General features: G+C 66.7%; 57 protein-coding genes and 1 pseudogene (2 of these 58 running past the window's edge). 13 read left to right on the top strand and 45 right to left on the bottom strand.

The window, feature by feature from the left end; all coding sequences use genetic code 11:
- The 9 genes from H7J73_RS22210 to rplS all read right to left on the bottom strand — a co-directional run.
- Positions 1-586, bottom strand: partial view of a siderophore-interacting protein gene (locus tag H7J73_RS22210; protein WP_264069834.1) — the 5' portion only. The gene continues 257 nt to the left of window position 1, outside the view; only the first 586 of its 843 coding nucleotides appear in the window; the start codon lies at positions 584-586; its stop codon lies off the left edge, out of view.
- A gap of 38 nt (positions 587-624) precedes the next feature.
- Entirely contained in the window at positions 625-1,758 is a 1,134-nt protein-coding gene (gene dprA / locus H7J73_RS22205) for a DNA-processing protein DprA (protein ID WP_264069833.1), read from the bottom strand.
- Positions 1,755-3,266 (bottom strand): YifB family Mg chelatase-like AAA ATPase, encoded by a 1,512-nt coding sequence (locus H7J73_RS22200; protein ID WP_264069832.1) that lies wholly within the window; start codon positions 3,264-3,266, stop codon positions 1,755-1,757. The genes dprA and H7J73_RS22200 overlap by 4 nt, the downstream gene beginning before the upstream one ends.
- Complete coding sequence (locus tag H7J73_RS22195) at positions 3,266-3,643, bottom strand: YraN family protein (RefSeq protein WP_264069831.1); 378 nt, start codon at positions 3,641-3,643, stop codon at positions 3,266-3,268. The genes H7J73_RS22200 and H7J73_RS22195 overlap by 1 nt, the downstream gene beginning before the upstream one ends.
- 195 nt (positions 3,644-3,838) lie before the next feature.
- On the bottom strand, positions 3,839-4,864 hold the full coding sequence (locus H7J73_RS22190) for an NADP-dependent oxidoreductase (RefSeq protein ID WP_264069830.1): 1,026 nt from the start codon (positions 4,862-4,864) through the stop codon (positions 3,839-3,841).
- Positions 4,865-4,904: 40 nt separating this feature from the next.
- Positions 4,905-5,210, bottom strand: coding sequence for a DUF2469 domain-containing protein (locus H7J73_RS22185; protein ID WP_003893809.1), 306 nt, complete (start codon positions 5,208-5,210; stop codon positions 4,905-4,907).
- A gap of 41 nt (positions 5,211-5,251) precedes the next feature.
- Positions 5,252-5,998 (bottom strand): ribonuclease HII, encoded by a 747-nt coding sequence (locus H7J73_RS22180; RefSeq protein WP_264069829.1) that lies wholly within the window; start codon positions 5,996-5,998, stop codon positions 5,252-5,254.
- Positions 5,999-6,871: a signal peptidase I gene (gene lepB, locus H7J73_RS22175; RefSeq protein ID WP_264069828.1), complete on the bottom strand. Its 873-nt coding sequence runs from the start codon at positions 6,869-6,871 to the stop codon at positions 5,999-6,001.
- Positions 6,872-6,928: 57 nt separating this feature from the next.
- Positions 6,929-7,270, bottom strand: a complete 342-nt coding sequence (gene rplS, locus H7J73_RS22170) for a 50S ribosomal protein L19 (protein WP_264069827.1) — start codon at positions 7,268-7,270, stop codon at positions 6,929-6,931.
- Positions 7,271-7,580: 310 nt separating this feature from the next.
- On the opposite strand from rplS, the gene H7J73_RS22165 reads away from it, so the two are divergent.
- Positions 7,581-8,534 (top strand): serine hydrolase, encoded by a 954-nt coding sequence (locus tag H7J73_RS22165; RefSeq protein WP_264069826.1) that lies wholly within the window; start codon positions 7,581-7,583, stop codon positions 8,532-8,534.
- Here H7J73_RS22165 and trmD read toward each other — a convergent pair.
- From trmD to H7J73_RS22140, 5 genes are all read right to left on the bottom strand, one after another.
- Positions 8,531-9,214 carry a tRNA (guanosine(37)-N1)-methyltransferase TrmD gene (trmD, locus tag H7J73_RS22160; RefSeq protein ID WP_264069825.1) on the bottom strand — a complete coding sequence of 228 codons (684 nt, stop codon included), beginning with the start codon at positions 9,212-9,214 and terminating at the stop codon, positions 8,531-8,533. The genes H7J73_RS22165 and trmD overlap by 4 nt on opposite strands.
- Before the next feature lie 2 nt (positions 9,215-9,216).
- Positions 9,217-9,747: a ribosome maturation factor RimM gene (gene rimM, locus H7J73_RS22155; protein WP_264069824.1), complete on the bottom strand. Its 531-nt coding sequence runs from the start codon at positions 9,745-9,747 to the stop codon at positions 9,217-9,219.
- Positions 9,748-9,773: 26 nt separating this feature from the next.
- Complete coding sequence (locus H7J73_RS22150; protein ID WP_067334285.1) at positions 9,774-10,016, bottom strand: RNA-binding protein; 243 nt, start codon at positions 10,014-10,016, stop codon at positions 9,774-9,776.
- Positions 10,013-10,465 (bottom strand): 30S ribosomal protein S16, encoded by a 453-nt coding sequence (gene rpsP, locus H7J73_RS22145; RefSeq protein WP_264069823.1) that lies wholly within the window; start codon positions 10,463-10,465, stop codon positions 10,013-10,015. The genes H7J73_RS22150 and rpsP overlap by 4 nt, the downstream gene beginning before the upstream one ends.
- 180 nt (positions 10,466-10,645) lie before the next feature.
- Positions 10,646-11,092: a nuclear transport factor 2 family protein gene (locus tag H7J73_RS22140; protein WP_264069822.1), complete on the bottom strand. Its 447-nt coding sequence runs from the start codon at positions 11,090-11,092 to the stop codon at positions 10,646-10,648.
- Between the two features lie 123 nt (positions 11,093-11,215).
- Between H7J73_RS22140 and H7J73_RS22135 the strand changes: the two genes are divergently transcribed.
- Positions 11,216-12,820: a diflavin oxidoreductase gene (locus H7J73_RS22135; RefSeq protein ID WP_264069821.1), complete on the top strand. Its 1,605-nt coding sequence runs from the start codon at positions 11,216-11,218 to the stop codon at positions 12,818-12,820.
- Between the two features lie 40 nt (positions 12,821-12,860).
- Positions 12,861-13,754 carry a D-alanyl-D-alanine carboxypeptidase family protein gene (locus H7J73_RS22130; protein WP_276031557.1) on the top strand — a complete coding sequence of 298 codons (894 nt, stop codon included), beginning with the start codon at positions 12,861-12,863 and terminating at the stop codon, positions 13,752-13,754.
- Here H7J73_RS22130 and H7J73_RS22125 read toward each other — a convergent pair.
- Entirely contained in the window at positions 13,751-14,368 is a 618-nt protein-coding gene (locus tag H7J73_RS22125) for a TetR/AcrR family transcriptional regulator C-terminal domain-containing protein (protein ID WP_264069820.1), read from the bottom strand. The two genes, H7J73_RS22130 and H7J73_RS22125, sit on opposite strands and share 4 nt — an antisense overlap.
- A gap of 151 nt (positions 14,369-14,519) precedes the next feature.
- On the opposite strand from H7J73_RS22125, the gene H7J73_RS22120 reads away from it, so the two are divergent.
- Positions 14,520-15,698, top strand: coding sequence for an FAD-dependent monooxygenase (locus H7J73_RS22120; RefSeq protein WP_264069924.1), 1,179 nt, complete (start codon positions 14,520-14,522; stop codon positions 15,696-15,698).
- Between the two features lie 143 nt (positions 15,699-15,841).
- On the opposite strand, the gene H7J73_RS22115 is transcribed toward H7J73_RS22120, so the two are convergent.
- From H7J73_RS22115 to ftsY, 7 genes are all read right to left on the bottom strand, one after another.
- Positions 15,842-16,498, bottom strand: a complete 657-nt coding sequence (locus H7J73_RS22115) for a cyclase family protein (RefSeq protein WP_264069819.1) — start codon at positions 16,496-16,498, stop codon at positions 15,842-15,844.
- The gene (locus H7J73_RS22110) at positions 16,498-17,580 is read right to left on the bottom strand and encodes an amidohydrolase family protein (RefSeq protein WP_264069818.1); all 1,083 of its coding nucleotides are present in this window, start codon (positions 17,578-17,580) and stop codon (positions 16,498-16,500) included. The genes H7J73_RS22115 and H7J73_RS22110 overlap by 1 nt, the downstream gene beginning before the upstream one ends.
- A gap of 4 nt (positions 17,581-17,584) precedes the next feature.
- Positions 17,585-19,141, bottom strand: a complete 1,557-nt coding sequence (gene ffh, locus H7J73_RS22105; RefSeq protein WP_264069817.1) for a signal recognition particle protein — start codon at positions 19,139-19,141, stop codon at positions 17,585-17,587.
- Positions 19,142-19,224: 83 nt separating this feature from the next.
- Positions 19,225-21,729, bottom strand: coding sequence for a [protein-PII] uridylyltransferase (locus H7J73_RS22100; RefSeq protein ID WP_264069815.1), 2,505 nt, complete (start codon positions 21,727-21,729; stop codon positions 19,225-19,227).
- 80 nt (positions 21,730-21,809) lie between these two features.
- Positions 21,810-22,148, bottom strand: a complete 339-nt coding sequence (locus H7J73_RS22095; RefSeq protein ID WP_005148837.1) for a P-II family nitrogen regulator — start codon at positions 22,146-22,148, stop codon at positions 21,810-21,812.
- 6 nt (positions 22,149-22,154) lie between these two features.
- Complete coding sequence (locus H7J73_RS22090; protein WP_308207438.1) at positions 22,155-23,540, bottom strand: ammonium transporter; 1,386 nt, start codon at positions 23,538-23,540, stop codon at positions 22,155-22,157.
- Between the two features lie 203 nt (positions 23,541-23,743).
- Positions 23,744-25,090, bottom strand: a complete 1,347-nt coding sequence (ftsY, locus tag H7J73_RS22085) for a signal recognition particle-docking protein FtsY (RefSeq protein WP_264069814.1) — start codon at positions 25,088-25,090, stop codon at positions 23,744-23,746.
- 28 nt (positions 25,091-25,118) lie between these two features.
- Here ftsY and fni point away from each other — a divergent pair, with 28 nt between their 5' ends.
- Positions 25,119-26,165, top strand: coding sequence for a type 2 isopentenyl-diphosphate Delta-isomerase (fni, locus tag H7J73_RS22080; RefSeq protein ID WP_264069813.1), 1,047 nt, complete (start codon positions 25,119-25,121; stop codon positions 26,163-26,165).
- Here fni and smc read toward each other — a convergent pair.
- From smc to H7J73_RS22015, 13 genes are all read right to left on the bottom strand, one after another.
- Complete coding sequence (gene smc, locus H7J73_RS22075) at positions 26,162-29,755, bottom strand: chromosome segregation protein SMC (protein ID WP_264069812.1); 3,594 nt, start codon at positions 29,753-29,755, stop codon at positions 26,162-26,164. The two genes, fni and smc, sit on opposite strands and share 4 nt — an antisense overlap.
- A 51-nt stretch (positions 29,756-29,806) precedes the next feature.
- On the bottom strand, positions 29,807-30,097 hold the full coding sequence (locus H7J73_RS22070; protein ID WP_264069811.1) for an acylphosphatase: 291 nt from the start codon (positions 30,095-30,097) through the stop codon (positions 29,807-29,809).
- Positions 30,094-30,507: an OsmC family protein gene (locus tag H7J73_RS22065; RefSeq protein WP_264069810.1), complete on the bottom strand. Its 414-nt coding sequence runs from the start codon at positions 30,505-30,507 to the stop codon at positions 30,094-30,096. Before H7J73_RS22065 ends, H7J73_RS22070 begins: the two co-directional genes overlap by 4 nt.
- A gap of 8 nt (positions 30,508-30,515) precedes the next feature.
- Positions 30,516-31,379, bottom strand: a complete 864-nt coding sequence (gene mutM, locus H7J73_RS22060; RefSeq protein ID WP_264069809.1) for a DNA-formamidopyrimidine glycosylase — start codon at positions 31,377-31,379, stop codon at positions 30,516-30,518.
- Between the two features lie 3 nt (positions 31,380-31,382).
- The gene (gene rnc, locus H7J73_RS22055) at positions 31,383-32,075 is read right to left on the bottom strand and encodes a ribonuclease III (RefSeq protein ID WP_264069808.1); all 693 of its coding nucleotides are present in this window, start codon (positions 32,073-32,075) and stop codon (positions 31,383-31,385) included.
- Entirely contained in the window at positions 32,072-32,653 is a 582-nt protein-coding gene (locus H7J73_RS22050) for a YceD family protein (protein ID WP_264069807.1), read from the bottom strand. The genes rnc and H7J73_RS22050 overlap by 4 nt, the downstream gene beginning before the upstream one ends.
- 67 nt (positions 32,654-32,720) lie before the next feature.
- Positions 32,721-33,458 carry a cell division protein SepIVA gene (sepIVA, locus tag H7J73_RS22045; RefSeq protein ID WP_264069806.1) on the bottom strand — a complete coding sequence of 246 codons (738 nt, stop codon included), beginning with the start codon at positions 33,456-33,458 and terminating at the stop codon, positions 32,721-32,723.
- A 193-nt stretch (positions 33,459-33,651) separates the two neighbouring features.
- The gene (coaD, locus tag H7J73_RS22040) at positions 33,652-34,134 is read right to left on the bottom strand and encodes a pantetheine-phosphate adenylyltransferase (RefSeq protein WP_264069805.1); all 483 of its coding nucleotides are present in this window, start codon (positions 34,132-34,134) and stop codon (positions 33,652-33,654) included.
- 48 nt (positions 34,135-34,182) lie between these two features.
- The gene (rsmD, locus tag H7J73_RS22035; RefSeq protein ID WP_264069804.1) at positions 34,183-34,740 is read right to left on the bottom strand and encodes a 16S rRNA (guanine(966)-N(2))-methyltransferase RsmD; all 558 of its coding nucleotides are present in this window, start codon (positions 34,738-34,740) and stop codon (positions 34,183-34,185) included.
- A gap of 12 nt (positions 34,741-34,752) precedes the next feature.
- Positions 34,753-38,220, bottom strand: a complete 3,468-nt coding sequence (locus H7J73_RS22030) for a pyruvate carboxylase (RefSeq protein ID WP_264069803.1) — start codon at positions 38,218-38,220, stop codon at positions 34,753-34,755.
- Positions 38,221-38,838, bottom strand: coding sequence for a vitamin K epoxide reductase family protein (locus H7J73_RS22025; protein WP_276031630.1), 618 nt, complete (start codon positions 38,836-38,838; stop codon positions 38,221-38,223). It abuts the gene before it with no gap.
- A gap of 20 nt (positions 38,839-38,858) precedes the next feature.
- A complete protein-coding gene (locus H7J73_RS22020; RefSeq protein WP_264069801.1) occupies positions 38,859-39,659 on the bottom strand; it encodes a DsbA family protein in 801 nt (266 codons plus the stop codon).
- 103 nt (positions 39,660-39,762) lie between these two features.
- Entirely contained in the window at positions 39,763-40,821 is a 1,059-nt protein-coding gene (locus tag H7J73_RS22015; RefSeq protein ID WP_276031556.1) for an alpha/beta hydrolase, read from the bottom strand.
- A gap of 172 nt (positions 40,822-40,993) precedes the next feature.
- Here H7J73_RS22015 and H7J73_RS22010 point away from each other — a divergent pair, with 172 nt between their 5' ends.
- On the top strand, positions 40,994-41,842 hold the full coding sequence (locus tag H7J73_RS22010; protein WP_264069800.1) for an aldo/keto reductase: 849 nt from the start codon (positions 40,994-40,996) through the stop codon (positions 41,840-41,842).
- Positions 41,843-42,100: 258 nt separating this feature from the next.
- Here H7J73_RS22010 and H7J73_RS22005 read toward each other — a convergent pair whose 3' ends face one another.
- Positions 42,101-42,457, bottom strand: coding sequence for a hypothetical protein (locus H7J73_RS22005; RefSeq protein ID WP_264069799.1), 357 nt, complete (start codon positions 42,455-42,457; stop codon positions 42,101-42,103).
- Between the two features lie 61 nt (positions 42,458-42,518).
- Here H7J73_RS22005 and H7J73_RS22000 point away from each other — a divergent pair, with 61 nt between their 5' ends.
- The 3 genes and pseudogenes from H7J73_RS22000 (at position 42,519) to H7J73_RS21990 (ending at position 44,592) form a co-directional block, all read left to right on the top strand.
- Positions 42,519-42,986 (top strand): ATP-binding protein, encoded by a 468-nt coding sequence (locus H7J73_RS22000; RefSeq protein WP_264069798.1) that lies wholly within the window; start codon positions 42,519-42,521, stop codon positions 42,984-42,986.
- Positions 42,987-43,048: 62 nt separating this feature from the next.
- Positions 43,049-43,288, top strand: a pseudogene (locus H7J73_RS21995) (prolyl aminopeptidase); the annotation flags it as partial.
- 167 nt (positions 43,289-43,455) lie between these two features.
- Entirely contained in the window at positions 43,456-44,592 is a 1,137-nt protein-coding gene (locus tag H7J73_RS21990; protein ID WP_264069796.1) for a GNAT family N-acetyltransferase, read from the top strand.
- A 9-nt stretch (positions 44,593-44,601) separates the two neighbouring features.
- Here H7J73_RS21990 and H7J73_RS21985 read toward each other — a convergent pair whose 3' ends face one another.
- From H7J73_RS21985 to H7J73_RS21975, 3 genes are read right to left on the bottom strand one after another with little or no spacing between them, the layout of a single operon-like run.
- Entirely contained in the window at positions 44,602-45,312 is a 711-nt protein-coding gene (locus tag H7J73_RS21985) for an HNH endonuclease family protein (RefSeq protein WP_264069794.1), read from the bottom strand.
- Entirely contained in the window at positions 45,309-47,546 is a 2,238-nt protein-coding gene (recG, locus tag H7J73_RS21980; RefSeq protein WP_264069793.1) for an ATP-dependent DNA helicase RecG, read from the bottom strand. Before recG ends, H7J73_RS21985 begins: the two co-directional genes overlap by 4 nt.
- 1 nt (position 47,547) lies before the next feature.
- A complete protein-coding gene (locus H7J73_RS21975) occupies positions 47,548-49,206 on the bottom strand; it encodes a fatty acid kinase ATP-binding subunit FakA (RefSeq protein ID WP_264069792.1) in 1,659 nt (552 codons plus the stop codon).
- A 195-nt stretch (positions 49,207-49,401) separates the two neighbouring features.
- Between H7J73_RS21975 and rpmB the strand changes: the two genes are divergently transcribed.
- On the top strand, positions 49,402-49,596 hold the full coding sequence (rpmB, locus tag H7J73_RS21970) for a 50S ribosomal protein L28 (protein WP_264069791.1): 195 nt from the start codon (positions 49,402-49,404) through the stop codon (positions 49,594-49,596).
- A gap of 243 nt (positions 49,597-49,839) precedes the next feature.
- Here the strand turns inward: rpmB and H7J73_RS21965 are convergent, their stop codons facing one another.
- Both H7J73_RS21965 and H7J73_RS21960 read right to left on the bottom strand, forming a co-directional pair.
- A complete protein-coding gene (locus tag H7J73_RS21965; protein ID WP_264069790.1) occupies positions 49,840-50,520 on the bottom strand; it encodes a uracil-DNA glycosylase in 681 nt (226 codons plus the stop codon).
- A 24-nt stretch (positions 50,521-50,544) separates the two neighbouring features.
- Entirely contained in the window at positions 50,545-51,495 is a 951-nt protein-coding gene (locus tag H7J73_RS21960) for a thiamine-phosphate kinase (protein WP_264069789.1), read from the bottom strand.
- A 164-nt stretch (positions 51,496-51,659) separates the two neighbouring features.
- Between H7J73_RS21960 and H7J73_RS21955 the strand changes: the two genes are divergently transcribed.
- Together H7J73_RS21955 and H7J73_RS21950 are read left to right on the top strand one after the other, a co-directional pair.
- Positions 51,660-51,914 (top strand): Lrp/AsnC ligand binding domain-containing protein, encoded by a 255-nt coding sequence (locus H7J73_RS21955; RefSeq protein ID WP_264069922.1) that lies wholly within the window; start codon positions 51,660-51,662, stop codon positions 51,912-51,914.
- Positions 51,911-52,465, top strand: a complete 555-nt coding sequence (locus tag H7J73_RS21950; RefSeq protein WP_264069788.1) for a DUF3515 domain-containing protein — start codon at positions 51,911-51,913, stop codon at positions 52,463-52,465. The genes H7J73_RS21955 and H7J73_RS21950 overlap by 4 nt, the downstream gene beginning before the upstream one ends.
- Positions 52,466-52,481: 16 nt before the next feature.
- On the opposite strand, the gene H7J73_RS21945 is transcribed toward H7J73_RS21950, so the two are convergent.
- The 3 genes from H7J73_RS21945 to H7J73_RS21935 are packed head-to-tail and all read right to left on the bottom strand — an operon-like array spanning position 52,482 to position 55,774.
- Complete coding sequence (locus tag H7J73_RS21945) at positions 52,482-53,597, bottom strand: D-alanine--D-alanine ligase family protein (protein WP_264069786.1); 1,116 nt, start codon at positions 53,595-53,597, stop codon at positions 52,482-52,484.
- A gap of 43 nt (positions 53,598-53,640) precedes the next feature.
- Entirely contained in the window at positions 53,641-54,756 is a 1,116-nt protein-coding gene (locus tag H7J73_RS21940; RefSeq protein ID WP_264069785.1) for a cystathionine gamma-lyase, read from the bottom strand.
- Positions 54,757-54,763: 7 nt separating this feature from the next.
- Positions 54,764-55,774 carry an NAD(P)H-dependent glycerol-3-phosphate dehydrogenase gene (locus tag H7J73_RS21935; RefSeq protein WP_264069784.1) on the bottom strand — a complete coding sequence of 337 codons (1,011 nt, stop codon included), beginning with the start codon at positions 55,772-55,774 and terminating at the stop codon, positions 54,764-54,766.
- Between the two features lie 116 nt (positions 55,775-55,890).
- On the opposite strand from H7J73_RS21935, the gene cofC reads away from it, so the two are divergent.
- Positions 55,891-56,577: a 2-phospho-L-lactate guanylyltransferase gene (cofC, locus tag H7J73_RS21930; protein ID WP_264069783.1), complete on the top strand. Its 687-nt coding sequence runs from the start codon at positions 55,891-55,893 to the stop codon at positions 56,575-56,577.
- Here cofC and H7J73_RS21925 read toward each other — a convergent pair whose 3' ends face one another.
- Positions 56,578-56,817, bottom strand: partial view of a TetR/AcrR family transcriptional regulator gene (locus tag H7J73_RS21925; protein ID WP_264069781.1) — the end only. It continues 369 nt past the right edge of the window; only the last 240 of its 609 coding nucleotides appear in the window; its start codon lies off the right edge, out of view — the gene reads right to left on this strand; its stop codon occupies positions 56,578-56,580. It abuts the gene before it with no gap.

Raw genomic sequence — 56,817 nt, 5'->3', positions numbered from 1 at the left:
CCAGATCCGCCCGGCCGCCGCGATAGACCCACTTCACGTCCACGCCGGGGGGCGCGGTGATCGAGACCTCGTCCTCCGGGCCGGCGACCTCGATAAAGACCTTCCCGACCGCGTCGTCAGGCAAGGCTTCCACTGCCACACTGATCGCGGGCAGCGCTGCTTCGTCGCCGGCCAGCAGATGCCAATCGGCGGCTGGGTCGGGCGCGTACGCCCCACTGGGGCCCATCAGATATGCCGGATCGCCGGGCTGCACGGACGCCGCCCACGGACCCGCCACACCATGCTCGCCGTGCACCACGAAATCGATCGCGATCTCCCGAGCTGCGGGGTCGGCCTTGCGGACGGTGTAGGTCCGCACCACCGGCTGCTGGGTCGGCTCGAGTCCGCCGAAACTGTCCAGCGTCAACGGCTGCGGCAGTGCCGCGACGTCGACGCCGTGCGGGATGATCGCAATCTTCACGTAGGAGTCGGTGAATTCGCTCGGGGTGAAGGTGTCGAAGCCGGTGCCACCGAAGACGACGCGAACCATATGCGGTGCGATCTGCTCGGTGCGCACAACCTCGAAGGTGTGTATCGGTCGGCCCATCCACCCGACTATACGAGCTCAGACGCCCCGGGCGGCCGCTACGTGACCTGCCTAACGATCCCCCAGCAACCGTCCTCACGGCGCACCAGCCCGGCGATTTCCAGCATCGCCAGCGGCGCGAGCACCTGCTCCGGTACCAAGCCGGACGCGATCGCGATCTGTTCCACGGTGCGCACCCCTCGCCCGGGTAACGCCTCGTAGACCAGGCTCTCGGCTTCGCCGAGTCCATCCAGCGGGGTCACCGGATGGGCCGGCCCGTCGGCCAACTCACCTGCTCTGCCCACGATCTCGACGATCTCCGCGGCCCGGGTCACCAATATCGCTTCCCCTCTGAGTAATTCGTGCGTTCCGGCCGAGGCTGCGGAGGTGACCGGCCCGGGGACCGCGCACACCACCCGGCCCAGCATCTTCGCCCACGCCGCGGTATTCGCTGCCCCGCTGCGCAATCCGGCCTCGACCACCACTGTCGCACCCGACAATGCGGCCACCAACCGGTTGCGAGTCAGGAAACGGTGCCGCGCCGGCCGGACACCCGGTGGATACTCGGTGATCAGCAGGCCACTGGCGGCAATTCGGTGTAGCAGTGCCGAATGCCCTGAGGGATAAGGGATATCGATGCCACCTGCCAGTACCGCGACGGTGACTCCGTCCCCCGACAGGGTGGCGCGGTGTGCGACGCCGTCGATACCGTAAGCGCCGCCGGAGATCACCGCCACATCCCGCTCGACCAGGCCGGCCGCCAGATCAGCGGCGACGTGCTCACCGTATGGAGTACACGCCCGGGTGCCGACGATGGCCGCTGACCGCATGGTGACCTCATCGAGGTGCGCCGGGCCGAGTGCCCACAGCACCAGCGGCGCTCGGCCCTCCGGCTTCTTCTTCAGATCCCCAGCGGTAAATCCGTTGAAGCCGGCGAACGCCAGGTGGGGCCACTCGTCCTCGTCCGGTGTGATGAGCCGGCCGCCCCGGTTACGCAACACATCAAGGTCGCGGGCCGCCTCATCAACCGCGCGCCGCGCCTCAGCGCGGGAAACGACACCGCCTTTGACGCGGGCCGCGGCCTCAACCGGACCGCATTCGGCGACCAGCTCCGCCACCGCCGCCGACGGCGGCTCAACCACCCGCGACAGATACGCCCAGGCCAGCGACGCCTCGTCCGGATCGGCGCTCATGATCGCGTCCCCGCTTGCCGGAAGCTCAGTGCCGTTGCCACATCGTGGCAGTCCGGCGAGGTACGGCCCGCCAGGTCGCACAGCGACCACGCGACCCGCAGGGTGCGGTCGACCCCGCGAATGCTGATCAGCCCGCGATCCAGGGCTGTCCGCAGCGGCGCCATGGCTTCTCGGCTGGGCCGAAAACCACGGCGCAGCACGGGCCCGGGCACCTCGGCGTTGGTCCGCACGCCCACCGCAGTCCAGCGCGCCGCAGCCGCTTCCCGCGCACAGGCCACCCGTGCCCGCACCACCGACGTGGCCTCGGCCGCTTCGTCCGCGAACGCGCCGGCCCGCACGGAATGCATATCGACCCGCAGATCCACTCGATCCATCAACGGCCCTGACAGCTTGCCCAGGTAGCGACGTTTCACCGGAGCAGCGCAGATGCAGTCACGGGGATCTGCAGGGGCGCACGGGCACGGATTGGCGGCCATCACCAACTGGAACCGCGCCGGATAGCGGGCCACGCCATCGCGGCGAGCCAGGCGGATCTCGCCGTCCTCCAACGGTGTTCGCAAGGCCTCCAGTGCGCTGACACCCATCTCGGCACACTCGTCGAGGAACAGGACACCCCGGTGCGCGCGGCTGACCGCACCGGGGCGGGCCATCCCGGAGCCGCCGCCGACCAGCGCGGCCACACTGGAGGTGTGGTGTGGTGCCACGAATGGTGGACGGGTGATCAACGGTGTGGCGTCCGAGACCATACCCACCACCGAGTGGATCGCGGTGACCTCAAGGGCTTCGCTCTCCGACAGAGGTGGCAACAGACCGGGCAGGCGTTGTGCAAGCATGGTTTTCCCGATACCTGGCGGCCCCGTGAGCATCAGGTGGTGCGCTCCGGCAGCGGCAATCTCGACAGCACGCCGGGCGTGGGTCTGACCCACGATATCGGCCAGGTCGGCCTCGACATCGTCGTCCGGGGTCTCGGAGACCGTGCGATCGGCAAGACTCCCCTTTCCCTCGAGCCAGCCGAACAACTGTCCCAGGGAGTTCACCCCGAGCACCTCGATGCCGTCTACCAGACTGGCTTCACCGAGATTGCCGACCGGCACGACCGCAGTCGGCCACCCGTCGCGCCGAGCGGCCAGCACCGCGGGTAGCACGCCACGCACCGGCCGCACTCGCCCGTCGAGCGCCAATTCGCCCAGCAGAATCGACTTTTCGAGCCGCTCCCACGGTTTCTTGCGGCTGGCCGACAACACCGCGGCAGCCAGTGCCACGTCGTAAACACTGCCCATCTTCGGCAGGGTCGCCGGCGAGAGCGCGAGGGTCAGCCGCGACATCGGCCACTGATGCCCGCTATTGGTGATCGCCGAGCGCACCCGGTCGCGGGATTCCTGCAGTGCGGCGTCGGCCAGTCCGACCAGATGCACTCCGGGCAGACCCGAGGTGATATCGGCTTCGATCTCCACGGCCTCCCCGTGCAGGCCCCGCACGGCCACCGAATACGCTCGCCCCAGCGCCATCAGCCGACGCCTTGGACGTGGGTGAGTTCCGGAGTCCGGCACCGCCCGATCCGCACCCCGATCACATCGAGGCGCACCGTAGCCCACCGGCGGTCTTGACCGGCCAGCCACAACGACGTCAACCGACGTAGCCGACGCACCTTCTGCGGCGGAACCGCATACGCCAGACCCCCGAAGCCGTCGCCCGTTCGGGTCTTCACCTCGACGAAAACTGCTGTGCGCGAAGAGGTGTCAGCAGCCACGATGTCGAGTTCGCCGTACCGGCAGCGCCAGTTGCGGTCCACGATCTGCAGGCCCTGCGCCAGCAGGTGCTCGACGGCCAGTTGCTCCCCGAGCGCCCCCAATTCAACCCTGGTCAATGCCGGTTCAGATGTCATGGCGCCAGCATGGCTGTGGCTTAGGACATCGCTCGGACACCCGCATCACCGAACGCGCCAGAACCGGACGGTTATCCCCAGTCAGACATTCGTCAACAGGACCAGAGCCCCGTTAGTGATCCGCGCACCGGGTATCCCCACCGGACGAACGGTCACCAAGGCTCCGGATGGTGTTGCAGTGGCCGAAACCGCCCGTCAGGCCAGCGTGGGTTCCCCGATTTTGACCAGCATCTTGCCGATATTCGCCCCGGTGAACAGTCCGTTCAGCGCGTCGACGCAGGATTCGATGCCCTCGAAGATGGTTTCGCGGTGCACCAGCAAGCCCTCGGATTCCCACTTGCCCAGCGCCGCGAAGGCCTCTTCGAACCGACCCCAGTCGTTGAGGGCGTTGAAGCCCTGCATCGTGGCGGTCTTGGCCAGAATGTTGACGTAGTTGGCGGGGCCGGGATGCTCGCCGGTGAGGTAACTGGAGATCACGCCACACAGCACAACACGGGCGTTGTGCGCCAGCCGGCCGAGCACCGCGTCGAGGATCGGGCCGCCGACATTGTCGAAGTAGACGTCGACACCCTGTGGGCAGTGCTGTTTGAGAGCCGCCGAGATGTCGCCGGCCCGGTAGTCGATGCACGCGTCGAACCCGAAGTCCTCGACCACCGCGGTGCACTTCTTGGGCCCGCCCGCGATGCCGACCACCCGGGCACCCGCGATCTTGGCGATCTGACCGGCCACCGATCCGGTGGCACCCGCCGCCGCCGAAACCACGACGGTCTGGCCCGGCTGCGGTCTGCCGACGTCGTTCATCCCGAAATACGCTGTCGCGCCGGTGGGCCCGTACACCGACATGATCGCGGGCTGGTCGACGTGTTCGAAGCCGGTCACCGGCGTGCAGAAGATATCGTCGCGGACGATCGAATACTCCTGGAAGCCGGTCAAGGTGGTGACAACGTCGCCGACCGCGTATGCATCGCAGCGCGATGCCACCACCTCACCGATCCCGGCCGCCCGGATCACCTCACCGAGCTGGACCGGCGGAAGATAGCCCGGCTGGTCGTCGAGCCAGGTCCGCGCGGCGGCATCGATCCCGACGTAGGTGGTCCGGACCAGCGCCTCGCCCTCAGCGGGCTCCGGCGCTGGCGAGCTGACGAGTTCGGTGTCTGCGGCGGCGACCATCCCGGTCGGGCGGCGACGCAACAGAATCTGACGATTGTCTAGTGCGGTCACGGTGGGAGAAATTACCTGACGCACCAGGGGTTTCGGGCGACTATTCGGGCAGCCGCAGTTCGGGCTTCTCGACCTCTTCGATGTTGACGTCTTTGAACGTGATCACCCGGACCTGCTTGACGAAGCGGGCCGGACGGTACATATCCCACACCCAGGCATCGGCGAGCCGGAGCTCGAAATAGACCTCGCCGTCGGCATTGCGCGGGATCAGCTCGACACTGTTCGCCAGGTAGAAGCGGCGCTCGGTCTCCACGACGTAGCTGAACTGACCGACGATGTCCTTGTATTCGCGGTACAGCGAGAGCTCCATCTCGGTTTCATACTTCTCGAGATCTTCAGCACTCATTTGCCCGGCTGTCCTTCTGTTGGTCCGTCTTGCATCTTTCCCTACCCGTGATCGCTGCGCTGCTCCGCCACGCATTCTTGTGCGTCGGCGTCGCGCATCTTGGCCCGCATCTCGGCGAACATCCTGTCGCCACCAGGTGTGGCCACCCGGCGGACGTTGATGAACGAGTACCGGTGCTCACTACATGGTCCGCGCTCGGCGAGAGCGGCGCTGTGCGCCGGGGTGCTGTAGCCCTTGTGATCGGCGAAGCCGTAACCGGGATGCTCGGCGTCCATCTTCACCATCAATCGATCCCGGCTGACTTTGGCCAGCACACTGGCGGCCGCGATACACGCCGCGGCGGCGTCACCGCCGATGACCGGCAGTGACGGGACCGCCAACCCCGGCACCCGGAAGCCGTCACTCAGCACGTATCCGGGGCGCAGCGGCAGGCCGGCAACCGCGCGTCGCATCCCTTCGATATTGGCCACATGCACCCCACGCCGATCGACTTCCGTCGAAGGAATGAACACCACGTGATACGCCAACGCGTAGCGGCGAATCAGCGGAAACAGCCGCTCGCGCTCTTTTTCGGTCAGCTTCTTGGAGTCGTCGAGCCGAGCCAGACTGGTCAGCCGATTCGGTCCGAGCACACACGCGGCCACCACCAGCGGACCGGCACACGCACCGCGGCCCACCTCATCGACGCCGGCCACCGGTCCGAGGCCCCCGCGGTACAGGGCGGACTCCAGGGTGCGCAGACCGGCGGACTTACGGATCACCGTGCGCGGCGGCCAGGCAGCAGGCACCTATCCGCCTTGCTGGGGATTCACCGAACTCACACCGCCCCAGCGCGACGGGGGCCAAGCGATGAATCTCGCCTTACCGATGACGTTGTCGACCGGCACCGTGCCGGCCATCGGGTCGCCAGTGCACTGGATGCCCTTCTCGCTGTCCGCGGGGGTATTGGTGCAGTGGAACCGCGAGTCGGCGGAATGGGTGCGGTTATCGCCCATCACCCACAGCCTGTCCTTGGGCACGGTGACGGGACCGAACTCGAACCCGAGGCACGGGTAAACGGCCGGGTCCGCCATCATCGTGTTCGGGTCCAGATAAGGCTCGTTCAGCGGTTTACCGTCCACCGTCAGACCGGTGTCGGCGCGACACTGAATGGTCTGGCCGCCGACCGCGATGACGCGCTTGACCAAGTCGTTCTCGTCCGGCGGAACGAAACCGACGACAGACAGCGCGTTCTGCACAGTCCGCAGGACCGGGTTGTCGGAGCGGATCGACTTGTAACTGGCATTCCACGAGGGCGGGCCCTTGAAGACCACGACATCGCCGGGCTCCGGGGAGCTGAACCGGTAGGTCATCTTGTCCACAATGATGCGGTCACCGACACAACCGGGGCAGCCATGCAGCGTGGGCTCCATCGACTCCGAGGGAATCAGATAGGGCCGGGCCACGAAGGTCAGCATCACGTAGTAGAGAACCAACGCGATGGTGACCAGGATGACGCCCTCGCGCAGGGCGGACCGCTTCTTCTTGCCACCGGACTCTTCGGTGTCGTCAGTGTCGACATCGGTGGTCGAGGCGTCAGAGTCGGAAGCCACCGTGGTGGATTCCGGCGTGGCAGCTTCCGGCGTGCGCTCAGAATCGGCCGAGTCCGTGGTTTCGGTCACGGGATCAGCGTAGCCAGCACAAGAAAGGAAACCGGAGCCAACGGCCCGGGTCCCGTGTCAGCGCTTTTCCTTGATCTTGGCCTTCTTGCCACGCAGCTCGCGCAGGTAGTACAGCTTCGCTCGACGAACGTCGCCACGGGTGACGACCTCGATGTGGTCGATGTTGGGCGAGTGCACGGGGAAGGTGCGCTCGACGCCGACGCCGTAGCTCTCCTTGCGGACCGTGAAGGTCTCGCGGATGCCGCCGCCCTGACGCCGCAGTACGGCGCCCTTGAAGACCTGGATACGCTCCTTGGCGCCCTCGATGACCTTCACGTGCACATTCACGGTGTCGCCCGGGCCAAAGGCCGGGATATCGTCGCGCAGCGACGCCTGGTCGACGAAGTCCAGCGTGTTCATCGGTGACTCTTCCTTGCAGTCGCGGCTCCGAGCAGCGCCGAACGCTTGGTAGCGAGGCGGTTGCTGAAGCCGATGGATCGTGCTTCTGGTGTATTCCGCAGCAGGCGGCACAACCGGCCCCGCGCAGACAACTGCTCAATTGTGCCAGATACCGGGCGGGCAATGAAATCGTGCCATGACCGGGCCCGCCCGGCGGGTGCCTAGCCACACTAGGTTCACGGTCTGGCCATCGACCCGTTAGGCTTCCCGGACGGGCTGCGACGGTGCCGCCGGCCCGCAATCCGAGGTCATTTTCCGTTCGAGGAGCACAATGCGTTGGCGGTCGTCGTTCCTGGCGAAGGCTGCGGCGACGGTTGCGGGCGCGGCACTGGTGGCCGGTTGCGCCGGCTGCGAAGCTCGCGTCTACGGTGCCCCGGGCAACCAGTCCGACAGTCCTCAACTGACGCTGGTGGCGCCCAAGGACCCTGCCGACTCGGTGCTGGCCGCGGCAGCCCCGGGCCCGGCCGTGACAGCTTTCGACGGCCTCGACGTGCGTGTCAAACAGGCGACGGCCGACGCAGCAGACGACGGCGCCGACATCACCGTTGCGGTGCTCGACCGCAACACCGGCCAGCTGATCACGAACGGAAGCGACAGCGCCATCGCCATCGCCTCGGTGGTCAAATTGTTCATCGCTGACGACCTGATGCTGCAGGTGGCCAAAGGGCAGACCCAGCTCACACCCGACGACCAGCAGCTCTTCGACGCCATGCTGCGATCCTCCGACGACGGCGCCGCCGAAACGTTCTGGAACCGCGGCGGCGGCAGCGCCATCGTGGACCGGGTGATCGCCCGCTATGGGCTCGGTTCGACGCGCCCGCCGGACAACGGCCGGTGGTTCAACACCACCAGCACGGTGACCGACCTGGTGCACTACTACGACATGCTGCTCAGCGGCGCCGGCGGACTGCCGCCCGAGCGCGCCAATGCCATCCTCAACGATCTGGCCCAGTCGACGCCGACGGCCCCCGACGGGATGGTGCCCGGCGGCGTCTACCCGCAGCGGTTCGGCATTCCCGAGGGACTTCCCGGCGAGCCGGTGGCCGTCAAGCAGGGCTGGATGTGCTGCGTGGGCGCCGACTGGATGCACTTGTCCACTGGTGTGATCGGCTCCGACCGACGCTACGTCATGGCGATCAGCTCGATGCAGCCCGCCGACGCCACCGAAGCCCGCGCCACCATCACCCAGGCCGTGCGGACGATGTTCCCCAGCGGTCGAATCTAGAGCAGGTCCGGCCGGCGCTCCAACGTCCGCTCTATCGCAGCTTGGCGACGCCACGCCACGATCCGGGCATGGTCTCCCGAGAGCAGCACCTCGGGCACATCGAGGTCACGCCAACTGGCCGGCCTGGTATAGCTGGGACCTTCGAGCAGACCCCCGACCGACTCTGAGTGCGAATCATCCTGATGTGACACAGGATTGCCGAGTACCTCCGGGAGTAGCCGGACCACCGCCTCGATCATCACCAGTGCCGCGGATTCACCACCGGGTAGCACGTAGTCGCCGATCGAGACTTCTTCGACGCGCATCCGCCTGGCCGCGTCCTCGGCGACACGCTGGTCGATCCCCTCATAGCGACCGCAGGCGAACACCAGGTGGGGCTCGCGACTCCACCGCTGCGCGGTCGCTTGATCGAACAGCTTCCCAGCAGGTGTCGGAACGACCAGAATGGTTTCGGCAGAACAAATTTCGTCAAGAGCCTCCCCCCACACCGGTGCCCGCATCACCATGCCGGGGCCACCGCCATACGGCGAGTCGTCGACCGACCGGTGCACATCGTGGGTCCAGCGCCGCAGATCGTGGACGCCCAGCTCCACCCGGCCCGAGCTGAAAGCCTTGCCGGGCAGAGACTGTCGCAACGGATCGAGATAGTCGGGAAAGATCGTCACGACGTCAATCCGCATGGCTATTCCAGGTCTTCGAGGTTCAACAGGCCGGCCGGCGGATCGATCTCGATCAGGCCATCGGTCAGCGATACCGAGGTGACGATGGCGCCGACGAACGGCACCAGTATTTCGGGCCCGCTGGACGCCTTCACCGCGAGCAGCTCGGTACCCGCGGTGTGCAGAACCTCGGAGACGACGCCGACTTCGGTGCCGTCGAGCGTCCGAACCCGGAGGCCCTCGAGTTGGTGGTCGTAGAACTCGTCGGCTTCGGTGATCGGCGGCAGGTCGTCGGATTCGATGACGAACAGCGTGCCGCGCAGACCGTCGGCGGCATCGCGGTCGGTAACGCCAGCCAGCCGGACCAACAGACGACCGCTGTGCTCACGCACTGTCTCGACGACGAAACTGCGCTCAGGTCTGCCACGGGAAGCCTTGCCCCGCAAAGTATTTCCCGGTGCAAATCGCTCAAAAGGGTCGTCGGTACGCACGTCCACCACGATTTCACCGGTGACACCGTGGGCCTTGGCCACGCGTCCGACGACCAACTCCATAAGAACTCCAGGAAGGGGCGAACCCGTTACTGGTCGGTGTCCACCACGTCGACGCGGATACCGCGGCCACCGATACCGGCCACCAACGTGCGCAACGCAGTCGCGGTGCGCCCGCCACGCCCGATGACCTTACCCAGGTCTTCGGGGTGGACGTGGACCTCTACGGTGCGGCCGCGACGTGATGTCACCATGTCGACGCGGACGTCGTCAGGGTTGTCGACGATGCCACGCACCAGGTGCTCGACAGCGTCGACGACGACAGTGCTCATTCGGCAGGCTCAGCGGCCTCAGCCGCGGGCGCCTCGGCCTCGCCGGCTTCGGCCTTTTTAGCGGGAGCCTTCTTCTTCTTGGCCGTGGTGGCTTCGCCGGTGGGACCGTCGGCGGCCGCCAGAGCGGCGTTGAACAGGTCCAGCTTCGACGGCTTGGGCTCGGCGACACGGAGCGTGCCCTCGGCGCCCGGCAGGCCCTTGAACTTCTGCCAGTCACCGGTGATCTTCAGCAGCTGCAGGACCGGCTCGGTCGGCTGTGCGCCAACGCCCAACCAGTACTGCGCACGCTCGGAATCGATCTCGATGATGCTGGGGTCTTCTTTGGGGTGGTACCGGCCGATGACCTCGATGGCACGGCCATCGCGACGGTTACGCGCGTCGGCGACGGCGATGCGGTACTGGGGATTGCGGATCTTGCCGAAACGGGCGAGCTTGATCTTGACAGCCATGGTGGTGCGTTTTCTCCTGTGATTGCCACGCTTGCAATTCAAGCGACGAGGGCGGGCTGCCCGGTCCGGTTTTGCCTTGCGTGTGTGACCGGCGCGCAAGCACCCCGGTCGGGGCGGGTCGCGCGGCAGACAGCCGCCCATTGTGCCAGAGGCACGGGCGGATCCCCAAAACGCTGCTGGTCAGACGATCTTGTCGAAACACTTCGTTTCGACGCGCCTGGTCATCCGCCAGCCCTCGGCGGTCCGGATGAACTCGTCGTCGTACCAGAGCCCGCAGAACATGATCTGCGGACTGTGTCCCTCTTTTCCAGCGTCGAGCACCATCGGGTTGAAACAGATGACCCGTGACTTCGCGGTTTCGGGACACGCGGTGTCACCGACAAAGCGGATCGACAGGTTGCCCAGCATGTGCGAGTAGGCCGGAAAGTTCGGCAACACCTCGGCCAACCAGGCCTTGACCTCAGGGAAATGACCGTCGATACCGCCCATTGCGCGGTAATCGATATATGCGTCGTCGGTGAACACGTTGTCGAGGTCGTCGAACCGACGTTGGTCGATCGCAGTGGAGTAGTCGACCAGCAGTTGCTGGATCTCCATTCGGTCCGAGATTTCCTGCAGGCTCAGCATGGATCGATTCAACACCGTGCACCGGTCACGAAGGGAGCGAACACCGAACGCCCGCAACAAACTAAGGTAACCCTAAATTGTCGCGTTTGGGGTGCATCCGCCCGCGAGCGAGTGGAGGAAACGATGCCTGACCAGTCCGGCCCGTCGTTGATCGTCGGTTACGCCAGCGATATGGGAACCGCCGAGTACATCGCGTTCCAGTTGACAGAGGCACTCAAGGCCGTCGGTATCGACGCGACCGAGGTCGAGCTCAACGAGGTCCAACCCACTGACCTGCAGGCCGCAACACACCTCGTCGTGGTGGCGTCGACCTTCGGCGACGGCGAGATGCCCGATAACGGGGCGTTGTTCTGGGAGGCGCTCAGCGCTGATGGCGTCGAGGCGCTGCCGAACCTGAACTACGCGGTGCTGGCTCTCGGCGACAGCAGCTATGAACAGTTCTGCAATGCCGGCCTGCTGCTCGATGCTCGGCTGGGCGAGCTCGGCGCAACGCGACTGCTGACCCGGGTGGACCTGGACTGCTACCGGGAGGGCGACGCCAAAGCGTGGCTCGCCGACATCGTCAAACTATTGGAGGCGAAGCTCCTGCCTGCCCCGGGCAGCGCGCGGACGGCCAACGCGGCGACCACACCGGTCGTCACCTCTGCGGTGCGCGAACACTCCATCTGGGACAGCGGCAATCCGTTCACCGCGCGCCTGGTGGTCAACCGGCGGCTCACGGAGCCGGATTCCGACAAGGATGTCCGGCACTACGAGATCGACCTCGGCGACTCGGGTATCGCGTACCAGGCCGGTGACTCGATCGCCGTGCATCCGGTCAACGACCCCGATCTCGTCGAATCGATCCTGGCCCAGCTGGGTGTCAGCCCGGACCATATGGTCGCCGAGTACGAAGAAACTCTTGGTGTGCTGCTGTCCGAGCATCTGGAGATCCGCAACCCGCCGCGCGCCCTGCACGCACTGGTCGCAGGCCGCGCCGCCGCGCCCGTGCTCGACTTCCCCGGCACCTACGACGTCCTCGACCTCCTGGAACTCGCCGACGTCAGCGTCGATGAGTTACTGGATACGTTGCGGCCCTTGCAGTTTCGTGACTACTCGATTGCGTCGAGCCCGCTCGAGCATCCCAATCACGTACATCTGACGGTGGCGACTGTGCAGTACACCGCCGGCGGCCGCCGCCGCGGTGGAGTCGCCTCGACCTTCCTGGCGCACCGCGGTGACGCCATCCGGCTGCATCCCCGCCCGAACCACGCCTTCCGGCTGCCCGCACCTGATGTGCCGATCATCATGGTCGGCCCAGGAACGGGCATCGCGCCGTTTCGCGGATTCCTGCGGGAACGGCAGGTGAGCGGCGCATCGGGCAGATCTTGGCTGTTCTTCGGTGACCGCCGACGGGCCACCGATTTCCTCTACGGCGAGGAACTGCAGGCTCATCTCGAATCGGGCGTCCTGACCAAGCTCAATCTGGCCTTTTCTCGGGACCGGGGACCCAATGATCGGAAGGAATATGTCCAGCACCACATGGTGGCCAACGCCGGCGAGCTCTTCGCCTGGCTGGAGGACGGCGCTCACTTCTACGTCTGCGGCGACGCCGACCACATGGCAAAGGACGTCGACCGCGCCCTGCACGAGGTGGTCGCGACCTCGGGCGCGATGACCGAAGGCGCCGCCCACGCCTACGTGAATGAGCTGATCAGAGCCCATCGGTACGTACGGGACGTGTACTGAGGCTGCACGGCCGACACCGGTGGCCCTACTGTGAAGGGCCATGCGCAGATTCCTGGGGTGCCTCTCGTTGGCCACGGCTGTCGTCGTCGGTATGACAGCAGCTCCGATCACCGCCTATGCCGACACCGACATCACCCAGGTTCAGCCGATCGGGGCAGTGCCGACACCGGATGGTCCGGCGCCGAACTGGATCGTCGCCGACATGGACACCGGGCAAATCCTGGCCGCGCGCAACGAGGACATGCGGACCCCGCCGGCGAGCACCATCAAAGTACTACTGGCTCTGGTGGTTCTCGACGAGCTGCCCCTGGACGCGACGGTGGTCGCCGACGACGGCGCTGATTCGCACGTGGAATGCAACTGCGTCGGCATCGAGGCCGGTCGCACGTACAGCGCCCGCCAGTTGCTCGACGGACTGCTGCTGGTGTCCGGCAATGATGCCGCCAACACCCTTGCGCACCTTTTGGGCGGCACCGATGCCGCGGTGGCCAAGATGAACGCGAAGGCAGCGGCGATCGGTGCCGTCGACACCCATGCCGGCAGCCCGTCGGGCCTCAACGGCCCTGGCATGGACGGATACACCACCCCAAGGGATCTCGCGATCATCTTCCGTGCAGCAATGGCCAATCCGGTCTTCGCGTCGATCACGTCGCAGCCCTCGGCGATGTTCCCGAGTAAGACCGGCGACAAGCCCATCGTCAACCAGGACGAACTGCTGATGCGCTATCCCGGCGCCATCGGCGGCAAAACAGGTTTCACCGATCCCGCCCGCAAGACCTTCGTGGGCGCCGCGCAGCGCGACGGCCGGCGTCTGGTCTTCGCGATGATGTACGGCCTGATCGTCGAGGGCGGCCCGACGTACTGGGATCAGGCTGCGGGACTGCTGAATTGGGGCTTCGCTCAGAGCCCGGAGGCCGGCATCGGCACCCTCTAGGATCGGCAGGTACCGGTGAGTAGTCGCGTCAGACCGTAGGCAAACTGGTTGTCGCGTGGGGTATCTCGCAGAGTCTTCAATCCCGCGGCGATGTTCGGGAAACGCTCGAAGTCGATTGTCGTTTCACGTTGCACCCGAGTGGAATCGGCGCGGACGAGGTCGTAGCCGGCCTGTTCTTCGATCACGAAACCCATAACGTAGTACTGCACGGAGAATGCGGCCAATACCGCTTCAGGCTCGGGCACGCCCGACTCCAGAGCGGCGCCGATCGCCGCCTCGCCGAAAGCCAACGTATTGGGCTGGCGGACAAACGTCCCCGCAAGTACCCGCGCACCATCTCTATGCGACAGCAGCGCCGACCGCAGACGGTGCGCCAACTCAAGGAGTCGGTCGGGTCCACTTGCGCCCGAATCGGTGTCATCGGCCACGCCGGCTAGTAGGTCGTCGGCGAGGGCGTCGGTCAATGCCTGCTTGTTCTCCACGTGCCAGTACAAGGTGCCGTGATTGACCCCGAGCGAGGATGCGAGTTTGCGCATTGTCAACGCGTCGACGCCGTGGCCTTCGATGAACTGCCACGCTCCCGCTAGTACCGCCGCTCGGTCAAGACGTGCCATCGCGTCCCTCCTATCTCCGAAGCACCATAACAAAGCCGAACTTGACCACTGGTCAAGTACAGCTCTAGCCTGGGTCCGGCGAACCGAGAAGCAGGCTCGGCCTCACCGAAGGGAACGTGACGTGTCAAGACAGACAATTGCTGAATCTCATATGGGCAGCGGAACCGGCGCCGAGATCCTCATCTGCGGCGCAGGAATCGCCGGCATCGTATTGGCGCACGGATTGGCTCGTGGCGGACTGCGGCCGACCGTCATCGAACGATCACCGAGTCTGCGCCGTGGCGGAAACGCGGTAGACCTACGTGGGCCAGCGGTGGACATCGTCGCCGGCATGGGAGTCCTCGACGAGCTCCAAACGCACTCCACCGAACTGGCCGAGTTCCACCGCATCGACACGGCAGGCAACCGCATCGTCACCATGGCACCTGAGGTGATTGGCGGTGACATCGAGGTGCTGCGAACTGAACTGAATGCCGTGTTGTTCAGCGCTGCGCAGGACGGAATCGCCTACCGTTTCGGTGATTCCATCGCCGCACTCAACGACACTGGCAACCACGTCGAGGTCACCTTCGAGAGCGGCTTGCGACACGACTTCGCCCTCGTCGTCGGCGCCGATGGACTGCACTCACACACCCGGGCGTTGATGTTTGGGCCCGAACCCGACTTCGTCCACCACCTAGGCTGCTACCAAGCACATTTCACCACCGAGAACCTTCTCGGCCTCTGTCACTCGGGGATGTTGCTGAACCAGCCCGGGCGCACGGTGGGTTGCTACAGCGTCCATCAGAATCAGGAGATCGTGGTCGGACTGTTCTTCGACTCGCCGCCGGTCGCCTACGACCGCACAGACCTTGCTGCGCAACAACGCTGGGTGACTGAAGTCTTTTCCGATATGGGCTGGCGCACAAGTGAACTGCTCGTCGCTATGGACCGCGCTGACGACTTCTATTTCGATTCGATCGCGCAGGTGGTCATACCCGAACCACATCGCGGCCGCGTAGCTCTCGTCGGCGATGCCGCCTACAGTCCATCGCTGTTGTCCGGCATGGGTGCAACGCTGGCGATCGTGGGTGCCGCAGTGCTCGCCGACGAACTCACCACTACCCCTCACGATCACTGGCGCGCGTTTCGTGACTACCGCGCGCGGATTACCGACATGGTCGCCCTGAGCCATCAACTCGCACGAGTCTCCCGCGGATGGTTCATCCAATCGAATAGCGAACAACACGATGCTGAAAGCTCAGATTCCGCGGACAAGCAGTCCGACGCGCTACGGCAACAAGTCCTCAACGCTGCCAGGGCAGCCTGTGAGCCGCGCTCTTCCGAATAGTCCCACCACTTCAGCACCTCCCCGGAATCGCCCAATCTGGCGGATGAGCGCTGGGCCTCTGAAGTCCAGGGATTCGGTTGGAGCGTTTCCGAAGCACTGAAGGTCTGGAACATCCACTTCGAATGCCACCGCCGGTCCCCGCTCTAGACCTCCGCGAACGCTCGCACCGGGAACGTCCCGAAGCCCTCGATCGCGGGCGGGGCGGCGGTGAACCGGGCACCCTGGGCCGGTAGCGCACCCAGATTGGTCAGGTGCTCGACGACGTGCACGCCGGCGCCCAGCAGCAGCGTGTGCGCGGGGCGTTCACCACCGGATTCGGTGTCATCGATGTTGACCGAGTCGATCCCGACCAGCGTGACGCCGGCGTCGATCAGGTGCTGGGCGCCCTCGGCGCTCAGATACGGCGCACCATGGCCGTAGGCCTCGGTACCGAAGTGCCGGTCCCAGCCGGTATGAAGCAGGACCGCGGCGCCCCGCACATCGCGACCGGACACCATATCCGCGTCGATACCGCGTTGCGCGGCGTCCGAGAGGTGGAACACCTCGGCCCGCAGCCCCACCAGCGTCGCCAGCTCCAGCCCGGCGAGGTCGGGACCGTCGGCGTAGCGGTGAAACGGCGAATCGAGATAGGTGCCGGTGTTCCCGATCATCGTGATGATGTCCATCGCGAATTCGGTACCGGCCGCGTACTTTTCGCGGGAGTCCGCGCGAGTGAGGTGCGGGGTGATCACCGGGGCGGGCAGGCCAGGATAGGTGATCAGGCCCGCCCTGATCGGATGACTCAGATCGACGATCGACATCAGTACGTCCTTCCACGCAGGATGACCAGATCCGGTGCGCCGAGCACCTGCGGGCCCAGTCGCGGATCTTCGGAAAAACACACCAGGTCCGCCGGCGCTCCGTGTTCCAGAGCCGGACGTCCAAGCCAGCGCCGCGCCGCCCACGACGCCGCACCGAGGGCCTCGGTCGGGTCCATCCCGATCCCCTTGAGCGCGTCGACCTCGTCGGCGATCCGCCCGTGGGCGATCATCCCACCGGCATCGGTGCCGGCATAGATCGGCACCCCGGCCTCACGCGCCGCCCCGACCCTCGCCCGGCACGACCGGTACAGATCGCGCATGTGCGCGGCGTACGCCGGGTACTTACCGGCCGCATCGGCGATGCCGGGGAAATTCTCGATATTGATCAGCGTCGGCACCAACGCCGTGCCGTGCTCGACCATCAGGGCAACGGTCTCGTCGGTCAGGCCGGTGCCGTGTTCGATGCAGTCGATACCCGCCTTGATCAAACCAGGCAGGGCGTCTTCACCGAAGACGTGCGCGGTGACGCGTGCGCCGTTGGCGTGGGCCGCGTCGATCGCCGCCACCAGCACGTCATCGGACCACAGTGGGGCCAGGTCCCCGACCCCACGGTCGATCCAGTCCCCCACCAACTTGACCCAGCCATCCCCGCGGCAGGCCTGCTCGGCGACGTACTGCGGCAGCTGCGATTCGTCCTCGATATCGATCGGCACATGCGGCAGATAGCGCTTGGGCCGAGCCAGGTGACGGCCGGCGCGGATGATGCGCGGCAGGTCGTCGCGGTCGTCGAGGTCGCGGGTGTCCACCGGCGAACCGGCGTCGCGCAGCAGCAGCGCACCGGCGCCGCGCTCGGTCTCGGCCTGGACAAGCGTCTCGTCGGGTGAGACGGGTCCGCCGGGCCCGAGACCGACGTGGCAGTGTGCGTCGACCAGACCGGCCATGATCCAGCCGCCGTCCCAGACGGTTTCGGCCCCCGCAATAGGTTCCGCGCTGAGTAGCCCGGCTCCTTCATCCCCGACGATCCACCACTGCACGGGTTCGCCGTCGGGCAGTGCACGACCGCGCACATGCAGGCGCGTCACGGCCCTACTTCTGGCCGGGGAACTTCAACTTGGACAGATCGAAATCGGCCAGCCCGGGCGGCAATTCGTTCAGGCCGGGCGGCATCTGCGACAGGTCGGGGAAACCACCGGGGGCTCCGGCACCCAGCAACGGGTTGCGCACCTTCGGTGGGGTCGGGCCACGGCTGTTGCCCTTCTTACCCTTCTTACCCTTGGCGTTCTTGCGCTGGTTGGCCTTGCGGTTGGCACCCGGCATCCCAAAGCGCCCCGCCATCGAGGCCATCATCTTGCGGGCCTCGAAGAAGCGGTCGACCAAAGAGTTGACCTCAGAGACGCTGACGCCGGAGCCGTTGGCGATCCGCAGGCGCCGCGACGCGTTGATGATCTTCGGGTCGGCGCGCTCGGCGGGGGTCATGCCGCGGATGATCGCCTGCAACCGGTCGAGCTGGCTGTCGTCGACGGCGGCGAGCGCATCCTTCATCTGCCCCGCACCGGGCAGCATGCCCAGCAGGTTCCCGATCGGGCCCATCTTGCGGATGGCCAGCATCTGCTCGAGGAAATCTTCCAGCGTGAGTTCGCCGGAGCCGATCTTGGCGGCGGCCTCCTCGGCTTTCTGCGCGTCGAAATGCTGCTCGGCCTGCTCGATGAGCGACAGCACGTCGCCCATGCCGAGGATGCGGCCTGCCATCCGATCGGGGTGGAAGACGTCGAAGTCCTCCAACTTTTCACCGGTGGACGCGAACAGGATCGGCACACCGGTGACTTCTCGAACCGAGAGCGCAGCGCCACCGCGAGCGTCACCGTCCAGCTTGGTCAAGACCACACCGGTGAAGCCGACGCCCTCGCGAAACGCCTCGGCGGTGGCGACGGCGTCCTGGCCGATCATCGCGTCCAGGACGAACAGCACCTCGTCGGGGTCGACGGCGTCGCGGATACCCGCGGCCTGCGCCATCAGTTCCTCGTCGATACCCAACCGGCCGGCGGTGTCGACGATGACGACGTCGAAGTGCTTGGCCCTGGCCTCGGCGATACCGGCGGCCGCGACGGCGACCGGGTCGCCGGGAGGGGCGTCATGGGAGCCCTCGGCGGCGCCGGGGTGCGGTGCGAACACCGAGACGCCGGCGCGCTCGCCGACGATCTTGAGCTGGCTGACCGCGCCGGGGCGCTGCAGGTCACACGCCACCAGCAGCGGGGTGTTCCCTTGTCCGCGAAGCCATTTCGCGAGCTTTCCAGCCAAGGTCGTCTTACCGGCGCCCTGCAGACCGGCCAGCATGATCACCGTCGGGGGCGTCTTGGCGAAGGCCAGTGTCCTGGTTTCGCCGCCGAGGATGCCGACGAGCTCCTCGTTGACGATCTTGACGACCTGTTGCGCCGGGTTCAGCGCACCGGAGACCTCCGCGCCCTTGGCGCGCTCCTTGATCCTGGCCACGAAGGCCCGGACCACGGGCAGTGATACGTCGGCCTCAAGGAGTGCCAGCCGGATCTCGCGGGCGGTGGCATCGATATCGGCATCAGTCAGCCGGCCCTTGCCGCGCAGGCCAGAAAGCGCACCGGTCAACCGGTCGGACAGCGATTCAAACACGTGGGCAAGCCTATCGTTGAATTGGCCGGCTCCTCAGCCGGCTCGTGCCTCGCCCGCATCGGTCGCCGGACGGCCTGCGGGAGCTAACCGGCTTCTTCGACGGGCTTCACCGGCGCCGGGGCCGGCAATACCGCGTAGAGCTCATGCTCCAGGCTCTCCCGCACCGCGGCGTACTCGGGCGCGGTCGCCTTGTCGACGCCGGTGGTCAGGGCGGGCACCACGATGCAGAACGCGTCGACCACCGACGAACCGAGAGTGGTCACCTTCGCCCAGGCGATGTCCACCCCGGCGCGCTCGAAGACCCCGGTCAGTACCGCGAGCAACCCAGCGCGATCCGCCGCCCGGACCTCTACGACGAGCTGTCCGGGGCCGGAACCGTCGTGCCACAGGATGCGCGGCGGCGCCGAGGGGTTCACCGGTACCGCAGCCCGCACCTCCCCCGCTCGTGCGCCGGCCTGTGCGGCGTCTCGATCTCGACGGTCCAGCGAGGCGAACACGTCGAGCTCGCCGTCGAGGGCCAGGATGAACTGCTGGCGCAACAACTCGGCGGCCGGCGGCGAGCCGAAATGCGGCGACACCACGAACGTGTTGATCGCCGAGCCCTCATGGATGTTCACCGACGCCGAGTGCACCCGTAGCGAGTTCAAGGCCAACACCCCCGCCGCTTTCGACAGCAGGCCTCTGCGGTCGGGGGCGATCATCGTCACGTCGAAGGTGTGGGCACTCTCCCCGGGTTTCATCTCCACATGGACGCCACCGGTGTCTGCGGCCAGCGCCAGATAATGCGGGTCGACGGGATCGGCGTGCGGTAGCTCTTCGCCGGCCATCACCAACCGGCAGCGCCGCACCAGATCACCGATGAGCGACGCCTTCCAGTCTCCCCACACCCCGGGGCCGGTGGCCAGCGAATCCGCCTCGGCCAGCGCGTGCAGCAGTTCCAGCAGCACCGGGTCGCCGCCGAGCGCGCTGGCCACTCCGGCGATGGTGGCCGGGTCCTGCAGATCTTTTCGGGTTGCGGTGTCGGGCAACAGCAGGTGGTAGCGCACCATCGCCGACAACGTCTCGACGTCCGAGGGCCACATCCCCAGCCGGGTGCCGATCTGGGTGGCCAGCTCCGCACCGATCACACTGTGGTCACCGCCACGGCCCTTACCGATGTCGTGAACCAGCGCGCCGAGCACCAACAGGTCTGGCCTCGACACCCGGGTGGTGAAAGCGCTTGCCCGGGAAACGGTTTCGACCAGATGACGGTCGACCGTCCAGATATGCACCACGTCACGTGGCGGTAGGTCACGCACCGCGCCCCACTCGGGAAACAGCCTGCCCCACAGGCCTGTCCGGTCCAGGGCTTCGACCGTCGCCACCGTCGTGGACCCGGCTGCCAGCATCACCAGCAGATCCTTGAGCGCCTGCCGTGGCCAGGGGGTCCGGAGCTCCGGAGCCGAATCGGCCAACCTGCTCAGCGTGGACGACGACATCGGCAGGGCGGTACTGGCGGACGCGGCGGCGACCCGCAGGATCAGGCCGGGGTCGCGCTCGGGCCTGGCATCGCGCGCGAGGATCACCTCACCGTTGAATTCGATGACACCCTCGTCCAGCGGTCGCCGCACGGGGCGGCGCAACGCGGCAAAACCCCGTCGCGGCAAAGCATTTCCTGCTGTACGCAGACCAGAGTCGACGTAGTAACTGATGGTGCGTGCGGCATCGGAGAGCATGCGGGCCAGGTCGAACCGGTCGCCGATCCGCAGCGCAGCACCGATCTCGTCGGCATGTTGAGCCAGCAGCTGGTCCCGGCCACGGCCCGACACGCGATGCAGTTCGGTCCGGACGTTCAGCAACGCCAGGTGTGCGCCACCGAGGGAACCCGTGGGCGAAACGAGCGACTGGCTCGGATACACATCGGCCAACTGTGCGATGGCCAACGCGTTGAGCAGCTGGACATCCCGCAGTCCCCCGCGGCCGCATTTCAGATCGGGTTCGGCGCGGTGGGCGATTTGACCGCTGCGCTGCCACCGTGACTGGGCGTGTTCGACCAGCTCTTCGAAACGTGACGCGATTCCCGTGCGCCACTGACGGCGTGCGCCGCCGATCAACAGATTCGACAGGTCGGCGTCACCGGCGATGTGCCTGGCCTCGAGCATCGCCAGGCCGGCCGAGGTGTCCTCGGCGGCCACCGTCAACGCTTCCGGTACGGTCCGAACGCTGTGGTCCAGCCGAATATTGGCATCCCACAACGGGTACCAAAGCTGTTCGGCGACCCGGCTGACGACGTCGGCGGGCATGTTGTCGTGCAACAGCATCAGGTCGAGATCCGAGTACGGCACCAACTCACCGCGCCCGAGTCCGCCGGTCGCCACGATGGCGAAACCACTGGTTGCGGTCACACCGATTTCGGTGGCCTTTGTGGTGAGCCAGAATTCGTGCAGATCGAGCAGCGCGTCGCGCAGTTGGGCCGAATCCAGTTGGTTCTTACCGCCGACGAGCAATTGTTTGGCCGCTGCCGCAAGGTCGTTGGCCGGTTTCGACAAACCCGCCGCCGGAGCCTCCCGTGCGGAAGCCCCGGCGGCGGGGTCTGGTGTCTGGTTCATCTCGATACTCCCGGGTCTGTCACCGAAAACGCTCAACTCGGTGCGCTGCCCGAACGAGGATGTTCAGAAGTTGTTGTGCCTCAAAGAGCGTCGGATCCACGCTCACCGGTACGAACCCGGACCACAGTTTCCACCGGGCTGACCCAAACCTTGCCGTCACCGATCTTGCCGGTGCGGGCAGCCTGGACGATGACATCCACCACTTTGTCGACGGCGGAATCATCTACGACCACCTCCACGCGGACCTTCGGCACGAAGTCGACCGAATACTCGGCGCCACGGTAGACCTCGGTGTGACCCTTCTGGCGTCCGTAGCCCTGAACCTCGCTGACGGTCATGCCCAGGATACCTGTCTGTTCCAGACCGGTCTTGACGTCTTCAAGCGTGAACGGCTTGACGATTGCTGTGATCAGCTTCATATTTCCTTAACCCTCCACTCCGGGGTGGTGATGCCCGAGAACCGAACTGCTGCCCACAGTCGCGAAGTCATAGCCGGTCTCAGCGTGTTCCGCCTCGTCGATGCCGTTGACCTCGGCCTCTTCATCGAGTCGCAGACCGATCGTGAACTTCAGGATGAAGGCCAAGATAGTCGTAACGATGAACGAATAAGCCATAACCGCGAACGCCCCGACAGCCTGACGCCACAGCTGATCGAAACCGCCTCCGTAGAACAGGCCTGCGACCGCAGCCGGTGCTTGCGGAGTGGCAAACAGACCGATCAGCAGCGTACCGGTGAGGCCACCGATCATGTGCACGCCCACCACGTCGAGCGCGTCGTCGAAGCCGAGCTTGAACTTCAGGCCGACGGCAAGGGCGCACAGGACACCGCCGATTGCGCCGATCGCCAGTGCACCAAGCACATTGACCGACGAACAGGAGGGCGTGATCACAACGAGGCCGGCGACGATACCCGAGGCCGCACCGAGTGTGGTGGCGTGGCCGTCGCGAATCTTCTCCGTCAGCAACCAGGCCAGCATCGCCGCCGCAGTGGCGACGGTCGTGGTCAGGAACGTCGTGCCAGCGGTACCACCCGAGCTGACGGCGGAACCGGCATTGAACCCGTACCAGCCGAACCACAGCAGGCCGGCACCGAGCATCACGAAGGGCAGGTTGTGCGGCCGCATGGGAGTGCCGGGCCAACCTTTGCGCTTGCCGAGGACCAGACACAGGGCCAGGCCGGCGACACCGGAGTTGATGTGAACCGCCGTACCACCTGCGAAGTCGATTGCCTTGAGCTTGTTGGCAATCCAGCCGCCGTACTCACCGGTGAAGCCATCGAAGGCGAACACCCAGTGTGCGACCGGGAAGTAGACGAACGTCGCCCACAGTGCCGCGAAGGCGATCCAGCTGCCGAACTTCAGACGATCGGCTACCGCACCGGAAACCAGGGCGACGGTGATGATCGCGAACATCAGCTGGAAGACGACGAAGACCGTCTGCGGAATCGTTCCCGCGAGCGGAATGTCAATGGCTGCAGTCGCGTCGACGCCTGCGCTGGGATCGGCGGCGACCGCGGCGGCCGCATTACCCCCGACGAGGCCCTTGAGGCCCCAGTACTGCATGGGGTTGCCGACGAAGTTGCCGACGTCGTTGCCAAAGGCCATCGAGTAGCCGTACAGCACCCACAGCACCGTGACGATACCCATGGCGCTGATGCTCATCATCAGCATGTTCAGCACGCCCTTGGCACGCACCATGCCGCCGTAGAAAAACGCCAGTCCTGGCGTCATCAGCAGGACTAGCGCAGCGCTAGCCAGCATCCATGCAGTGTCACCGGTATCCGGTTGACCCAGTATCGGGAATCCGTCCACTCGCGATTTCCTCCTTTGCCCATGCCACGGTTAGGCACCGTCGACCTAGGCCAGAAGAATGCTGAGTCGTTGTTTCATCTAAGAACCTGTGGCGTTTCGCTCATGTGAACGGGTAGGCGACCTTCGTTTCGCGGACGTTACATGTCGCGTTTTTGACGTCCGCGTGAGTGAACTGGCCCGTTATTTACTGATCCCGACGCGGGTTACCCCAGGAGTGCATCGACGAACGCGGCCGGCTCGAACGGCGCCAGATCGTCGGGTCCTTCGCCGAGACCGACGAGCTTGACCGGCACTCCCAGCTCCTGCTGCACGCGGAAGACGATGCCGCCCTTGGCTGTGCCGTCGAGCTTGGTCAGCACCAGACCAGTGATCTCGACGACCTCAGCGAACACCCGTGCCTGCGCCAGACCGTTCTGCCCGATCGTGGCATCCAGTACCAGAAGCACTTCGTCGACCGCCGCGCGTCGACTCACCACACGTTTGACTTTGCCGAGCTCATCCATCAAACCGGTTTTGGTGTGCAGCCGGCCGGCGGTGTCGATCACGACCACATCGGCGCCCGCCGCGATCCCCTTGTCGACCGCATCGAAGGCAACCGACGCCGGGTCGGCTCCCTCGGCGCCCCTGACGACCTCCGCACCAACCCTCGAGCCCCACGCCTGGAGCTGGTCGGCGGCCGCGGCCCGGAACGTGTCGGCCGCACCGAGAACGACCCGGCGGCCGTCGGCGACCAGGACGCGGGCCAGCTTGCCGACGGTGGTGGTCTTGCCGGTGCCGTTGACGCCGACGACCAGGAGCACCGACGGTTTGTCCTCGTGCGGTAGCGCCTTGATCGACCGGTCCAGCTCGGGCTGGAGCTCGGCGATCAGCGCGGCTCGCAGCACCGCGCGGGCGTCGGCGCCGGTGCGCGCGCCGCTGACGGCCAGCTTGCTGCGCAGCTGCGCCATCACCGAGGCGGTGACGACCGGCCCCAGGTCGGCGATCAGCAGCGTATCCTCGATCTCGTCCCAGGAATCCTCGTCCAGATCACCGGCACCGAGCAGGCCAAGCACGCTGCGGCCGAGCGCGTTCTGCGATTTGGCCAATCGGCCGCGCAGCCGATCGATGCGACCTTCGGTTGGCGCGATGGTGTCCAGCTGGACTGCTGGGGGTGCCGCTTCCTGCGGCGGCGCTTCTACCGGTGGTGCCGGTGGTGCAGGCGACTCGGCTGGCGCGATGGCATCCGGTTCGGGAAGCTGGACGTCGGCGATCGACCGCTTCGGCGCATCCCGCGGGATGGTGGCGTCGTCGCCGACAGTGGGCAGCCCGGTGGTGTCGATCCGTTCCGGCTGCGCAACGGGCTCTTTCGGCGGCGCCAGCGTGGGCGCCGACGCACTGAACGTGATGCCCGACGACGCGGTATATCCCCCCGAGCGGTCCACGGGTGTGGCACTGTCCGGGGCGGATGTGATGCTGATTTGCCGCCGTCGGTAGCGCACCAGCCCCACCAACAGAGCGATGACGACGAGAACGGCGATAACCCCGATTGCGACCCACAGACCTTCTGACACCCCGCCATCCTGTCAAAGCAGCCACGGGATGACTAAAAAGCCAGCGGAGCAGCCCGAGTTCACCGACGCCGCCCTCTCTGTCCGCAAGCTGCGTCATATCGACGTCTGCCTGACCCAGGCGGTCGAGTACACCCACGTCACCACCGGTTTCGAGCGGTATCGGCTGCGCTACAACGCGCTCACCCAGACGAATCTGGCCGCGGTGGATCTGACGACGGAATTCCTCGGCGCCACGCTGCGGGCCCCGATCCTCGTCGGCGCGATGACCGGGGGCGCGGAACTCTCCGGCCTGATCAACCGCAACCTGGCCGGTGCAGCGCAGCAGCTCGGTGTCGCGATGATGCTGGGCTCGCAGCGCATCATGCTCGACGACGAGGTGGCCACCGCCAGCTTCGAGGTCCGCGACATCGCACCCGATGTCCTGCTGATCGGCAACATCGGCCTGGCCCAACTCTCGGAGTCGATCGTGCCCTATCTGGCCAAGGCGCTGGGCCGGGTCGGCGCCGACGCTGTCGCCGTGCACACCAACCCACTGCAGGAAGCCGTGCAGCCCGACGGGGACACCGATTTCTCCGGGTCGGTACCGCGGCTGCGGGCATTCGCCGAGACATTCGGCTACCCGGTGCTCCTCAAAGAGGTCGGCCACGGCATCGGCGCGGTCGCCGCCGCACAGCTGCGTGACTGCCGGATCGCCGCCGTCGACGTCGCAGGGGCGGGCGGTACCTCTTGGGCCCGTGTCGAGCAACTGGTCCGCTATGGCGAGGTCCGCTATCCCGCGCTCGCCGAATGGGGCGTTCCGACCGCACAGGCGCTGTTGGAGTGCAGGGCCACCCTGCCGGGTATGCCGCTGGTCGCCTCTGGCGGTATCCGCACCGGGATGGACGCCGCCAAGGCACTCGCACTGGGCGCCGATGCCGTGTCCATCTCGCGACCGCTGCTGCCGGCGGCGATCCAGTCCGCCGGGGCGGTGACGGACTGGGTGGGCCGCTTCATCGAAGAACTGACAATCTGCCTGCACTGCTGCGGCGCGGGTGATCTGGCGACCCTGAAGGCGAGCGGGCTGGACAGTCTTTAGGCCGGCGACCCGGACAACAGTTCCTGCCCGCGCAGGCGTTGTGAGATCACCGTCGTGATGCCGTCGCCCTGCATGGTGACGCCGTAGAGCGCGTCGGCGATCTCCATCGTCGGCTTCTGGTGGGTGATCACGATCAGCTGGGACTTTTCCCGCAGTTTCTCGAACAGGCCGATCAGCCTGCGCAGGTTCACATCGTCGAGCGCGGCCTCCACCTCGTCCATGACGTAGAACGGTGACGGGCGAGCCCGGAAGATCGCCACCAGCATCGCCACGGCGGTCAGTGACTTCTCACCGCCGGACAGCAGTGAAAGCCGCTTGATCTTCTTACCCGGGGGCCTGGCCTCGACCTCGACACCGGTGGTCAGCATGTCGGAAGGATCGGTCAGCAGCAGCCTGCCTTCACCACCGGGGAACAACGACGAAAACACCTCGCGGAACTCACGTTCCACGTCGGTGTAGGCCTCGGCGAACACCTGCAGGATGCGCGCGTCGACGTCCTCGACAACATCCAGCAGGTCCTTGCGCGCGGCTTTGACGTCCTCGAGCTGGGTGGACAGGAAGTTGTACCGCTCCTCCAACGCGGCGAACTCTTCGAGCGCCAGCGGGTTGACCCGGCCGAGCTCAGCCAGCTCGCGTTCGGCGCGTTTGGCACGACGTTCCTGCGTGGACCGATCGAAGGGCATCGGCGCCGGGGCAGTCACCTGCTCACCGCGTTCGCGGGCCTGCTGGTACTCCGCCATCTCCAGCTCCGTCGGGGGCAACGAGGTCTGCGGTCCGTACTCGGCCACCAGATCGGCTGCAGCCATACCGAATTGGTCCAGCACCGCCTGCTCGAGCTGCTCGATGCGCATCGCCGCCTGCGCCTTGGCGACTTCGTCGCGGTGTAGTGAATCCGTCAGGGCGGCAATACGATTCTTGAGCGAATCGACTTCTTCGCGGGCCGCCGTCATCGCTACAGCTCGATGCTGACGTTCGGCGGCCAGTTGATCCCGGGTCTGCGAGGCCACCGCGACCACCCCGGCCAGCCGGCCGGCGACATCGCGCCCCGAGGCGGCGACGACGGCGGCGACAGCTGCGGCATGTTCGCGGGCGGCGCGGGCCCGTTGAGCGCGCACGCGTGCCTCGCGTTCGGCGGCGGCTTGCCGGCGTAGCGAATCCGCCCGGCCACGAACGGCATTAGCTCGTTCCTCGACGGTGCGAACCGACAGCCGGGCCTCGACCTCGGCAGCGCGGGCGGCCTCGGCCGCGGCGACCATCTCCTGCCGGTCGATCGGTTCGTCCTCAAGCTCCGTGCGGTTCTCCTCGGCATTGCGCAGCCGGGTCTCCAGCTCGGTGAGTTCCTGCACGGTCTGGGCGCGACCGGTTTCGAGCTCGTCTCGTTGACGCAACTGTCGGCGCCATTCGTCGTCGGCCACCCGGGCGTCGTGGCCCAGCCGGCCCAGCTGCTCATAGATCTGGGCAATCGCCGCATCGGATTCGTTGAGGGCGGCAAGGGCCTGTTCGGCCGCATCCTGACGCGCCGACTGCTCGGCCACGGCACCGGAGAGCGCAGCTGTGAGCTCGGCGGCCTGGGTCTCGGCGGCGGCCAGTTCGCTGCGGGCCTTGGCGATTTCGGAGGTGATTTCCAGTGTGCTGGGTTTGCGGTCCGATCCCCCGCTGACCCAGCCCGCCCCGACGAGATCGCCGTCGAGGGTGACTGCCCGCAACTTCGGTTGCGCGGCAACGATATCCAGCGCGGCCTGCAAGTCTCCGACCACCGCGACCCCGACCAGCATCGCCGCCATCGCTCCCTGCAGGCGGGCGGGGACGTCCAGCAGATCCACCGCCCACCGGGCACCCTCTGGCAGCTGCCCGACACCCTGATCGTGTCCCATCGGCCAGTCGCCGAGGACGATCGCGGCGCGTCCGCCGTCAGCATCTTTGAGCGCAGCGACGGCGGAGCGCGCGGCACCGGAGTCCTCGGCGGCGACTGCATCCGCGGCCGCACCCAGCACGGCGGCCAGCGCCGCCTCATACCCCGAGTGCACCTTGACAAGTTTTGCCACCGTACCGAAAAGGCCTGCACCACTACGGTTCTCGGTCAGCCACGCGGCACCGTCTTTGCGGTCGAGGCCGACGGCCAGAGCGTCGATACGTGCCAGCAGAGAGGCGACCTGCCGCTCGGCGCTGCGTTCGCCGGCCAGCAGTTCGGCCACCCGCTCGTCGGCCAGGCGCAGTGCCGCCACCGAGCGATCGTGCTGCTCGTCGAGGCCGACCTCACTCTGGTCGAGCTCACTGACCCGGCTCTGCACGGTTTCGAATTCGGCCTGAGCGTGCTGAGCACGGTTGGCGGCTTCCTCGATGCCCTCGGTCAGCCGGGCGACCCGCTCGTCGGTCGATTCGACACGCGCCCGCATCGTCTCCACCTGGCCGGTCAGCCGTGCCAGCCCTTCCCGGCGGTCGGCCTCGGCGCGCACCGCGGCCACGTGAGCGCGCTCTGCCTCGGTGGAGATCCGTTCGGCTTCAACCAGTTCGGCGCGAGCATCCTCCAGACGGATCCGAGCCTCCTCGAGCTCGAAAAGCAATTCCTCTTCGAGCGCGGCCACCTCGTCGGCCTCGGCGTCGAGCGCCTCGGGGTCGGCGCCGCCCGAGGACATCGGTTCGGCCTCCAACAGCTGGGTGCGCTCCCTGGCGATGCGCACCGTCGCGCTGACCCGCTCGGCCAGTGCGGAGAGCCGGAACCACATCTGCTGGGCCCGCTCAGCCCGGTCGGAGAGTGTGGCCACCGCCGCCTCGTGGGCAGTCAGTTCGTCGGTGGCCCCAGCGAGCCGGGTCACCGCCTCCTCGTGGTCCTTGCGCAGCATCGCCTCGGTGCCACCGACACCGTCGAACTCGGCCTGACGCTTGACCAGATCGTCGGCGGCGAGTCGCAGCTTCGCGTCGCGCAGATCCGCCTGGATGGTCTGGGCCCGTCGAGCCATCTCGGCCTGACGGCCCAGCGGTTTGAGCTGGCGGCGCAACTCGGTGGTGAGGTCGGTCAAGCGGGCGAGGTTGGCCGCCATCGACTCGAGTTTTCGGACCGCCTTTTCCTTGCGCTTGCGGTGTTTGAGGACACCAGCGGCCTCTTCGATGAAGGCGCGGCGGTCTTCAGGTCGCGATTCCAGGATCTGCGACAGCCGCCCCTGACCGACGATGACGTGCATTTCCCGGCCGATACCGGAGTCACTGAGCAGCTCCTGGACGTCCATCAGCCGGCAGCTGCTGCCGTTGATCTCGTACTCGCCCGCGCCGTCGCGGAACATGCGCCGGGTGATCGACACCTCGGAGTATTCGATCGGCAGGGCGTTGTCAGAGTTGTCGATCGTGACCGTGACCTCGGCGCGACCCAGCGGTGCGCGTGACGATGTCCCGGCGAAGATGACATCTTCCATCTTTCCGCCACGCAGCGCCTTGGCGCCCTGCTCGCCCATCACCCAGGTCAGGGCATCGACGACATTGGACTTACCGGAGCCGTTGGGCCCGACGACGCAGGTGATCCCCGGCTCGAAGCGCAGAGTCGTCGGTGAAGCGAAGGATTTGAAGCCCTTCAGCGTCAGACTCTTGAGGTGCATGGCGTGCCAGCGTACCGGCGCCGTGCCGCATGTTCTCGCAGCCTCGGGGGGTTAGCGCTCGTGAAATCCGGTCAGCGACTCGACGTTCTCGGACCAGTCGCTGATCACCGTGTCCACCTGCCCGGGCGAGCTGTCACTGCCGAGGAGCTCCAGCAAATCCTGACAGGCGGCTCGCGGTCCCTGGGCGACCACCAGCACCCGCCCGTCGGCCTGGTTCTTGGCATAGCCGGTGAGGCCCAATTCCAGCGCCCGCGACCTGGTCCACCATCGGAAACCGACCCCCTGGACGCGGCCGTGGACCCAGGCGGTCAGCCGGACCTGTGGTCCCGCGGGGTCGGTCACTGCCTTTTGTCGGCAATTGTGAACGTGACGTCGGTGCCCGTCTTAAGGGTACGACCCACTGTGCAGACCTGGTCGATGGCTCGGTTGACGACGATCCGGAGTCGTTCGGCGTCGGCTTCCGAAAGGCCCGACAGGTCGACCTGCAGGGTCTCGTCGAGATGGGGATACCGCTCCTGCTCGCGGTCGGCGGGTCCGGATACCGCCACGGTGGCCTGATAGTCGTCACCGAGGCGGCGGGCCAGCGGCTGGTCACTGCTCATCCCGCTACAGGCCGCCAGCGCGATCTTGAGCAGCTCCCCCGGTGTGAAAACGCCCTCGACGTCTTCGGAGCCGATGAGCACTTCGGCGCCACGCGAGCTGTGTCCGGTGTAGCGGCGGGTGCCGGTGCGGTCAACCCAGAGTTCTGTCATGTGGTTATTCAACTACGCGGGCGGGGCTGACATTTCGGGCAGTAGAAAGACGAGCGGTTCATGAACTTCTCACGGCGCATCTCCGTACCGCAGCGATGGCACGGTTCGCCTTCGCGACCGTAGGCGTCCAGCGAGCGATCGAAGTACCCGGATTCGCCGTTGACGTTGACGTACAGCGAGTCGAACGATGTGCCGCCCTGCCCGAGCGCTTCGCGCATCACCTCCGCGGCCTTGTCCAGCAGCGTCGCCAGCTTCGCCTTCGACAGACCCGACGCCAGCCGGGCACCGTTGATCTTCGCCCGCCACAGCGACTCGTCGGCGTAGATGTTGCCGATACCGGAGACCACGGTCTGGTCGAGCAGTTGGCGTTTGATCTCGGAATGCTTGCGCCGCAACACCGTCACGACGGCCTCGCGATCGAAGAGGGGGTCGAGCGGGTCACGGGCCACATGCGCGACAGGCTGCGGTACCGCGCTGCCGTCGACGGTCACCATGTCGGCGAGCATCCAGCCGCCGAAAGTCCGTTGGTCGACGAAGCTCAGGGTGGTCCCGTCATCGAGAAGTGCGGCGATCCGCACGTGATCGTCACGCGGGACCGGGCCGAGCAGCATCTGCCCGCTCATCCCGAGGTGGACCACCAGCGCCTCGTCCGCGACGCCGGAGCCATGATCGAGCAGCAGCCACAGGTACTTGCCACGGCGGTCGGTGCCGGTGATCCTGGCGTCGAGCAGGCGGGCCGTCAGGTCAGCGGGGCCGGCCTCGTGGCGTCGCACGGCACGCATGTGGTGCACACGCACCGCGGTGATGGTCCGGCCAGCGACATGCGCCTGAAGACCGCGCCGCACCACCTCGACTTCGGGTAGCTCAGGCATGACTCACGCCGGATCGAGCGCTTTCCACGCCATCGCCGCAGCTTTTTGTTCGGCCTCTTTTTTCGACCGGCCGATACCGGTGCCGTACTCGATATCCGTCACGAACACCATCGCGGTGAACTGCTTGTCGTGGTCGGGCCCGGTCGAGGTGACGACGTAGGTCGGCGCGCCGAGGCCGAGCGATGCCGTCTGCTCCTGCAGGCTGGTCTTCCAGTCCACGCCCGGCCCCAGGGTCGGCGCGGTGTCCATCAGCGGGCCGAAGAGCCGCAGGATCACTTTCCGGGCGGTGTCGATCCCGTGATGGAGGTAGACCGCACCGAGCAGCGATTCCATTCCGTCGGCCAGGATGCTCGATTTGTCGGCCCCGCCGGTGTTCACCTCACCTCGCCCCAGCAGCAGGTGAGCGCCCAGGCCGCCCTCGGTCAGGCCGCGCGCGACATCCGCCAGTGCCAGGGTGTTGACGACGCTGGCCCGCAGTTTGGCCAGGTCTCCTTCGGCGCGGTCGGTGTGGCGGTGGAACAGCTCGTCGGTGACTGTCAGTCCGAGTACGGCGTCACCCAGGAATTCCAGCCGTTCGTTGGTGGGCAGACCACCGTGTTCGTAGGCATAACTGCGATGTGTCAGCGCCAGTGTGAGCAGCTCATCGGGAAGGTCCACACCGAGCGCATCGAGGAGCGGCTGGCGTGGCGCGGTCACGGGGTGTCCTGCGGCTCGTCGGGGAGCAGGGTGGCGAGCTTGGCCCAGCGCGGGTCGATCAGGTCGTGATGGTGGTCCGGTTCGGCGGTGGCCAGCGCGACGCCGCACTGCGGGCACAGGCCCGGGCAGTCATCGGTGCACAACGGCGCCAGCGGCAATTCGAGACCGACCGCGTCGACGATGGTCTGTTCGAGGTCGATGTAGTCGTCGACGATTCGACCCACTTCGTCTTCCTCGGTGGTCGACTCGGTGACTGTGTCGGGGTAGGCGAACAGTTCGGTCAGATAGATCTCGACGTCGCCGGTGATCGGCGACAGGCAGCGCGCGCACTGTCCGGTGGTGGGTGCCGAGACCGTGCCGGTCACCAGAACGCCTTCTGACACCGCTTCGAAACGGAGCTCGAGATCGACCGCGGCGCCCTTGTCGATGGCGACGAGATCGAGTCCGATCCGCGACGGGCTGGCCACCGTCTCTTCGACGGTCATCATGAAACCGGGCCGGCGGCCCAACCGCGAGATGTCGATGCGCAGCGGTGACGGCGGAAGCCGACGCCCTGCTGCCGTAGTGGGCCTGGCCATAGCGGGGATTGTACGGCGCCGACCATGACGGTCCGCGCCCGATACCCAGTCAGTGACAGCGGCGTATTCAGCGCTGGACGTAATCGTGGGTACCGGCTGCGGTACGCAGCTGGTGACGCCCACGACCGACCGAACGCAACGTCCCGTTCAGGTAGTCCTCGAACTCGGCAAGTTTGCTGTCGACATAGATATCGCATTCGCCACGCAGCCGGTCGGCCTCGGCGTGCGCGGTGTCGACGAGCCGGGTCGCCTCGGCAGTCGCCGACGACACGACCTCGGTCTGGGACACCAGGCGCTGCTGCTCCTTGATGCCTTCCTGAACGGCTTTCTCGTAGGACAGGTTGCCGCTGTCGACCAGTCGGTCCGCTTCGGCCTTGGCCCGGCCGACGCTGGTCTCGTAGTCGCGTTTGGCACTGACTGCCAGGCGATTCGCCTCTTCGCGAGCTTCCCCGACCATGCGCTCGCAGTGCTGGCGCGCTTCGGCGACCATCCGGTCGGCCTGCGACTTGGCATCGGAGAGCAACCGGTCCGCCTCGGCCCTGGCATGGCCCAGCGTGGAGTCGGCTTCCGTCGTGGCCGACGAGACCATGCTGTCCGCGTGCTGCTTGGCATCGCGCAGCAGGGAGTCACGCGCGTCCAGCACATCCTGGGCGTCGTCGAGTTCGCCAGGAATCGCATCCTTGATATCGTCGATGAGCTCGAGGACGTCACCGCGAGGGACCACACAGCCCGCCGTCATCGGTACACCGCGGGCCTCTTCGACAATGGCACCCAACTCGTCGAGCGCTTCAAATACTCGGTACACGGTGCGAACCTCCAGGTCTCATCCAGGAAAAGCGTTGTTACTAGTGTGCCTGGTGTTACTTCTGTGACTGTGCTAGGTCGACCGGTGTGTCGCTATTTACTCCGGCCGGCGCCGGCACACCCAGCACACCCTGTCGCCATTATCGCGCCGCAGCGGCGAAGACGAGTGGCAGTTGCAGGGGTGTGAACGTGGATCAGGACTGTTCGTGGAGTTTCTCGTGGAGACGCCGGTTCACCGACTCCGGCAGCAGCTTCGAGACGTCTCCACCGAATCGCGCCACCTCTTTGGCCAGCGAGGACGACACAAACGAATACTGCGGGGTGGTAGCGACGAAAAAGGTGTCCACCCCGGCGATGTGCTTGTTCATCTGCGCCATCTGCAGCTCGTACTCGAAGTCGGTACCGGTGCGCAACCCCTTGACCATCGCGTTGAGGCCCTGAGAACGAACGAAATCCACCACCAGGCCGCTGCTGGCGGCGGCCCGCACATTAGGCAGATGGGTCGTGCATTCGGCGATCATCTCGAGGCGTTCCTCGAGGCTGAACATGCCGTTCTTGCTGGGATTGACCAGCACGGCCACCACCACTTCGTCGAACTGCGCCGCGGCGCGCTCGAACACGTCGACGTGCCCCAGCGTCACCGGGTCGAACGATCCTGGGCAGACGGCGCCACTCATGCTCGAAGACGCTAGCAGGGGCAGGCCGGCCCGCAATCAGCCCTGCGCTCAGTCCGTGTGCTCGGCCATCTCCAGCCGGGTGTCGCCGTAGCGGCGTGCGCGCCAGGGTTCCCAGCCACGCGGCCACACCAGCTGCGGCCCCGCGGCGGGCCGTTCGATCACGGCCACGGTTCCCGTTGCAGCCCAACCATTTCCGGTCAGTGCGGTGAGCACCGATTGCACTTCCGCCGCGGAGACGTCATAGGGCGGGTCCGCCAGTATCAGGTCGACGGGGCCGGCGGCAGCGGAGGCGACGAACGCGGCGACGGTCCCGCGGCGCACGGTCGCGCCCGCGAGTTCGAGGGTGGCGACGTTCTTGGCGATGACGGCGGCGGCCCGTTGATCGGATTCGACGAACAATGCAGCGGATGCACCCCGGGACAGCGCCTCCAGCCCCAGCGCTCCAGAGCCGGCATAGAGATCCAGCACCGACAGGCCGGCAAAGTCGAGCCGTGCGGCCAAGACATTGAACAGTGACTCACGGACCCGATCGGTGGTCGGCCTGGTCCCCCGTGGCGGCACCTCGACCCGCCGGCCGCCTGCGGTGCCGGCGACGATGCGGGTCAAGACTCGACGTTCCTAATGGTCCCGCTCCTCGACCGCATTGTCTCGCTCCTCGACCGCCTCGTTCCTCGGCGGCTTCGTCGACTCGACGACCACCAGTAGGTCCCCACCCTCGACCTGCGCGGTGTCCGAGACTGCGACCCGGGCGATGGTGCCCGCCTTCGGTGCGGTGATGGCGGCTTCCATCTTCATCGCCTCGATAGTGGCGATGGTCTGGCCGGCGTCGACCTTGTCGCCCGTGCCCACGTTGACGGTGACCACTCCCGCGAACGGGGCGGCGACATGGTCGGGGTTGGCGCGGTCGGCCTTCTCGGCGGTCGGCACCTCACTGGCGATGCTCCGGTCGCGGACCAACACAGGACGCAACTGGCCGTTGATGATGCACATCACGGTCCGCATGCCGCGTTCGTCGGGATCGGAGATGGCCTCCAGGCCGATCAGGAGTTCGACGCCGCGCTCCAGCTCGACCCGGTGCTCGTCACCCTGGCGCAGCCCGTAGAAGAACTGGTTCGCACTCAACCGCGAGGTGTCGCCGTAGGTTTCGCGGTGCACCTCGAATTCTTTGGTCGGTCCGGGGAACAGCAACCGGTTCAGCACAGCCTGCCGCGCCGGGCCGGGGCTACCCAGCGCGGTCTCGTCGTCGGCGGTCAGCTCTTCGGTCGGTTTCGCCGGTCCCCGCCCCTCTAATGCTTTGGTCCGCAACGGTTCCGGCCAGCCTCCCGGCGGGTCCCCCAGTTCGCCGCGCAGGAAGCCGATCACCGAATCCGGGATATCGAAACGAGCCGGATCGGCGGCGAACTCCTCGGCGGACACCCCCGCTCCGAGCAGTGCCAGCGCCAGGTCACCGACGACCTTCGACGACGGCGTCACCTTCACCAGGTGGCCCAGCACACGGTCAGCGGCGGCGTAGTTGGCCTCGATCTCCTCGAACCGGTCGCCGAAGCCCAGTGCGATGGCCTGCTGGCGCAGATTCGACAGCTGCCCGCCGGGAATCTCATGGGTGTACACCCGCCCTGTCGGGGCGGGTGGACCGGACGCCGCGACATCGAAGGGCGCGTAGACCTTTCGCAGCGCCTCCCAGTACGGCTCCAGATCACACACCGCACTCAGCGACAGCCCGGTGTCGTATTCGGTATGGGCGGCGGCCGCCACGATCGAACTCAGCGCAGGCTGACTGGTGGTGCCGGCCAGTGGCGCGGCCGCACCGTCGACGGCATCGGCCCCGGCGTGCCACGCCGCGGTGTAGGTGGCCAGCTGACCGCCGGGTGTGTCATGGGTGTGCACGTGCACCGGCAGGTCGAACCGGCTGCGCAACGCGGTGACCAACGTCTGCGCGGCCGGCACCCGCAACAGCCCGGCCATGTCCTTGATCGCCAGCACGTGGGCGCCGGCATCGACGATCTGCTCGGCGAGTTTCAGGTAGTAGTCCAGCGTGTAGAGCTTCTCGCCGGGATCGCTGAGGTCACCGGTGTAGCTGATCGCGACTTCGGCTACCGCAGAACCGGTTTCGCGTACCGCGTCGATAGCCGGGCGCATCGACTCCACATTGTTCAGCGCGTCGAAGATCCGGAAGATGTCGACACCGGTCGCGGTGGCCTCGTCGACGAACGCCGAAGTGACCAGTTCAGGGTAGGGCGTGTAGCCCACGGTGTTGCGACCGCGCAGCAGCATCTGCAGACAGATGTTGGGGATCGCCTCGCGCAGTGCGGCCAGCCGTTCCCACGGATCCTCCTTGAGGAAGCGCAGCGCCACGTCATAGGTCGCACCGCCCCAGCACTCCACCGACAGCAGCTGCGGTGTCAGTCGCGCGATATAGGGCGCCACCATCAGCAGGCCGGTCGACCGGATCCGGGTGGCGAGCAACGACTGATGCGCATCGCGGAACGTGGTGTCGGTAACCCCGACCGCCTTGGATTCGCGAAGCCAGCGCGCAAAACCCTGCGGCCCCAGCTCCGCGAGCCGCTGCTTGGAACCGGCCGGCGGGTCGAAGGACAGATCGATATTGGGCAGCTTGTCCTGCGGGTATACCGTCGACGGCCGCTCGCCATGCGGCTGGTTCACCGTCACATCGGCCAGGTAAGTCAGGATCTTGGTGCCGCGATCAGCCGAAGACCGCGCGGTCAGCAGGTGCGGACGCTCCTCGATGAACGACGTGGTGATTCGCCCGGCCTGGAAGTCCGGATCGTCCAGAACCGCCTGCAGAAACGGGATGTTCGTCGACACCCCACGTATCCGGAACTCCGCGACCGCGCGGCGCGCGCGGCGTACAGCGGTCGAAAAGTCCCGGCCGCGGCAGGTCAGTTTCACCAGCATCGAGTCGAAATGCGCACTCACTTCGGCACCCAGGTTGGTACCGCCGTCGAGGCGGATACCCGCCCCACCCGGAGACCGGTAAGCAGTAATCCGACCGGTGTCGGGCCGGAAGCCGTTGGCCGGGTCCTCGGTGGTGATCCGGCACTGCAGCGCCGCACCGTGCGCGACGATCGAATCCTGGCTCAAGCCAAGATCTTCCAGCGACTCGCCGGAGGCGATCCGCAACTGCGAGGACACCAGGTCGACGTCGGTGATCTCCTCGGTCACGGTGTGTTCCACCTGAATCCGCGGGTTCATCTCGATGAACACGTGATGCCCACGCTCGTCGAGCAAGAACTCCACCGTGCCCGCGCAGGTGTATCCGATGTGCCTGGCGAACGCCACCGCGTCAGCACAGATCTTGTCCCGCAGCTCCGGCGGGAGGTTCGGTGCGGGCGCCAGCTCGATCACCTTCTGGTGCCGGCGCTGCACACTGCAGTCACGCTCGAACAGGTGGATCACGTTGCCGTGGGTGTCGGCGAGGATCTGAACCTCGATATGACGCGGGTTGATCACCGCCTGCTCCAGGAACACCGTCGGGTCCCCGAACGCCGACTCCGCTTCGCGGCTGGCCGCTTCGATCGCCTCGGCAAGAGCTGCCGGCTCTGTCACGCGGCGCATACCGCGGCCGCCCCCACCCGCGACCGCTTTCACGAACAGTGGGAACGACATGGCTTTGGACGCCTCGAGCAGCTCGTCGACCGACGCACTCGGCGCCGACGAGTTGAGTACCGGCAGTCCCGCCTCACGTGCCGCTGCGATGGCGCGCGACTTGTTGCCGGTCAGCTCCAGGATCTCGGCATCGGGACCGACGAACGTGATCCCGGCGGCCGCGCACGCCGCCGCCAACTCCGGGTTCTCCGACAAGAATCCGTAGCCCGGGTACACCGCGTCGGCGCCGGCGGCCTGGGCGGTGGCGACGATCTCGTCGACCGACAGATACGCCCGCACCGGATGGCCGACCTCGCCGATCTGATACGACTCGTCAGCCTTGAGCCGGTGCACCGAATTACGGTCTTCGTAGGGATATACCGCGACCGTTCCCACACCGAGCTCGTAGGCCGCGCGAAACGCGCGGATCGCGATCTCTCCCCGGTTGGCAACGAGAACTTTGGAGACCTTGGCAGTCATCTAGATCAGCGTGGACCAGTAGTTCCAGAAACGCATGAGGATCATCAGAATAATCGCGGTGAACCACAACGCGACGAGCGACCAGCGCCACTGATAAATCCAGCGCAACACCGTGTTACCGGCGAGCGGACGCAACGCTATCGACGTCACGACCACGAACAGCGGAATAGTGACCGACCAGACCACCATGCAGTACGGGCACAGTGCACCGATGCGGTAGAGGCTCTGGAAGATCAGCCAGTGCACGAAGGCGACACCGAGCGCGGTGCCGACTGACATGCCGACCCAATACCACTGCGGCAGCCGCACTTTCGCAACCGCCAGGACACCGGTGGTGACGACGACGGCGAACCCCGCGATGCCGATCAGTGGGTTGGGAAAGCCGAAGACCGAGGCCTGCGGCGTGATCATCACCGACCCGCAGGACAGCACCGGATTGATGCTGCACGACGGCACGTAGGCCGGGTTGATCAGGATCTCGATCTTTTCGATCGTCAGAGTCGCGGCGGCCGCCAGACCGATGATGCCGGCGATCAGCACCCACAGGGCACTCGCGCGGTGCACCGTGACGCCGGTCCGACCGGGACCGCCATCGGCGTGCGGTTGCGTGGGCTCCAGGTCGGCGGCCGACGCGACGCTCACGATGCCGGGGGTGCCGCGGGCACGGGTACGGGCGCGGGCGCTGCGGGCGCTGCGGGGACGTCCATACCGGGCACGTCGCCGACGATCGCCTTGACCTTGGCAACCAGGTCGGCCGGGGTCTGGAGCTGAATGTCCTCGCCATTGAGCCGCACGGTCGGGGTGGCGTTGATCTTGGACGCGGCAGCCAGGCCGTCGACCATATCGCTGTACTTGCCCGAGTTCACGCAGTCGGTGATCTTGTCGGGGGCGGTGCCGGCCTGCCGCGCCGTCTCGATCAGACCCGCGTTGTCCGGGGCGGGCGCGCCTTCCGGCGGCTGCTGAGCGAACAGCGCGGTGTGGAAGCGGACGAAGTTTTCCTTGGTGGGCGTCGTATCCGCATCACCCACGCAGTAGGCCGCGTTGGCGGACCGCGTCGAGTATTTCTGGTTCGCAGAGGAGTTCAGGATCGAAACCATGTTGTAGTCGACGGCGATGGCACCACTGGTGACCAGCTGCCCGATCGTGCGGCCGAACGCCTTTTCGAAGTCGCGGCAGTGCGGGCACTGGAAGTCCTCGTAGACCGACAGCACAGCCTTCGGGTCCGAGCTGCCGTCCTTCTTGATGACGTCGCTGCTGGCCACGCGGACGGCCTGCAGGTCGCCGGAGTGCTTCTTGTCGCTGGACATCACGATGTAGAGGACAAGCGCCACGGCGAAGAGGACCACGGCAGCGGTCAGGCCGATCTGGATCGCGAGATTGCGCTTGCGGTCAGCCGACTTCAAGTCGTACTTGGCAGGGCGTTTCGGTTTGGTGGCCACAGTGTCGGTGATCCTCGTGCTCGCGGGGCGCGCTTGTCAGACGCAATTCGTCAAAGGCGCCTCCAGAGTACCGGCGTGCCTCACCCGCTCCCGCACGCCGGGCTCAACTGCGTTGCAGATGATCTTTCAGGGCGGACACGATGTCGCCGATGCTGCGGTCGCAACCCCCGCCCAACCCACCCAGATTGATGAACGCGTGGATCATCGAGCGCTGTTCGCGGAGGTCAACGGGAACACCCGCGGCCGCGAGTGCGGCGGCATAGTTGTTGCCCTCGTCGCGCAGCGGATCGAATCCGGCGGTGACCACCACCGCGGGTGGCAGTCCGGCCAGGTCTTCGGTCAGCATCGGCGAGATCCGCGGATCCGTCGGATCGAGGTCGGAGCCGTCCAGGTACTGGCGATGGAAGAAGTCCATATCGCTACGCGTCAACAGAAAACCGTCAGCGAACAGGGTGCGGGATCGGGTCTGCGCATTCAGTTCGGTGATGGGGTAGAGCAGGAGCTGAAGGCAGGGCGCGGTGCCACCCCCGTCGCGTGCCAACTGGGAGACCACCGCGGCCAGCGCGCCGCCGGCACTGTCTCCACCGACTGCGACCCGGTCAGGATCTGCGCCCAGCTCGGCGGCGTGCTCGACCGCCCAGCGGAAGGCAGCTTCGGCATCCTCCACTGCGGCCGGGGCCTTGTGCTCCGGAGCGAGGCGGTAGTCGACCGACAGCACGTGCACGCCGGCTCCGTCGCAGACCCGACGGCAGAACGCGTCGACGCTGTCGAGGTCACCGAAGACGAAGCCGCCGCCGTGGAAGTAGACGAGCAATGCCGTCGCACCGCGGTCGTTGGGCCGGTAGTGCCGGGCACCGATCGGACCCGCCGGTCCGGGGAGCGACAGAGTCTGCACGCCGACCTCGGCTGATGGGCCACCCAGTGTCACGCACGAATCGTGGGTCATCGCCCGGGTCCTGGCGACGTCGTGATCGACCACCAGGCCGGTCAGGCCCAACGCCCGCTCGCCCGCGAGGAAGAACTGGAGCGTGGGATCGAGGGTGTTCCCGTCGACGACCACCGCCCGCTTGCCGGACAGCAGCCTCTTCACCGGGTCCGGCAGCACAGCGGCGATTGCGGGCGTCGCGCGGGTGATCGCACGCAGTACACCGGGGGTTCTCATGTCCATCACGGTGCATGACGGTAATTCCCAGCCGTGCGCTGTGGCTGATTAGGTTGCATATCGACTCGGTAATATCGTGTTCCCGAAGTCGGCGACCCCATTCTGTTGTGCACAATTCGTGCGTAATTCGATGCAGGCCCGATCCACGAACCTTCAAGCGCAGTGAGGTGAGATGACGTCGATCGGCCAGTCGGGAGCGACCGTTCCATCAATCGGGCTCAATGACGACAACACGATGCCGGTTCTCGGCCTCGGCGTCGGCGAACTCTCGGATGCGGAGACGGAACACGCGGTGTCGACCGCGTTGGAGATCGGCTACCGACTGATCGACACCGCGGCCGCCTATGGCAACGAGGCTGCGGTGGGCAGGGCGATCGCCGCCTCGGGCATCCCTCGCGCCGAGGTGTTCGTCACCACCAAGCTCGACACACCCAATCAGGGTTTCGGGCAATCGCAGGACGCTCTCAAGGCCAGCCTGGACCGGCTCGGCATGGAGTACGTCGACCTGTACCTCATCCATTGGCCCGCGCCAGGGAAGAACATGTATATCGACAGCTTCGGCGGGATGATGCGATCCCGCGAAGACGGCCTGGCCCGTTCGATCGGTGTCTGCAACTTCCATCCCGAGCATCTCCAGACGCTGATCGAGCTGGCGTTCTCGTTACCGGCGGTCAACCAGGTCGAGTTGCATCCGCTGTTGAACCAGGCTCAGGTGCGGGCGTACAACACCGAGCAGAACGTCGTGACCGAGGCCTACAGCCCGCTGGGTGTCGGCGCGGTGCTGGAAAACGCCACAGTGCAATCGATCGCCGGGTCGTACGGCAAGACCGCCGCCCAGGTGCTGATCCGCTGGAGCTTGCAGCTCGGCAACGTCGTCATCCCGCGGTCGAAGTCGGCCGAACGGATCGCCGAGAATTTCGACGTCTTCGATTTCGAGTTGCGCACCGAGGATATGGACGCCCTCAACGGTCTCGATGACGGAACCCGCTTCCGCGAGGACCCGGACACCTTCAACGGCTAAGCCGCCTCGGTACTGCGATGTCTGGGCGGTACCACCACTATCCGGTGAAGGCCATGCCTATCACCTGCGCGCCTCGGATCGCAGGGGTGTCTCGCCAGACGGGTGCACCGATGAGCGTCGGTCGCCGAGCCAGGATGCGCAGCACGAGCGCACCTGCGGCGATGGTCAAACAGTTCTGGATCGAAGGCGGGGTTCGGTGGCGGGACACTGGTCCAACCCTCGGCTTTTCCACTAGACCGAAGCGCTGGTTCCCGACGATCAGGTCGGCGGCGATGGATCCGCTGCGCGCCAACCCGGGCAGTTGTTCCGAGCGCCCCACTTCCGCCCTGCCCGCACCGCCAAGCGGCGCGAGCGCCGCGCCCGCTGCGCGCTCCCCTGTTTGCCGACCGCTGCGCGGAAGAACCCACCAACCTCGCCACCGGCCGCACATTGACCGAAGACCGCAAGTGTCAACTGCGCTTGCTCCTCGACGACGAAATGCACGAGATCGTGTGGCACGCGGGCATCGCCGGGCGCCACCCGAACCGCGACATCGCCGCCGACGTCGCGTCTGCCGTCACGGATCAGCCCGATCCCGTACTGCCGCTCGTTGAGTCGTCTGAACACCACATCCATTCACTCCATGCCACCATGCGCCGGCCGCAGGCGGCAACCGGTTTTCCGCTACCGTTCGGCGGTGGGCACATGCGTGTTGATCACCGGCATGTCCGGGGTGGGCAAGTCGTCGCTACTGGGCGAGCTCGCCGCCCGCGGACACCACACTGTCGACACCGATTACGGCGACTACCACCAGACCGTCGACGGCGAAAGCCTGTGGCGGGCAGATCGAATAGACGCACTGCTGTCGGCGCACCGCGAGGGTCTGCTGTTCGTCTCGGGCACCACCCGCAATCAGACAGTGTTCTATTCGCGATTCGCACACATCGTGCTGCTGAGTGCTCCTGCCGACGTGCTCACCGAACGACTCACGACGCGGCGCACCAATCCCTACGGCCAGGACCCGGCAGAACTCGCAGAGACGCTCGGCCATGTGGAGACGGTCGAACCGTTGTTGAGGGCGGCTGCCACCGTGGAAGTGGTCACCACCGTGCCTGTCGAACGGGTCGCCGATATTGTGCTCGCGCACGTGTCGGCTCATCCGTAACGTGATCAGGCGTGGGGGAACATCGACGTCTTTACCCTCCGATCGAGCCATACGAGTCGGGCATGCTCGACGTCGGCGACGGCAACCGCGTCTACTGGGAGGCCTGCGGAAATCTCACCGGTCTACCGGCGCTGGCAGTACACGGCGGCCCCGGCTCGGGCTGTGTGCCCGCCATGCGGCGGCCGTTCGATCCCGACAAGTATCGACTTGTGCTCTTCGATCAGCGAGGTTGCGGACGCAGCACACCGCATGCCGGTGACGCCGCGGTGGATCTGACGACGAACACCACAGCGTCGTTGATTCACGGGCGACTCGATCTCAGTTGTCCGCCGGATATCGCGTGGGAGCTGGCTCAAGAATGGCCCGCGGCCGAGCTGCATATCGTGCCCGGCGCCGGGCACACCGCTGGCGGGCAGATGGGTGAACACGCCGTCGAAGCCCTCGACCGCTTCGCGGAATATCGCTAGCGATGACGGCCCGGGTGCGACCCGACGGGGTATCGGTCTCGCTTCAGTTGGTAACGCGGCGTTTCCCGCAGGCCCGGGCAGCATGGTTGGGCGGCAGCGTCGCGGCTGGAAATGCCACGGCGACCTCGGATCTCGATATCACGGTACTGCTCGACGGCCTGCCGGCGCCCTACCGGTCGTCGGAGATAGTCGAGGGCTGGCCGGTCGAGATGTTTGTCCAGACGGAGGATTCGCTGCTGGAGTTTTGCGCGCAGGATCGTCGACGGCGCAGGCCGACCACGATGCGCCTGGTGGGTACTGCGATCGTGCTGCTCGACCACGACGGATCAGGCCAACGCCTGCGGGAGGCTCTGCACCGGATTGACCAACTCGGGCCGCCGCCAGAGCCGCCCGACCACATGGCCGCCCGACGATACGCGGTCAACGATCTTCTGACGGACCTCGACAGTGCGGTCACCGTCGACGAGGCCCTGACCGTCGCCGCCGCACTGCTGCGGGAAGCCGGGGATCTGCTCTTGAGCACTCACCGGCACTGGAGTGGCAGCGGGAAATGGCTCCTGCGGGAACTCGAAGCACTCGACCGGGAGCGCGGCACCGACCAGGCCGCGAGGCTCGTCCACGGTTTACGGGCAGCCGCCACCGACGACAGCACACTGATGCAGCAGGCGGTCCGCCACATCCTCGACGAGTCGGGGGGTCCGTTGTTCAGTGGCTACCGCCGCACGGCGAAACAGTCCGCCCCGGTCGAGATCAGAACCGCCACCATCGACGAGGCGGGCTTATCCGAACTACTCCACTGTGCCGCCAGTGACCCCGCCTCGGCAATTCAGCGATACCGAAACGATTCGGCGACAGCGCTTCTGGGAGCGCATCTCGATGGCGATCTGGTCGGGGTCCTCGGCTACGCCGTGAGTGATGCCGCGGTCACCGTGTTGCACATCGCGACGGCCGCAGACCGGCGACGAACCGGGGTCGGGGTTGCGCTCCTCGGTGCGCTGCGCCGCGCGGTGCCCAGCGGCCTGCCGATCGTCGCCGAGACGGACCGAGATGGCGTGGAGTTCTACGCCGCCATCGGGTTCGCCGTCACATCTTTGGGTGAGAAATATCCTGGCGTCGAACGCTTCTCGGTTCGTGACTAGCCTCGCAGCTCAGCCAGTCGGGCAGGTCGCGGCGGCCTCGCGCAGGGTTCCCGCGGATGCCTCGTCCACCGACAGCGCATACCCCCGCAGTACTGCGATGAACTGCACCGAATACTGGCACCAGAAGGCGTGATTCGGCGGCATCCAGACCGCGGGTTCCCCGTCGGATTTGTCCTGGTTGGCCTGGCCCTGCACCGCAAGAAGATTGGCCGGGTCATTGGCGAATCGGAGCCGCATCGCATCGGTCCAGTCGCGTGCGCCCAGATCCCAGGCCAACGCCAGTGGGACGATGTGGTCGATCTGCACCGAGGCGCCGACTTGATTACCGCGCACGAAGGCGACCGTGGCGTTGGTATACGGGTCGTGCAACGTGCCGCTGGCCACGGCATCCGGGCAGCGTTTGATGGCCACGAACACCTTGTCCACCAGATCGCGATTGAGGATGTCGTTGCGGGTATCGCAGCCGTTATGGCCACCCGGCGCATCGTTGTTGTCGTCCCATGCCTCACCGAAAGCGGCCCGGCGGTAGTCGTAGCTGCGAATCCTGGCCGGTATCAGTTCGATTCCCGCCATGACGTCGGCACCGGGAGCAACGACGGGTGCATCGGCCTGCGCGATGTACCAGTCGGCCCGCTCCCCCGCCGCGTCGACGACCTGGTAGGCGACGATCAACGACAGCACGGCGGCAACCGCCAACCAGGCCACGGTTGTGCGCTTCACGACTTGTCCAGATACTCGATCTGCTCGGTGTCGGTGAAGTGACTGGCCAGCAGCTCCAGCCCGCGATCAGACGGGTCGCGCCGGTAGCTCTGCTCACAGAACTGCCGCGCGTCCTCGATGATCTCGCGGTGTTGGTTGAGCGACAACAGCTTCAGTGCGATGGCACGCCCGGACTGGTTGCGGCCCAGCACATCTCCCTCACTTCGCTCCATCAGATCGAGATCGGCGAGCTCGAATCCGTCCAGCGTCGAGGCGACCGCCTGCAATCGCGTCCCCGCCTTGGACCCTTCGGGTAGGTCGGTCACCAGCAGGCACAGGCTGGGATGGCTGCCGCGGCCGATCCGCCCACGCAGCTGATGCAACTGGCTGATCCCGAACCAGTCGGCGTCGATGATGACCATCACGGTGGCGTTGGGCACGTCGACACCCACCTCGATGACCGTCGTGGACACCAGCACATCGATCTCGCCGGCCCGGAACCCGGCCATCACAGCGTCCTTCTCCTCCGCCGACAACCGGCCGTGCATCAGGCCGACCCGCAGCCCCGCCAACGGTCCCGCCTGTAGCTTCGCGTGCAGATCGACCACCGCCTGCGCAGTACGCGGTGGCGCACCGTCTTTCGACGCGATGTTGACCTTCGGTTTGTCGTCATCATCGATGCGCGGCGCCACCACATATGCCTGACGGCCTGCCCGAACCTCTTCGACGACGCGAGCCCAGGCGCGCTGCAGCCAGGTCGGCTTCTGCTTGGCGAAGATCACGTTGGTGCTGATGGGCTGGCGTCCGCGCGGCAGTTCGCGCAACGTGGACGTTTCCAGGTCGCCGTACACGGTCAGCGCGACGGTGCGCGGGATCGGCGTCGCCGTCAGCACCAGCAGATGTGGGGTGATGCCTCCGGTTGCTTTGGCGCGCAACTGATCCCGCTGCTCGACGCCGAACCTGTGCTGCTCATCGACCACGACCATGCCGAGCCGACGGAACTCGACGGCATCTTGGATCAGGGCGTGTGTGCCGATCACGATACCGGCCTCGCCCGAGGCGATCTCCGCGCGCACCTCCCTTTTCTGCGCCGCCGACATCGAACCCGTCAGCAGCGTGAGGCGGGTCGCGACGTCGGGCGCACCGAGCTCACCTGCCGTCGCCAACGGTCCAAGCACCTCACGCATCGAGCGGGCGTGTTGATCGGCGAGCACCTCGGTGGGGGCGAGCATCGCGCACTGATAGCCCGCGTCGACCATCTGCAGCATCGCCAGCAGCGCGACTACGGTCTTCCCGGATCCGACCTCGCCCTGCAGCATCCGGTTCATCGGCCGGGTCGATTCCAGCTCGTCGGAGATCGTCGTGAGGACCTCGCTCTGCCCCGCGGTCAGCTCGAAGGGCAGCTGGGATTCCAGCGCGGACCGCAACCCGCCGGCCTGTCGCGGGGCCGCGGGGCCGGTCTCGGACAGCTCGCCGTAGCGACGGCTGACCAGTTCCCACTGCAGCCCGACGGCCTCGTCGAACCGCAGACGGTCCAGGGCGACTTCGCGTTCGGCCGCACTCTCGGCCAGATGCACCGCGCGCAGCGCCCGGTCCTCGGAGATCAGATTCCGTTCGCGCAGAGCATCTTCGGGGAGCGGATCCACGACGGGATCCAGTACCGCCAGCACCTGGAGCACACAGCGGTAGATATCCCAGCTCTGCAGTTTCGCACTGGCCGGGTAGATCGGGAAGAAGTCGCGTTCGAACACCGACATGTCCAGCTCGCCGTCGGCGCCGGTCGAGCCCTCGGCCATCGCCTTCAGAGACTTGCTGCCGGCACCGGATTTACCCTTCGGCGAGTCCAGCACGAGGAACGCCGGATGTGTCAGCTGCATGACGCCCTTGAAGAAACCGACCTCACCGGACAGCATCAGCCGCGTCCCTTCGACCAGGCTGTGTTTGAGGAACTTGGCGTTGAAGAACGTCGCGGTGACCTTGGGACGCCGATCACCGAGGGTGATGACGAGGTATTCACGCCTGGGCTGCTTGTTGGTGAAGCGCAGGTCGGCCTTGGCGATGGTGTCAACAAAGGTGATGTGCTCACCTTCCTCCGGCGGTTGGTCGTCCTCGCCGAGGACCGACGAGCCCTTGTTGTACTTGCGCGGGTAGTGCCGCAGCAGATCGTCGACCCGGCGGATGCCGAACACCTCATCCAGCGATTTGGCCGCTTTCTTCCCGATGATGAAGTCGAGCCGGTCCGTGAGTTCCGCCACGTCACTCCACTCCGATGATCAGAGCATCACCACGATGACGGGTCAGGTAGCTGACCAGCTCGGTGCCGAGATGATGCCGGCGCACATGTTCACCGAGCAGGGCGGCCACCTCTTCGGCCTTGTCGCCGTCCAATTCTTCGCCGATGAGAATGGTCACCAGCTCTCCGCCGACGCCCAGCAGCAGGTCGATCAGCCCGCGACCGGCCGCCGTCACATCGTGGCGCACCACCAGCACTTCGTCGCCGGCGATTCCGAGCCCGTCGCCTCGCCGACACGGCCCCACCCACGTCAGTGCGTCCTCGGTGGCGACGCGGACCGAGCCGTACCGGGTCGCGCCCGCAGCCGCGGCCATCGTGTACCCGTCGTCGACGGCGAGGCGGTCCGCTTCGTGGACGGCCAGGGCGGCCAGACCCTGCACCATCGAACCGGTGGGCAGCGGCACCACGTCGATCCCCCACCCGATCGCGGCGGTGCAGCCGGCGACCAATTCCTCGGCAGCGACGTATCCGTTGGGCAGCACCATTACCTGCGCGGCGCCGGTGTCGACCAGGGCGCGCACCAGCTGCTGCGCGCTGATCGCGAGGTCAGGATCGGCGTCCCGTCGCAATACCGCCGCCCCTTCCCCTGCGAACAGATTCTCCGCTCCGTCGCCGTCGACGACCGCCAAGACGGCCCGGTCTCTGGCCCAGCTGCCCGGCGCCACACCCGAGGCACCGGCATTGAGGGCGGAGATCTGGATGCGGCTCAGGGTGCCGAAACCGAGCCCGGCTTCCACCGCGGCGCCGGCATCGTCGGTGTGCACATGCACCGAGTGCCCGCCGTCGGCGCATGCGGCCGCGATCGCAACCGAGTCACCCAGCCCCTCCAGCTTGTCGCGCAGTGCACCGACGCGTTCGGCGCCACACCCGGCCAACTGATACATCACCTCGAACTGCAGAGGTGGGGGCGCGGCCGCCGGCGCCGCGGCCGCGTGCCCGGCCTGTGCCTCGTAGACCGGCCGAACGGGGGCATACCCGGCGATCGTCGAGCTGAGCGCATCGAGCAGCACCACCAGTCCGCGGCCGCCCGCGTCGACCACACCCGCGTCGGCGAGCACGGCCAACTGCTGCGGCGTCCGGTCCAGGGCGATGACGGCCGCGTCGGCGGCAGCCGCGACAGCGGTGGCCAGGGCGGCGCCGTCGGCGGCGGCGTCCTCGGCGGCGGTCGCGGCAGCCTGCAGGACCGAGACGATGGTGCCGGGTACGACGTCGCCACCCATCGACGACACCACCAACCCGACGGCGTGACGCAGGGCTGCGCCGATCAGGGGGGCGTCGATATCGCCTAGCTCACCTCGCGTGTCGGTCGCCGCGGACGCAGTCACATCGGCGACACCCCGCAGGATCTGCGACAGGATGACCCCGGAATTGCCCCGCGCACCGTGCAACGCACCCCGCGACAGCGCGGTGGCCACCGCCGCGACATCGGCCGGGGCCGGGGCGGACGAATCGGCTTCGGCGAGCGCGGAACGCATGGTGAAAAGCATGTTGGTGCCGGTATCGGCGTCGGCCACGGGAAACACGTTGAGCCGGTTGATCTCGTCGGTACAGGCAATCAAATCCCCCACCGCGGTATGCGCCCATTCCCGCAGAGCGGCCCCGTCGAGCCGACGATCCGACATCCCTGACCCCTTCTCTGTGCGGGCGTCAGCCTAGTCATTACCGCTGACAGACATGCTCGGACAGCTGGGCTGTGCACACCATTTTGGTGATCTCCGGTGCGGTCGGTATCCTGGTCAGGTTGTCGGGTCACCCTTAGCTGGTTGTTGGCCCGCCAGTATCGACTCAAAGCTTTTTACAACGAGGAGTGGTGACTAATGGCTGCCGTATGCGATATCTGCGGGAAAGGCCCAGGCTTCGGTAAGTCCGTGTCGCACTCCCATCGTCGTACCAACCGTCGCTGGGACCCGAACATCCAGGTCGTGCACGCGGTGAGCCGTCCCGGCGGTAACAAGCAGCGCGTCAACGCCTGCACGTCGTGCATCAAGGCCGGCAAGGTGGTTCGCGGCTAGACGCCGCTCGGCCGAGGAAACGAGGCCGAGAGCAGTCAGCCGAACACGTCCGGCTGACACGCCAACATTCGTTGCGGCATAGATCGCCGGGTAAGCACCTGCCATGGTGCGCCCGCTCTGTGTTCTCGCAATAGTCGCTTCCGTGGTCACTGGCTGTGGCGGCAACGACCCGAGAACAGATCCGTCCACGACACCTGAGGTATCGACGACGGTCTCGTTGGCGCCGAGCACCACGCACGTCGGTTAGGTCAGTCGCCAATCGATCGGTTCGGCACCCTTTTCGGCGAGCAGTGCATTGGCTCGGCTGAACGGCCTGGACCCGAAGAACCCTCGCGACGCCGACAGCGGTGACGGGTGGGCCGATTCGATCGACGCGCACTCGGCGCCCAGCATCGGCTTGAGGGTGGCCGCATCGCGACCCCACAGAATCGCGACCAGCGGTTGCTCGCGGGCCACCAATGCCCGGATCGCACATTCCGTGACGGCTTCCCAACCTTTTCCGCGATGTGAGGCCGGCGTACCCGGGCGCACCGTGAGCACCCTGTTGAGCAGCATCACACCCTGCGTCGACCACGGCGACAGATCACCGCTGGACGGTTTCGGATAGCCCAGATCGGCCTCGTACTCCTTATAGATGTTCTCCAGACTCCGTGGCAGCGGCCGGACCTCGGGCGCCACCGAGAAGCTCAACCCCACCGCGTGCCCGGGCGTCGGATACGGATCCTGGCCCACGATCAGCACCCGCACCGTGTCAAAGGGAAAGCTGAAGGCACGCAGCACGTCCGCTCCGGCGGGCAGGTACCCGCGGCCTTCGGCGATCTCGCCGCGCAGGAACTCCCCCATCTGCGCGACCTGCCCCTCGACTGGCTCGAGGGCTCGTGCCCAACCGTCGTCGACGAGGTCTTTGAGGGGGCGCGCACTCACGTCAGACAACCTAACCGGTCCGGTTCAACTGAAGGACTCCCAACCCACGGAACCGGTCCAGTTCCGCCCGTCCACCCACACTTCCGCGGGTCCGTCGACCACCTGCCCGATCACCCGCCACCCGGCCGGTGGCATCCCCGTGAAACAGGCCACCAACGCGTGATCCTCGCCGCCTCCGAGCACCCAGTCCCATGGGTCGGCGCCGACTGCCTGGCCGGCCTGCGTCAGCGCATCGTGGTCAGCCGCCAGCGCCGCCAGGGACAGGTCGACGGCAACACCGGATGCTCTGGCGATGTGGCCGAGGTCGGCGACGAGCCCGTCGGACACATCGGTCATCGCGATCGCACCCGCCTCGGCGGCCACCCGGCCCTGACCATATGGTGGCTCCGGCACCAGGTGCTGGCGGCGCAATTCCTTGAAACCCCCAATGTTCTTGTCCCAGAGGCTGAACCCCGCGGCCGATCTGCCGAGCTCGCCCACGACGGCGACGACGGCACCGGGGCGGGCGCCATCGCGGCGCACCGGGGCGCGCCCACCCAGGTCACCCAGGACGGTCACCGAGACCACCCAGTGCGGGCTGCTGACCAGGTCACCACCCACAATCCCGGCACCCGTCTTGGCCGCTTCCTCCCACATCCCGTCGGACAACTCAGCGGCATGTCGCGCCGGGGTGTCAGACGGTGCGCCGAAACCGACCACGTACGCGCTCGGGCGACCACCCATGGCCTCGATATCCGCGGCGTTCTGCGCAATGGCTTTGCGACCGATGTCGTGCGGCGTGGACCAGTGGAGCAGGAAATGCCTGCCCTCGACGAGCATGTCGGTGGACACCGCCACCCGGCCATCCGGCACCGAGATCACTGCCGCGTCATCACCAGGACCGACTTCGACGGTCGCCGGCTGACGGCGGTCCGCCACCACCCGGTCGATGACGGCGAACTCGCCCAGCTCCCTCATCGTGGGATCGTTGCCCATCTCACCCTCTTGCCTGGGCCGGTCGCCTGCCCTGAACACCGGCACGACCTGCGGTACGTTTGGTCCCTGTCGACGCAGCCAGCGACAGGACACGCCAGTGTATGTGGGGCGCATTCATGCAGCCCCCGCCACAGCCGGTCATCAACAGTGAGGCAGGAGTACGGGTGGTCGAGGCCTTCATGCTGATTCAGACGGAAGTGGGCCGCGCTGAGGTCGTCGCCAAGCAGGTGGCTGCGCTGCCGGGCGTGCTGTCCTCGGAATACGTGACTGGCCCCTACGACGTCGTGGTCCGGGTGACCTCGGAAACCATGCGCACCCTACAGGCCGATATCGTGTCCGGTGTGCAAGCTGTCGAAGGCATCACCCGCACCCTGACCTGTCCCATCGCCAACGAGGCCGGGGGCCTCGAGACCGCTTGAGCACCGAAACCCCGTCGCCCACCGATCGCGACGGACCGCCACGGGCGGTGCTGATCGCGGCGCTGGTCATCGCGGTTGCCACCGTCGGGGTGATCTTCGGTATCGCCACGAACCGTAAACCTGCGGATACCCCCGTTGCCATTTCGTCGGCCCCGGCCCCGCATGCCGGAGATCCGGCCTGCCATGCCCTGCTCAACGCGGTACCGGATCAACTCGGTGACTATCGGCGGGCGACGGCCGCCGATCCCGTCCCGCAGAGCACCGCTGCCTGGCGGACCGCGCCGGGCACCGATCCGGTGATCCTCCGCTGCGGCCTGGACCGCCCCGGCGACTTCGTGGTGGGGACGCCCATTCAACAGGTCGACGACGTGCAATGGTTCCGCGTCGCCGACCCGGCCAGCGGCCTCATCACGTGGTTCGCGGTCGACCGCGGGATCTATGTGGCACTGACGCTGCCCCAGGATTCGGGCCCGACGCCGATCCAGGATATTTCCCGGGTGATTTCTGACACTCTGCCCGCCCGGCCCCTCGATCCGGGTCCGGCCGCCTAGGCTCTCCGGGCCGTCCTCAGCGCAGCCCGGTCCCCCGCGCGACAGCCGTGTTCACCATCGCGGCCAGCAGCGTCGGATAATCCACCCCGCTGGCAGCCCACATCCGGGGATACATGGAGATGGTGGTGAAGCCGGGCATCGTATTGATCTCGTTGATCACCGGGCCGTCATCGGTCAGGAAGAAATCGACCCGGGCGAGACCCTGGCCGTCGATCGCGTGGAAGGCGCGGATCGCGAGCTGCCGGATCTCGTCGGCCACCTGGTCGTCGATCTTGGCGGGCACGTCGAGTTCGGCGGCATCTTCGAGATACTTGGTGGCGAAGTCGTAGAAGCCGTCTTCGCGGCCGCGCACACCGGCGACCCGGATCTCGCCGACAGTGCTGGCTTCGACAGCGCCGCTGGGCAATTCGAGTACCCCGCATTCGAGTTCCCGGCCGGGTACGGCTGCTTCGATGATCACCTTCGGGTCGTGTTTGCGTGCAGAGGCGATGGCCGGCGCCAGCTCGGACCACTGTGTCACCCGGCTGACACCGATCGAGGAACCGCCACGGGCCGGCTTGACGAACACCGGCAGGCCCAGCCGCTGCCGCTCCTCGGGTTCCAGCGTCTCCCGGCCGGGCCGCAACACGATCTGGTCACCGATCGGCAGACCCTCAGCGGCCAGCAGCTTCTTGGTGAACTCCTTGTCCATCCCGGCCGCACTGGCCAGCACGCCCGCCCCGACGTAGGGCACCCCGGCCAGTTCCAGCAGACCCTGGATGGTGCCGTCCTCGCCATAGGGACCGTGCAGCACGGGGAACACCACGTCGACCGACGCCAGGATCTCACCGGCGCCACGTCCGAGGGAGATCAGCTGGCCTCGCCGGTGGGGGTCGGCGCTGAGCGCCAACGCGCTGCCCGAGGTTCCGGCGACTTCCGGCAGCTTGCCGTCGGTGATGGCCAGGCTGGCCGGCGTGGCATCGCTGAGCAGCCACGCCCCGTCCGGCGTGATGCCGACCGGAACCACTTCGAACCGTTCCGGATCCAGGTTGCGCAGGATGCTGCCGGCCGAGACGCACGAAATGGCGTGTTCGCTGCTGCGGCCGCCGAAGACGACGGCGACGCGGATACGTGGGTTGGAGCGAGCGGTCACAACCTGAAGAGGCTACCGCCCCCGAGGGTCGGACACGATTCGCTCAAGCCGCCGGACCCAGCGCTCGTCCGATATCGGCGAGCAGATCGTCGGTGTCCTCGATGCCCAATGAGATGCGTGCGAACCCGTCGCTGACCGGATCGCCCCAGCGGGCCCGGCGGTCGACCGACGTGTGGATCCCACCGAAGCTGGTCGACGCGACCAGCAGGTCGCTGCGCTCGACCAGTGCGTACACCGCGGCGGCATCGGCGAGTTCGAAGGACACCAATCCACCGAAGCGGCGCATCTGGGCACACGCGATGTCGTGGGCCGGGTCGCCCTCCAGGCCCGGGTACCGGACCGACCGCACGGCGGGGTGACCGCGCAGCATCGTCGCCAGTGCCTGCGCGCTGTGGCACTGCCGGTCGATGCGCAGGCCTGCACTGCCCAGGCTGCGCAGCAGCAGCCAGGCTTCGAAAACCCCGAGGATCGGCCCGGCGAGCAGCCGCTCGCGGGCGATGGCGGCCATCAACTCGGGCTGACTGCCTGCAACATAGCCGGCCAGCAGGTCGCTGTGTCCGGACAGCGCCTTGGTGGCGCTGGCCACCACGAGGTCGGCGCCAAGCGACAACGGCTGCAGTCCCAGCGGGGTCGCGGTGGTGTTGTCCACCAGCAGGCGGGCCCCGCGCCCGCGGCAGACGGCAGCCAACGCATGCAGGTCGACGACATCCAGGGTGGGATTGGCGGGAGTTTCGGCGAGCACGACGTCGGCGTCGCGGGCGGCGTCGACCATCTCGAAGCTCAGCGCTTCACGAACCGTAACACCCAGTGGTGCAAGGTATTCCGTGGCGTAACGGCGGACCTGGTAGTAACCGTCGGCAGGTACCACCACTACCGAGCCGGGCTTGGCAAGGGCCCGTAGCGCCGCGGTGATCGCCGCCATCCCCGATCCGAAGACCAACGCCGACGCGGCTCCCTCGAGCTGCGCCAGAGCGGCCTCGACCTCGCGCCAGGTGGGGTTGGAGGCACGGCCGTAGAAGTCGTGCTCGCCCGACTCCTCGGCCGACAGATGAAAGGTGGACGCGGGCACGGGCAGAGGCGCCACCGCCTGGCCCGGCACCGCAACCGAGCTGACCGCCTTGACGCTGCGGGTGGAATCGCCGTAGCCGATTGCACTCATGGGTCCATCACTCCGGCTTCGTACTGCGGCCGAGCAACAGCGCTACGGCCTCGACAACAGAAAGACCGCGGTGGCAGACACCGTGCACGGCCTCGGTCAGCGGCATCTCGACGTCATAGCTCGATGCCAGCGCCAGCACGGACTCACACGAGGTGACCCCCTCGACGACATGGCCGCCGGTGGCGCGTTGAGCGGCGTCGAGCGACTCCCCCTCGCCGAGGCGCTCGCCGAAGGCGCGGTTGCGCGACTGGGGCGAACTGCAGGTGGCGACGAGGTCACCCACCCCGGCCAGCCCGGCCAACGTCGCACCTTTGGCACCGAGCGCGATGCCCAGCCGCATGATCTCGGCGAGTCCGCGGGTGATGATCGCCGCCGCGGTGTTCTCGCCAAGCCCGACGCCCGCCGCCATGCCGCAGGCCAGTGCGATGACGTTCTTGCAGGCACCGCCGATCTCGGTCCCGATCACATCGGCATTCGTGTATGGCCGGAAGTAGCGGGTGTTCAGCGATCGCTGCAGGGTGACCGCCCGGCCGGAGTCCGTGCAGGCGATCACGGTGGCGGCGGGTTGTCCCTGGGCGATCTCACTGGCCAGGTTGGGGCCGGACAGCACTGCGACCTGGCTGGGGTCGGCGCCGGTGACCTGGATGATGACCTGGCTCATCCGCATCAGCGTGCCCAGCTCGATGCCTTTGGCAAGGCTGACCAGGGTGGCGCCGGGAGTGATCAGCGGCGCCCAGTGTTCGAGGTTTCCTCGTAGCTTCTGCGCGGGCACCGCAAGCAGCACCGTCGTCACACCGTCGAGCGCATCGGCGGCATCGGTGGTGGCACGAATCGCCGGCGACAACTCGACATCGGGCAGGTAGCCCTGGTTGCGGTGGGTGCTGTTCACCTCGTCGGCGACCTCCGCACGCCGGGCCCAGAGCCGGACGTCGTTACCCGCATCCGCGAGTACCTTGGCCAGAGCCGTTCCCCAGGCACCTGAGCCCAGCACCGCCGCGGTGCCTACCGTGCTGGCCATCGCAGGAGTTCCTCGCTGTGTCGTCAATACCGAAATCTTGGAATAGTGCCGCCGCATCGGGCGCTTCCACCCTAGTGCGTGACGATGGGAGCGGGCTCCGCTGGCAAGATGGCCTCATGAGCGGCACGCACGGGGACGGTCCCTTGAACAGCAGCCGCCGCCCCGGCGGTGACGTCGCGCTGATCATCGCCGTCAAGAAGCTCGGGATCGCCAAGACCCGGCTGGCTCCCGTGTTCTCCGCCGAGACCCGTGAGCGGGTGGTACTGGCGATGCTGGTCGACACGATCACCGCCGCGTCGCGGGTGGCGACGCTGCAGTCGATCACCGTGGTCACCCCAGACCAGGACGCGGCCGCGGCTGTGACTGAGCTGGGCGCGCAGGTATTGCTCGACCCGACTCCGGAGGGTCACCCGAATCCGCTGAACAATGCGATCGGCGCCGCCGAGACCGCGCTGTTGCCAATGACCCCGAATATTGTTGTGCTGCAGGGAGATCTGCCCGCATTGCAGACCCGCGAGCTCGCCGAGGCGATCAGTGCGGCCCGGGCCTTTCCTCGCAGTTTCGTCTCCGATCGCCATGGCACCGGCACCTCGGCCCTGTTCGCTTTCGGCTCCCCGTTGAATCCGCTCTTTGGAGCGGATTCTGCTGTCCGCCATGGCCATTCGGGTGCGTTCGAGCTCACCGGTGCGTGGCCAGGGCTACGGTGCGATATCGACACCCCGGCGGATCTGCAGATCGCCCGGCGCCTGGGGCTGGGATCGGCAACCCGGCGAACAACTGACCGCGCCCTCGGCCGGCGCTAGTCACTGCCGCCATCGATCTCGGAGTTGTCCCAAGTGGGTGGACAGAATCTCGGTCGCCCAGTCGGTAGGTTCGGTGCGTCGCTGCCGCACGAGATGTAAAGCAAGCCCGTCGACGAGCGCATGCAAATGCTTCGATTCGATATCGATGTCGGCGTCGCTCACATCACCGTACGGCCCGTCGTGCGCAAGCATGCCCAGCAAGGACGTACACCCCAGTGCGAGTTCGTCGTGCACCTTCCC

This window comes from Mycolicibacterium komossense (genome assembly GCF_025822605.1).
Lineage (GTDB): Bacteria > Actinomycetota > Actinomycetes > Mycobacteriales > Mycobacteriaceae > Mycobacterium > Mycobacterium komossense.
Note: the sequence above shows the minus strand (reverse complement) of the source record. Positions and strands in the feature narration are given on the sequence as shown.

Bases quoted from the DNA above. Each gene is read 5' to 3' on its own strand.
- H7J73_RS21935 (WP_264069784.1), bottom strand. From the start codon at position 55,774: ATGGCCAGCACGGTAGGCACCGCGGCGGTGCTGGGCTCAGGTGCCTGG.
- coaD (WP_264069805.1), bottom strand. From the start codon at position 34,134: ATGAGTGGCGCCGTCTGCCCAGGATCGTTCGACCCGGTGACGCTGGGG.
- H7J73_RS22165 (WP_264069826.1), top strand. From the start codon at position 7,581: ATGCGTTGGCGGTCGTCGTTCCTGGCGAAGGCTGCGGCGACGGTTGCG.
- trmD (WP_264069825.1), bottom strand. From the start codon at position 9,214: ATGCGGATTGACGTCGTGACGATCTTTCCCGACTATCTCGATCCGTTG.
- rplS (WP_264069827.1), bottom strand. From the start codon at position 7,270: ATGAACACGCTGGACTTCGTCGACCAGGCGTCGCTGCGCGACGATATC.
- H7J73_RS22115 (WP_264069819.1), bottom strand. From the start codon at position 16,498: ATGTCGATCGTCGATCTGAGTCATCCGATCAGGGCGGGCCTGATCACC.
- H7J73_RS22015 (WP_276031556.1), bottom strand. From the start codon at position 40,821: ATGAGAACCCCCGGTGTACTGCGTGCGATCACCCGCGCGACGCCCGCA.
- rpmB (WP_264069791.1), top strand. From the start codon at position 49,402: ATGGCTGCCGTATGCGATATCTGCGGGAAAGGCCCAGGCTTCGGTAAG.
- H7J73_RS21960 (WP_264069789.1), bottom strand. From the start codon at position 51,495: ATGGGCAACGATCCCACGATGAGGGAGCTGGGCGAGTTCGCCGTCATC.
- H7J73_RS22065 (WP_264069810.1), bottom strand. From the start codon at position 30,507: ATGACAGAACTCTGGGTTGACCGCACCGGCACCCGCCGCTACACCGGA.
- H7J73_RS22005 (WP_264069799.1), bottom strand. From the start codon at position 42,457: ATGGATGTGGTGTTCAGACGACTCAACGAGCGGCAGTACGGGATCGGG.
- H7J73_RS21940 (WP_264069785.1), bottom strand. From the start codon at position 54,756: ATGAGTGCAATCGGCTACGGCGATTCCACCCGCAGCGTCAAGGCGGTC.
- rimM (WP_264069824.1), bottom strand. From the start codon at position 9,747: ATGGAGTTGGTCGTCGGACGCGTGGCCAAGGCCCACGGTGTCACCGGT.
- H7J73_RS22125 (WP_264069820.1), bottom strand. From the start codon at position 14,368: ATGGCACGTCTTGACCGAGCGGCGGTACTAGCGGGAGCGTGGCAGTTC.
- dprA (WP_264069833.1), bottom strand. From the start codon at position 1,758: ATGAGCGCCGATCCGGACGAGGCGTCGCTGGCCTGGGCGTATCTGTCG.
- H7J73_RS22010 (WP_264069800.1), top strand. From the start codon at position 40,994: ATGACGTCGATCGGCCAGTCGGGAGCGACCGTTCCATCAATCGGGCTC.
- H7J73_RS21990 (WP_264069796.1), top strand. From the start codon at position 43,456: ATGACGGCCCGGGTGCGACCCGACGGGGTATCGGTCTCGCTTCAGTTG.
- H7J73_RS22095 (WP_005148837.1), bottom strand. From the start codon at position 22,148: ATGAAGCTGATCACAGCAATCGTCAAGCCGTTCACGCTTGAAGACGTC.
- H7J73_RS22030 (WP_264069803.1), bottom strand. From the start codon at position 38,220: ATGACTGCCAAGGTCTCCAAAGTTCTCGTTGCCAACCGGGGAGAGATC.
- H7J73_RS22130 (WP_276031557.1), top strand. From the start codon at position 12,861: ATGCGCAGATTCCTGGGGTGCCTCTCGTTGGCCACGGCTGTCGTCGTC.
- H7J73_RS22195 (WP_264069831.1), bottom strand. From the start codon at position 3,643: ATGACATCTGAACCGGCATTGACCAGGGTTGAATTGGGGGCGCTCGGG.
- H7J73_RS22185 (WP_003893809.1), bottom strand. From the start codon at position 5,210: ATGAGTGCTGAAGATCTCGAGAAGTATGAAACCGAGATGGAGCTCTCG.
- mutM (WP_264069809.1), bottom strand. From the start codon at position 31,379: ATGCCTGAGCTACCCGAAGTCGAGGTGGTGCGGCGCGGTCTTCAGGCG.
- H7J73_RS22050 (WP_264069807.1), bottom strand. From the start codon at position 32,653: ATGGCCAGGCCCACTACGGCAGCAGGGCGTCGGCTTCCGCCGTCACCG.
- H7J73_RS21975 (WP_264069792.1), bottom strand. From the start codon at position 49,206: ATGTCGGATCGTCGGCTCGACGGGGCCGCTCTGCGGGAATGGGCGCAT.
- rpsP (WP_264069823.1), bottom strand. From the start codon at position 10,465: ATGGCTGTCAAGATCAAGCTCGCCCGTTTCGGCAAGATCCGCAATCCC.
- H7J73_RS22200 (WP_264069832.1), bottom strand. From the start codon at position 3,266: ATGGCGCTGGGGCGAGCGTATTCGGTGGCCGTGCGGGGCCTGCACGGG.
- fni (WP_264069813.1), top strand. From the start codon at position 25,119: ATGACTAAAAAGCCAGCGGAGCAGCCCGAGTTCACCGACGCCGCCCTC.
- H7J73_RS22140 (WP_264069822.1), bottom strand. From the start codon at position 11,092: ATGCTGAGCCTGCAGGAAATCTCGGACCGAATGGAGATCCAGCAACTG.
- H7J73_RS22135 (WP_264069821.1), top strand. From the start codon at position 11,216: ATGCCTGACCAGTCCGGCCCGTCGTTGATCGTCGGTTACGCCAGCGAT.
- H7J73_RS22100 (WP_264069815.1), bottom strand. From the start codon at position 21,729: ATGAACCAGACACCAGACCCCGCCGCCGGGGCTTCCGCACGGGAGGCT.
- smc (WP_264069812.1), bottom strand. From the start codon at position 29,755: ATGCACCTCAAGAGTCTGACGCTGAAGGGCTTCAAATCCTTCGCTTCA.
- cofC (WP_264069783.1), top strand. From the start codon at position 55,891: ATGAGCGGCACGCACGGGGACGGTCCCTTGAACAGCAGCCGCCGCCCC.
- H7J73_RS22120 (WP_264069924.1), top strand. From the start codon at position 14,520: ATGGGCAGCGGAACCGGCGCCGAGATCCTCATCTGCGGCGCAGGAATC.
- H7J73_RS22150 (WP_067334285.1), bottom strand. From the start codon at position 10,016: ATGAGCACTGTCGTCGTCGACGCTGTCGAGCACCTGGTGCGTGGCATC.